45 protein-coding genes and 12 pseudogenes (2 of these 57 running past the window's edge) are annotated in these 57,671 nt (G+C 67.6%); 33 read left to right on the top strand and 24 right to left on the bottom strand.

The annotated features are described in order from the left end of the window. The 3 genes and pseudogenes from sigJ to OG788_RS46175 form a co-directional block, all read right to left on the bottom strand. On the bottom strand, window positions 1–87 hold the start of the coding sequence (gene sigJ, locus OG788_RS46185; RefSeq protein WP_406368430.1) for an RNA polymerase sigma factor SigJ. 858 nt of this gene lie to the left of the window's left edge; the window shows 87 of its 945 coding nt (coding positions 1–87); it begins with the start codon at window positions 85–87; the stop codon falls past the left edge of the window. A 103-nt stretch (window positions 88–190) separates the two neighbouring features. Further along, a pseudogene (locus tag OG788_RS46180) lies at window positions 191–394 on the bottom strand (IS5/IS1182 family transposase); the annotation flags it as partial. Between the two features lie 424 nt (window positions 395–818). Continuing rightward, on the bottom strand, window positions 819–1,349 hold the full coding sequence (locus OG788_RS46175) for a bacterial transcriptional activator domain-containing protein (RefSeq protein WP_406368432.1): 531 nt from the start codon (window positions 1,347–1,349) through the stop codon (window positions 819–821). Between the two features lie 1,222 nt (window positions 1,350–2,571). Here OG788_RS46175 and OG788_RS46170 point away from each other — a divergent pair. The 7 genes and pseudogenes from OG788_RS46170 to OG788_RS46140 form a co-directional block, all read left to right on the top strand. Beyond that, window positions 2,572–4,116, top strand: coding sequence for a S8 family serine peptidase (locus OG788_RS46170; protein ID WP_406368434.1), 1,545 nt, complete (start codon window positions 2,572–2,574; stop codon window positions 4,114–4,116). Then, a complete protein-coding gene (locus tag OG788_RS46165; protein WP_406368436.1) occupies window positions 4,113–4,433 on the top strand; it encodes a hypothetical protein in 321 nt (106 codons plus the stop codon). The genes OG788_RS46170 and OG788_RS46165 overlap by 4 nt, the downstream gene beginning before the upstream one ends. A 2-nt stretch (window positions 4,434–4,435) precedes the next feature. After that, a complete protein-coding gene (locus tag OG788_RS46160) occupies window positions 4,436–5,518 on the top strand; it encodes a M14 family metallopeptidase (RefSeq protein WP_406368438.1) in 1,083 nt (360 codons plus the stop codon). A 328-nt stretch (window positions 5,519–5,846) separates the two neighbouring features. Further along, window positions 5,847–6,932: a hypothetical protein gene (locus tag OG788_RS46155; RefSeq protein ID WP_406368439.1), complete on the top strand. Its 1,086-nt coding sequence runs from the start codon at window positions 5,847–5,849 to the stop codon at window positions 6,930–6,932. Window positions 6,933–7,899: 967 nt separating this feature from the next. Then, entirely contained in the window at window positions 7,900–9,495 is a 1,596-nt protein-coding gene (locus OG788_RS46150; RefSeq protein ID WP_406368441.1) for a S8 family peptidase, read from the top strand. 16 nt (window positions 9,496–9,511) lie between these two features. Next, complete coding sequence (locus OG788_RS46145) at window positions 9,512–10,876, top strand: hypothetical protein (RefSeq protein ID WP_406368443.1); 1,365 nt, start codon at window positions 9,512–9,514, stop codon at window positions 10,874–10,876. A 126-nt stretch (window positions 10,877–11,002) separates the two neighbouring features. Continuing rightward, a pseudogene (locus tag OG788_RS46140) lies at window positions 11,003–11,230 on the top strand (IS5/IS1182 family transposase); the annotation flags it as partial. A gap of 125 nt (window positions 11,231–11,355) precedes the next feature. On the opposite strand, the gene OG788_RS46135 reads toward OG788_RS46140, so the two are convergent. Next, window positions 11,356–12,933 carry a hypothetical protein gene (locus tag OG788_RS46135; RefSeq protein WP_406368444.1) on the bottom strand — a complete coding sequence of 526 codons (1,578 nt, stop codon included), beginning with the start codon at window positions 12,931–12,933 and terminating at the stop codon, window positions 11,356–11,358. A gap of 72 nt (window positions 12,934–13,005) precedes the next feature. Here OG788_RS46135 and OG788_RS46130 point away from each other — a divergent pair, with 72 nt between their 5' ends. The 6 genes and pseudogenes from OG788_RS46130 (at window position 13,006) to OG788_RS46105 (ending at window position 18,114) form a co-directional block, all read left to right on the top strand. Next, window positions 13,006–13,287, top strand: coding sequence for a hypothetical protein (locus OG788_RS46130; RefSeq protein WP_406368445.1), 282 nt, complete (start codon window positions 13,006–13,008; stop codon window positions 13,285–13,287). Next, window positions 13,250–13,798, top strand: a complete 549-nt coding sequence (locus OG788_RS46125) for a hypothetical protein (protein WP_406368447.1) — start codon at window positions 13,250–13,252, stop codon at window positions 13,796–13,798. Before OG788_RS46130 ends, OG788_RS46125 begins: the two co-directional genes overlap by 38 nt. Before the next feature lie 1,189 nt (window positions 13,799–14,987). Further along, a pseudogene (locus OG788_RS46120) lies at window positions 14,988–15,357 on the top strand (transposase family protein); the annotation flags it as partial. 241 nt (window positions 15,358–15,598) lie between these two features. After that, window positions 15,599–16,801: an IS110 family transposase gene (locus OG788_RS46115; RefSeq protein ID WP_406376641.1), complete on the top strand. Its 1,203-nt coding sequence runs from the start codon at window positions 15,599–15,601 to the stop codon at window positions 16,799–16,801. A gap of 30 nt (window positions 16,802–16,831) precedes the next feature. Then, window positions 16,832–16,989, top strand: a pseudogene (locus OG788_RS46110) (transposase family protein); the annotation flags it as partial. Between the two features lie 378 nt (window positions 16,990–17,367). After that, complete coding sequence (locus tag OG788_RS46105; protein WP_406368449.1) at window positions 17,368–18,114, top strand: peptidoglycan-binding protein; 747 nt, start codon at window positions 17,368–17,370, stop codon at window positions 18,112–18,114. A 15-nt stretch (window positions 18,115–18,129) separates the two neighbouring features. On the opposite strand, the pseudogene OG788_RS46100 reads toward OG788_RS46105, so the two are convergent. Beyond that, window positions 18,130–18,498 (bottom strand): annotated as a pseudogene (locus tag OG788_RS46100) (hypothetical protein); the annotation flags it as partial. A 703-nt stretch (window positions 18,499–19,201) separates the two neighbouring features. Here OG788_RS46100 and OG788_RS46095 point away from each other — a divergent pair. Together OG788_RS46095 and OG788_RS46090 are read left to right on the top strand one after the other, a co-directional pair. After that, window positions 19,202–19,584 (top strand): annotated as a pseudogene (locus tag OG788_RS46095) (transposase). A 481-nt stretch (window positions 19,585–20,065) separates the two neighbouring features. Then, window positions 20,066–20,461, top strand: a complete 396-nt coding sequence (locus OG788_RS46090) for a hypothetical protein (protein ID WP_406368451.1) — start codon at window positions 20,066–20,068, stop codon at window positions 20,459–20,461. A gap of 279 nt (window positions 20,462–20,740) precedes the next feature. On the opposite strand, the gene OG788_RS46085 is transcribed toward OG788_RS46090, so the two are convergent. The 5 genes and pseudogenes from OG788_RS46085 to OG788_RS46065 form a co-directional block, all read right to left on the bottom strand. Further along, a complete protein-coding gene (locus OG788_RS46085) occupies window positions 20,741–20,986 on the bottom strand; it encodes a hypothetical protein (protein ID WP_406377029.1) in 246 nt (81 codons plus the stop codon). A 97-nt stretch (window positions 20,987–21,083) separates the two neighbouring features. Further along, window positions 21,084–21,470: pseudogene (locus tag OG788_RS46080) on the bottom strand (AAA family ATPase); the annotation flags it as partial. Window positions 21,471–21,535: 65 nt separating this feature from the next. Beyond that, complete coding sequence (locus OG788_RS46075; protein WP_406376629.1) at window positions 21,536–21,979, bottom strand: Mu transposase C-terminal domain-containing protein; 444 nt, start codon at window positions 21,977–21,979, stop codon at window positions 21,536–21,538. 147 nt (window positions 21,980–22,126) lie between these two features. Further along, on the bottom strand, window positions 22,127–22,537 hold the full coding sequence (locus tag OG788_RS46070) for a transposase family protein (RefSeq protein ID WP_406368453.1): 411 nt from the start codon (window positions 22,535–22,537) through the stop codon (window positions 22,127–22,129). Then, window positions 22,479–22,754: a helix-turn-helix domain-containing protein gene (locus OG788_RS46065; protein WP_406376642.1), complete on the bottom strand. Its 276-nt coding sequence runs from the start codon at window positions 22,752–22,754 to the stop codon at window positions 22,479–22,481. The genes OG788_RS46070 and OG788_RS46065 overlap by 59 nt, the downstream gene beginning before the upstream one ends. Window positions 22,755–24,065: 1,311 nt before the next feature. Between OG788_RS46065 and OG788_RS46060 the strand changes: the two are divergent. From OG788_RS46060 to OG788_RS46025, 8 genes and pseudogenes are all read left to right on the top strand, one after another. Further along, window positions 24,066–24,298 (top strand): annotated as a pseudogene (locus OG788_RS46060) (hypothetical protein); the annotation flags it as partial. A 1,685-nt stretch (window positions 24,299–25,983) separates the two neighbouring features. Continuing rightward, a pseudogene (locus OG788_RS46055) lies at window positions 25,984–26,420 on the top strand (IS5 family transposase); the annotation flags it as partial. A gap of 100 nt (window positions 26,421–26,520) precedes the next feature. Continuing rightward, complete coding sequence (locus OG788_RS46050; protein WP_406368454.1) at window positions 26,521–27,081, top strand: transposase; 561 nt, start codon at window positions 26,521–26,523, stop codon at window positions 27,079–27,081. A gap of 308 nt (window positions 27,082–27,389) precedes the next feature. Next, window positions 27,390–27,920, top strand: a complete 531-nt coding sequence (locus OG788_RS46045; protein WP_351552319.1) for a hypothetical protein — start codon at window positions 27,390–27,392, stop codon at window positions 27,918–27,920. 349 nt (window positions 27,921–28,269) lie between these two features. Beyond that, window positions 28,270–28,455 (top strand): hypothetical protein, encoded by a 186-nt coding sequence (locus OG788_RS46040; RefSeq protein ID WP_406368456.1) that lies wholly within the window; start codon window positions 28,270–28,272, stop codon window positions 28,453–28,455. A 187-nt stretch (window positions 28,456–28,642) separates the two neighbouring features. Further along, complete coding sequence (locus OG788_RS46035; protein WP_406368458.1) at window positions 28,643–29,488, top strand: hypothetical protein; 846 nt, start codon at window positions 28,643–28,645, stop codon at window positions 29,486–29,488. Beyond that, window positions 29,488–31,770, top strand: a complete 2,283-nt coding sequence (locus OG788_RS46030; protein WP_406368460.1) for a bifunctional serine/threonine-protein kinase/ABC transporter substrate-binding protein — start codon at window positions 29,488–29,490, stop codon at window positions 31,768–31,770. Before OG788_RS46035 ends, OG788_RS46030 begins: the two co-directional genes overlap by 1 nt. Before the next feature lie 39 nt (window positions 31,771–31,809). After that, window positions 31,810–33,987 carry a bifunctional serine/threonine-protein kinase/ABC transporter substrate-binding protein gene (locus OG788_RS46025; protein WP_406368462.1) on the top strand — a complete coding sequence of 726 codons (2,178 nt, stop codon included), beginning with the start codon at window positions 31,810–31,812 and terminating at the stop codon, window positions 33,985–33,987. A gap of 3 nt (window positions 33,988–33,990) precedes the next feature. Here OG788_RS46025 and OG788_RS46020 read toward each other — a convergent pair whose 3' ends face one another. The 3 genes from OG788_RS46020 to OG788_RS46010 all read right to left on the bottom strand — a co-directional run bounded on the left by OG788_RS46020 (window position 33,991) and on the right by OG788_RS46010 (window position 38,597). Next, window positions 33,991–36,897, bottom strand: coding sequence for an AAA family ATPase (locus tag OG788_RS46020; protein WP_406368463.1), 2,907 nt, complete (start codon window positions 36,895–36,897; stop codon window positions 33,991–33,993). A 74-nt stretch (window positions 36,898–36,971) separates the two neighbouring features. Next, the gene (locus OG788_RS46015; RefSeq protein WP_406368465.1) at window positions 36,972–37,769 is read right to left on the bottom strand and encodes a hypothetical protein; all 798 of its coding nucleotides are present in this window, start codon (window positions 37,767–37,769) and stop codon (window positions 36,972–36,974) included. A 612-nt stretch (window positions 37,770–38,381) separates the two neighbouring features. Next, complete coding sequence (locus tag OG788_RS46010; protein ID WP_406368467.1) at window positions 38,382–38,597, bottom strand: hypothetical protein; 216 nt, start codon at window positions 38,595–38,597, stop codon at window positions 38,382–38,384. A 714-nt stretch (window positions 38,598–39,311) separates the two neighbouring features. On the opposite strand from OG788_RS46010, the gene OG788_RS46005 reads away from it, so the two are divergent. After that, window positions 39,312–39,557: a hypothetical protein gene (locus OG788_RS46005; RefSeq protein WP_406368469.1), complete on the top strand. Its 246-nt coding sequence runs from the start codon at window positions 39,312–39,314 to the stop codon at window positions 39,555–39,557. A 176-nt stretch (window positions 39,558–39,733) separates the two neighbouring features. Here OG788_RS46005 and OG788_RS46000 read toward each other — a convergent pair whose 3' ends face one another. Beyond that, the gene (locus tag OG788_RS46000) at window positions 39,734–42,604 is read right to left on the bottom strand and encodes a protein kinase domain-containing protein (RefSeq protein ID WP_406368470.1); all 2,871 of its coding nucleotides are present in this window, start codon (window positions 42,602–42,604) and stop codon (window positions 39,734–39,736) included. A gap of 395 nt (window positions 42,605–42,999) precedes the next feature. Then, a complete protein-coding gene (locus tag OG788_RS45995) occupies window positions 43,000–43,215 on the bottom strand; it encodes a hypothetical protein (RefSeq protein ID WP_406368472.1) in 216 nt (71 codons plus the stop codon). 156 nt (window positions 43,216–43,371) lie between these two features. Between OG788_RS45995 and OG788_RS45990 the strand changes: the two genes are divergently transcribed. From OG788_RS45990 to OG788_RS45980, 3 genes are all read left to right on the top strand, one after another. Next, the gene (locus OG788_RS45990) at window positions 43,372–44,340 is read left to right on the top strand and encodes a PIN domain-containing protein (protein ID WP_406368473.1); all 969 of its coding nucleotides are present in this window, start codon (window positions 43,372–43,374) and stop codon (window positions 44,338–44,340) included. Then, window positions 44,337–44,654 (top strand): hypothetical protein, encoded by a 318-nt coding sequence (locus OG788_RS45985; RefSeq protein ID WP_406368474.1) that lies wholly within the window; start codon window positions 44,337–44,339, stop codon window positions 44,652–44,654. Before OG788_RS45990 ends, OG788_RS45985 begins: the two co-directional genes overlap by 4 nt. A gap of 218 nt (window positions 44,655–44,872) precedes the next feature. Next, window positions 44,873–45,388, top strand: a complete 516-nt coding sequence (locus tag OG788_RS45980) for a hypothetical protein (RefSeq protein ID WP_406368475.1) — start codon at window positions 44,873–44,875, stop codon at window positions 45,386–45,388. A 518-nt stretch (window positions 45,389–45,906) separates the two neighbouring features. Here the strand turns inward: OG788_RS45980 and OG788_RS45975 are convergent. Genes OG788_RS45975 through OG788_RS45965 form a run of 3 tightly spaced genes read right to left on the bottom strand, consistent with a single transcriptional unit; the run spans window position 45,907 to window position 47,363 of the window. After that, complete coding sequence (locus OG788_RS45975) at window positions 45,907–46,731, bottom strand: M57 family metalloprotease (protein WP_406368476.1); 825 nt, start codon at window positions 46,729–46,731, stop codon at window positions 45,907–45,909. Further along, the gene (locus tag OG788_RS45970; protein WP_406368478.1) at window positions 46,721–46,981 is read right to left on the bottom strand and encodes a hypothetical protein; all 261 of its coding nucleotides are present in this window, start codon (window positions 46,979–46,981) and stop codon (window positions 46,721–46,723) included. The genes OG788_RS45975 and OG788_RS45970 overlap by 11 nt, the downstream gene beginning before the upstream one ends. A gap of 34 nt (window positions 46,982–47,015) precedes the next feature. Then, window positions 47,016–47,363 carry a hypothetical protein gene (locus OG788_RS45965; protein ID WP_356756533.1) on the bottom strand — a complete coding sequence of 116 codons (348 nt, stop codon included), beginning with the start codon at window positions 47,361–47,363 and terminating at the stop codon, window positions 47,016–47,018. Between the two features lie 927 nt (window positions 47,364–48,290). On the opposite strand from OG788_RS45965, the gene tnpA reads away from it, so the two are divergent. Then, window positions 48,291–48,749, top strand: coding sequence for an IS200/IS605 family transposase (tnpA, locus tag OG788_RS45960; RefSeq protein WP_406368479.1), 459 nt, complete (start codon window positions 48,291–48,293; stop codon window positions 48,747–48,749). Continuing rightward, entirely contained in the window at window positions 48,733–49,944 is a 1,212-nt protein-coding gene (locus OG788_RS45955; protein ID WP_406368480.1) for an RNA-guided endonuclease InsQ/TnpB family protein, read from the top strand. The genes tnpA and OG788_RS45955 overlap by 17 nt, the downstream gene beginning before the upstream one ends. A 174-nt stretch (window positions 49,945–50,118) precedes the next feature. Here OG788_RS45955 and OG788_RS45950 read toward each other — a convergent pair whose 3' ends face one another. After that, window positions 50,119–50,325 carry a hypothetical protein gene (locus tag OG788_RS45950; protein WP_406368482.1) on the bottom strand — a complete coding sequence of 69 codons (207 nt, stop codon included), beginning with the start codon at window positions 50,323–50,325 and terminating at the stop codon, window positions 50,119–50,121. Between the two features lie 407 nt (window positions 50,326–50,732). Further along, the gene (gene dacB, locus OG788_RS45945) at window positions 50,733–52,313 is read right to left on the bottom strand and encodes a D-alanyl-D-alanine carboxypeptidase/D-alanyl-D-alanine-endopeptidase (protein ID WP_406377025.1); all 1,581 of its coding nucleotides are present in this window, start codon (window positions 52,311–52,313) and stop codon (window positions 50,733–50,735) included. Window positions 52,314–52,616: 303 nt separating this feature from the next. Between dacB and OG788_RS45940 the strand changes: the two are divergent. The 3 genes and pseudogenes from OG788_RS45940 to OG788_RS45930 form a co-directional block, all read left to right on the top strand. After that, window positions 52,617–52,748 (top strand): annotated as a pseudogene (locus tag OG788_RS45940) (chloramphenicol phosphotransferase); the annotation flags it as partial. A 336-nt stretch (window positions 52,749–53,084) separates the two neighbouring features. After that, on the top strand, window positions 53,085–53,261 hold the full coding sequence (locus OG788_RS45935) for a hypothetical protein (protein WP_406377031.1): 177 nt from the start codon (window positions 53,085–53,087) through the stop codon (window positions 53,259–53,261). 79 nt (window positions 53,262–53,340) lie between these two features. Then, window positions 53,341–53,736 (top strand): PPOX class F420-dependent oxidoreductase, encoded by a 396-nt coding sequence (locus OG788_RS45930; protein ID WP_406368485.1) that lies wholly within the window; start codon window positions 53,341–53,343, stop codon window positions 53,734–53,736. A gap of 170 nt (window positions 53,737–53,906) precedes the next feature. On the opposite strand, the gene OG788_RS45925 is transcribed toward OG788_RS45930, so the two are convergent. The 3 genes and pseudogenes from OG788_RS45925 to OG788_RS45915 all read right to left on the bottom strand — a co-directional run. Beyond that, window positions 53,907–54,719, bottom strand: a complete 813-nt coding sequence (locus OG788_RS45925; RefSeq protein WP_406368486.1) for a MarR family winged helix-turn-helix transcriptional regulator — start codon at window positions 54,717–54,719, stop codon at window positions 53,907–53,909. 172 nt (window positions 54,720–54,891) lie between these two features. Next, window positions 54,892–55,230 carry a MerR family transcriptional regulator gene (locus OG788_RS45920; RefSeq protein ID WP_406368488.1) on the bottom strand — a complete coding sequence of 113 codons (339 nt, stop codon included), beginning with the start codon at window positions 55,228–55,230 and terminating at the stop codon, window positions 54,892–54,894. Window positions 55,231–55,988: 758 nt separating this feature from the next. Then, window positions 55,989–56,809: pseudogene (locus OG788_RS45915) on the bottom strand (hemolysin III family protein); the annotation flags it as partial. A gap of 455 nt (window positions 56,810–57,264) precedes the next feature. Between OG788_RS45915 and OG788_RS45910 the strand changes: the two are divergent. Beyond that, window positions 57,265–57,590 (top strand): annotated as a pseudogene (locus OG788_RS45910) (integrase core domain-containing protein); the annotation flags it as partial. Here the strand turns inward: OG788_RS45910 and OG788_RS45905 are convergent. Continuing rightward, a protein-coding gene (locus tag OG788_RS45905) for a hypothetical protein (protein ID WP_406368489.1) crosses the window boundary here: on the bottom strand, window positions 57,587–57,671 show its 3' portion. It continues 467 nt past the right edge of the window; only the last 85 of its 552 coding nucleotides appear in the window; its start codon lies beyond the right edge, outside the window; its stop codon occupies window positions 57,587–57,589. The pseudogene OG788_RS45910 and the gene OG788_RS45905 sit on opposite strands and share 4 nt — an antisense overlap.

The following is a 57,671-nucleotide window of genomic DNA, read 5'->3' as shown; positions in this document are numbered from 1 at the left end:
CGCCGAGCCGAGCAGCCGGTAGGCGATGGCCTCCAGCCGGGGCCTGGCAGCCTCGAACCGGTCCACATCACTCATGATCAGGGCCATGCCCGCGATCCTAGGCGCCCCTGTGCCTGGAACGGCAGGCGAGGCGGTCCTCCGCCCGATAACAGCCGAGCCCAGGTCTGTGACCTGGGCCGTCCGTGATGCACAGGCGGCGGAAGCAGTGAAGCCAGGCGATGGTGCGCTTGACGACCCAGCGGAAGACGCCGAGGCCAGAGCCGTGGGGTTGGCCTGGTTCGGCGATCACGGGTCGGATGCCGCGCTGCCATAGCAGGCGACGGTACTTGTCGTGGTCGTAGCCGCGGTCGGCAAGCAGTGCATCGGGGCGTCGACGTGGTCGTCCCACGAGGCCGGAAACGGCGGGACTAGGGCCCGTCTTCAAACGGATCTTGCCCAGAGCAGGAATGACGCGAGACTGACCGCTGCTTCGTAGGAGGTGGAGGTCTTGTCATACCTGGTGGCGATGCCGCGGAAGCCTTTGAGTCGGTTGAAGCAGCGCTCGACGATGTTGCGGCGGCGGTAGATCTGCCGGTCGAACGCCGGAGGTCGACCGCCGCGACGGCCCCGGTTGTGACGGTGTCGCTGCTGGTCGCGCTTTCTCGGGGATGGTGTGTGCGATGCCGCGCCGGCGGAGGTAGGCGCGGAAGCCGCGGGAGCTGTAGGCCTTATCGGCGACGACCTGATCGGGCCGGCAGCGGGGCCAAGGCCGGTTCGTGGGACTCGGATGCGCTCGAGGAGGGGGCGTGCGCAGATGCTGTCGTGGCGTTGGCCGGGTGTCAGCAGGATCGCGAGCGGGCGTCCCTTGCCGTCGCAGGCGAGGTGGATCTTTGTGGCGCCTCTCGGGCACGTGAGGCTTTGGCCTGTCCGCGCAACCGGTCAGGCGCAGGCATCGGCGCTTGCGTCGGCGCACTGTGCTGGTCACGTTGAAGGCATGGTAATCCCTGCAACAGATCGGCCATCTGCGGCGACGGGCTGACTTTGAGTTCCCGCTGAAGGTAGGCCTTGTATTGGTGGTAACACCGCACCGCGCTCGCGATATTGCCTTCGGCGAGATGAATTTCGATGACGATGCGGTGGGCGGTCTCCCGGATCGGGTCGATCGCGGTTGCAGCCAACGCAGCTTGGAGGGCGGGCAGGTACTGCTGGGCGGTCAACATCTGCTGGGCCAGGCCCTCCAGGGAGTACAGGCGCATTTGGTCCCAGCGTTCGCGGTCCGATTGCATCCACTCGTCAGGCCAGCCCGGCAAAAGTTCCCGGGTGAACGCCTCTATGAGCGTCTCGCTGTCTGTGGGCAGCGGTGTCAGCACGTCGACACTCTGTCGGGCCGAGTCACGAATCCGGAGCACATCAACCTGGACCGCTGGCGACAGCCGCAAGCGCTGGCCTATGCAGTCGATCAGAGTGACACAACAGGGGCGCCGCCCTTGGCACAGTGCCGAGCGCAGGTTGGCCGCGGCTCTGTGGCACGGGTAGTCAGGCCATAGTTGCCCCGCTGCCACGCTCCGGTGGACGCCCTCAGGTCTCAGGCCCAAAAGAGCCAGCAGCCGCTGAGCCCCAAGAGGTAGGGGCACCCTGCTGCCGCAGCAAGTGAGCTCGAAGACACCCAGGAGTTCGAGCGATACCTCATTCGAGGCTTCGATTCCAGACACGTTCACCACTGTGCCGTCGGCATGTGCCAAGCGCATCCGGTCGGTCCGCTCATTGGCGCAGTTGACGGCGGGGCCAGCCTGCCACTGGCACCTTTTCGGCAGCCGCAGCAGTCGCTGCCTCCTGCGACGTCGACGTGTAGTCGATGCATCGGAAACGCTTGAGTCACGCCACTACACCATCCGCCCCACGTTGCCCGAACAGAGGCGGGGGATGCTCACGGGTAGAGGAATTCAGGATCTCTCGCCTGTGCAGGGGCCCGTGGACTCACCGCTTGATATCGCCAAGCCAAGCATCGTGTCCGCACTCTCTGCGACATCGCCTGAAAGCATGGCGAATGGGACCAAGCATCCTCAGAAAGGAAAAGTGATGGTCGCCAGTCAGGCGGTAGCAATACGAGCAAATGAAGCGGATGCCGGCTGCGACGCGTATTAGACCGTCGTGCAGATCATGGGAAAAGCGATGTCGGATTCAATTCTCGAATCCCTCAGGCAGCTCAAGGACCGCAGATCTTCACTGCGCAGGTCAGGGATGCTGCGACCGCTCAAGGAATTTGCCCGGACGCCCTGCGCGAGAGCGATGAACTCGTCATGGGCTCATTAACAGGTTCTGGGATTACCCATCCAGCGACAGGCTGATTCATCGAGATGGGAAATCTGTTACGGGATGGCACCGAGCTTTCCGAGGCCTCGGGCTCGGTGCCGGTATACGGCTCGGGACCACGATAGGTGGTCGGACCCACCCCAGTGCCGTAGTTCAGGAACTGGGGGCCGCCCGGCGAACCCCGAGCCCCTCGGACCTGCAGCATGAGGTTCACTTCCCTCGCTGCGGGCCAAACCGTCACCGACCAGGGTTTTCACTCGACATAAAGAGGCGAGTGCCATGTCACGCCAGTATTACCTGCGCGGCCATCTCGTTGAGGCTGAAGAACTCGACGATGTAGTTGCCGTCAAGGACAGCCTCGGCAGAGCTGCCGCTGAGGTGGAGTCAGAACTGGGGAGCAGTGCCCGCGAGCAGGTTCGCGAGGCTGGCGTCGACGACGAGACGGCCGACGTCTTCGCCCGAGCTAGCTGGATATTCGTCAGGCCAAATCGGCGGACCCGCGAAGCGTTCACCGCACGCGAGGAGATCCCCGGGACGGAAGGAGCTGGCAAGGTCATCCGGCGACCCAACGGCAGAATCGGTATTGCGACCGACGCGCTTACTGTCCAGTTGCAGCCGACGCTCTCGCAGTACGAGGCCGAACTCGAGCTTGAGGCGGCTGGTCTGACCGTCGTCAACAAACTCCGCTTCGCGGAGAATCTGTATGAGGTGCAAGCCGTCGCGTGGCCGGACGCCCTCGCCGCTTCCGTCGAACTTCATGGCAACGACCGCTTCGTCTTCGCCGAGCCTTCGCTCATCGAGCATGTCCCCGGCCGGTTCAGGCCCGCCGGCGCCCGGTACGCGCAGCAATGGCAATGGAGGAACGTCGGTACAAACGGCGGTACGCCGGACGCCGACGTTCATATCGAGTCGGCGTGGGACCGTACCTTCGGAGCCGGGATCCGAGTCGCCGTCATCGACAACGGCTTCGACGTAGGGCACCCAGACCTCGCCCCCGGAGTGGATCCGTTGTCAGGTTTCCTCGCCAATGGCGCGGGAGGGACAGTCTTCGTCCAAGGCACCTCCGGGATGCCAGACAGCGGTCATGGCACCTTCTGCGTCGGCATGGTCGGGGCCCGGCACAACAACGGGGCGGGTGGTTCGGGAGCGGCCCCCGAGTGCAGCCTGATGCTAGTGGCGTGTCTGCCGGACCAGGTCGGCACCCAGTCGACCCTCGCCCGCGCCGTGGTATACGCGACCGACCCCTCGCTGGAGGTCCCCGGGATCGCCCCCGGGAACGGAGCGGACATCCTGGTCAGCAGCCTGGGCCCGAACAGCGCGGACTGGGATCTGACCAGTATTTTGGACCTTGCTCTCAAGTTCGCCTCCACGAATGGACGTCAGGGCAAGGGGCTGGCGATCTTCTGGGCGGCGAGCAATGGCCACAACGTTGACATCTCCAAGGACGAAGTGGTCTCCCATGCGGACGTGATCGCCGTGGTGCGGTCGACCAACCAAGACCTGGAGGACAACGCGGCACGCGGCCCGGAGGTCGAACTGATTGCCCCCGGCGTCAAAGTTGTCAGCACCACGTCAGGCGGCGGTTGGGGAACCAACACGGGCACCAGTTTCGCCGCTCCGTGCGCGGCCGGGTGCGCGGCACTGGTGCTTTCGACGAACCCCCACCTCACGCGCGATGAACTGCGCGAGGTGATGCACAAGTCTGCCGACCACATCGGAGGACCGGAGGTCCAGTACAACGCGGCCGGTCACAACGACGACTACGGCTTCGGAAGGGTGAACGCCGCCCAGGCCGTCGCACTCGCCGAAGGGATGAACCCATGAGCGAGGAACCCGCGGTTATCCGCTGCCACGTCGTCGCCGAGAACGCCGAAACGCTCAGAAAGTTCCTCCACGAGACACAGCCTGATGTCGGCTGCCGCGCCATCGCGCACCGTACCCAGGCCGGCGTCGAACTGGACCTCTACTTCCGCCAGGACCAACTCGGGCAGGCCAGAGCGTCTAGATCGGCACCGCTGGTGAACATCACCGAAGTAGAGAACGTCACCGAGAACTGGCATACCCGGAAGGAAGAGGTCGGCAGCGCTGACCGCTTCGCAGACCGGGACGCCGTCCCCCACGGTCTGGGCAGGAAGGAGTGATCATGTATCTCAACGTGACTGAGATCGAATCAGCGGTCACCAACTTGCACGACGCCCACCCCGGAACGACAGAGATCATCACTCCGCCCCACCACACTCACGAGGGCCGAACAACGAGGCTCTTGCGGGTGGGAACACGACAGGCCGACGAGGTGCCCGGAATCCTGCTGCTGGGCGGGATGCACGCCCGGGAGTGGGTGCCGCCCGACGCGCTGATCTCGTTGGCAGCAGACCTACCCGAGGCACACGACTCGGCCACTGGACTCGGCTACGGAGCATCGACGTTCACCGCGGCCCAGGTAACGCAGGTCCTGGACAACCTCAATCTGTTCTTCTTCCCCTGCGTCAACCCAGACGGCCGGGCCTTCAGTCAGACCACCTCTCCAACGTGGCGGAAGAACCGCCGACCGGCACCTGCCGGGTTCACCGGTTCCTCATGCGTGGGAGTGGACCTGAACAGGAATTTCGATTTCCTTTGGGATCACACCACGAAGTTCGCCCCGAATGCAGATGTCCATACGTCAGACAACCCGTGCGATCTGCAAGTCTACCGAGGCCCTGCGGCAGCGTCGGAGCCCGAAACCCGCAACGTGGTCTGGGCTCTCGACAACCATCCACAAATCCAGTGGATGGTCGACGTCCACAGTGCGCTTCCGGCAATCCTGCACAACTGGGGCTCCGACCAGAACCAGTCCGTCACCCCAACCGACAACTTCCGTAACCCCAATCTTGATGCGGTGCGCGGGCGGCCGGACGACGGCATCGGCGAGTTCATTCCCGAGAGAGACCTGCAGATCGGGGTCAAACTGGCGGAGGGGATGAACGACGCGGTGAGTGCAGTACGTGGTGTCGACTACGGGGTCGATGCCGCGTACGGGCTGTACCCCACCTCGGGGGCGAGCGACGACTACTCGTACAGCCGGCACCTCACCGACCCGACCGCTACGAAGGTGTTCGGATTCACCATCGAGTGCGGTGACACGTTCCAACCAGTCTTCAGCGAAGCCGAACAGGTCATCCAGGAGGTCTCGGCCGCGTTGATGGCACTCGCACTGATCGCTCCCGAGGTCACTCATAGCGTGTAGCGACCCAGAACGCGCCTGTCCAGTTCGCCAGTTCCTCACCCTCAGGGCACCGTCGGCAAGGGTTGTACGGGTTTCGGCAAAGGGCGTGTCGCATCCGGCACCGCGCCTTCATCTGGCCGCGGTTCGTCGGTCGCCAACTCTCTCAGGGAGGTCCGTGGCCTGCGGGCGGGTCTAACGTCTGTGGCCATGCTGAAAGAGCTCACTAACCTCGATGCCGTCGTACGGCTCCGCCCGATCCGAACTGACCTTCGTTACGCACCCTGCTCTTGCGTGCACCTGACGGCTATCCGTACTGCGCTCGGACGAGGACCCCTTGCTGGAGGTTGCGATGACCAGCAGGAACGCTTTCAACGGTACAGAAAGTCCGAAGAAGCCCAGAGGAGGCGCATTCATCTTCATTCTCTTGTGGGTCACTTCGCTCTTGCTCGGACGCTTTCTAATATCAGCCGAATCTAAGGGTGATCACGCATACGAGACGAATCGACGAAAAAATGTGGTTCAGCTCCCCAAATTGCCCATGAGGCTGTTCAGAGTTCATAAAACAGTCTGGCGCGAGAGAGCCGCCGCACGAATTCTCTACCTGGAACAGCAAGCAGATCGCGAAAGGTGCCGGGCGGTTGATAGTCGAACTGATCAATGTCAGAGAGAAAGGACGTTGGAAGGGATCGCCCGGCAACTGGAAGAGGCAGGAACTGCGATCTCCGCGCAGCGTCGCCTCTTCTCCGGAGCCGCAGCCCTGGAGAGGACGTGGGCCAATGCGCGCGCGACCGACGTGATGCTGCTCAAGTTGTGCTCAGAAGAAGACCTGATCAGCCGAAGCGCTGACGTACTGAGCCACGTTAAACAGCATCTTCGCCCAGGCGACCCGCTTCGGCTGAGAGCGGAGGCGGTCGCGGACCGCATGGTGGTGGATGGGGCACTGCCGGGGGACCGCGGGCTCCTTGTCGTCGCCTTGGACGCCTCATACGATGCATTGGATGCCGAATTTAGTAGGGTTCGCAGCCTCAGTGTGATTCTGCGGATTGCCACCTTCTTCGTCCTCCTTGGCGCAAGTGGACTCGCGGTCTGGGGTTGGTTCTGCCCCCATTCGCTAAACATGTGTTTCCTCCCCGAGGGAAAGGGAATCGCCGCATGCCCTTCCGGAGAGATTGCGCGGAAGCCGAAGTATCTCCCGAGTCACTACGCTCAGCATGTCGATGTTCTCGTCATCGAGGCGGCAGGGCTGGCTGGCGCAGCGCTCACGGTCATTGCTTCTTTGCGTCGGATTCAGGGGACGAGTAGTCCCTATATGCTGCCACTGTCGGCGGCCCTGTTGAAATTCCCCACCGGGGCTCTGACGGCGTTCATAGGAGTGCTGCTCATCAGAGGTGGGTTCATTCCCGGTCTGAGCGATCTGATTCCAGCCCGCAAATAGTGGCCTGGGCTGTCATTTTCGGCGCTTCGCAGCATCTTGTAACCCGCTTGGTCGACGCGCGGGCCCGCGAAACGCTATCAGACGTAGGACACCCGCTCCCTGACCCGGGATCAGGCACAGGGACTCCACCGAGCGCTGCAAACTGATGAGGCGTCCTGTTAACGGGGGGTCTCCAAACTTGGGTGGGTGAGCCTCGGTATGTGCACTGACTGACTGTCATGGTCCTTGACATGCATGACAGTTGCCGGCCTGGGAGTTCAGCCGACCGCGGTTCAGGGTGATCATTTCTGCTCTCTGTGCAGAAAAATCACTGCGCAGCCAGGGGCTTGGTCAACCATACGACGTTGGTGCTGGACCTCAACGGAGTGTCCGTCATACAGGTCAAACAGTGTGAGAACAGTGGCCGCCGAGTCCACCCGGCCACAGGGAGTGCCTCGGCCCGGACTTGCCCGGCTTGCGGGGTCTCCTCGTCCCGTGTGAAAGGCTCCGCGACCACCCGGCCCCGTGATCTCCCTTATAGCGAGCGCGGGTTGGAGTTCTCCCGGTTGTTTCCGATGTTGAGGCTACGCCGCGTGAACGGCGAGACGGCAGCAGTCGTCGGCCGGGCGATGCCATTCCACAACAGGGCATTGAGATGATTGCCCTCATCACCGCTGAACGACGACGAAGGCGTTGGCTGCACCATCGAGACTCGTGAACAACTGACGGCGCAGCAGTTCGCGGACAAAGCACTCTCGCCAACTTGCGATGTCCACGGCTGGCTGACACCTTAGTGAATATGGCGCTTTCCATGTAGATCAGTCTCAATTCCTGTCTATGTCGAATTCTGCACGCAGACCACCGACTGCACTGGCTATCAAGAGCGGCTCACCGGTCCGGGGTTGTCTGCCGACCGCTGCCACTGACAAAGCGCCAGGTCGAGGAATCCACTGCAACTCCGTCGTGGCTTCAGGGAAAGGGCCCGCTCATGATGCACGAGCCGCAGAAGCTGTTCCGGTCCCCCATCGTGGGCCACCTCAACCTGCCGCCGGACGGCGCCGCCGACGAGGGACCTACCCCGATCGACCCGCAGCAGCAGATCCCGATATTGATCGAGCTAAATGTGCTCTATCCCGGGGGCCTGATGGCGGTCCGCGAGGCTTTCTACGGCCTGTGGGAGCAGTACGCGACGCAGGCTGGCGGGTGGTGGCCCGAAGAAGTCACGTCGACGAGCCCCGTCCAACCCCCCGTTCCGAGTGGTCTCGCACTCATCGCGCCGAAGTTGTACCAGTGCGTAATTTCCCGCGCCGTCCTGCGCGACATGGTGGCAAGAGACCGGCAACTTGCTGAGCACAGCCACCGACCGCCGACCATCTTCCGGGTATGGCCGGACTACATACTTCATCCGCAGATCGATCGTTCCGCGCCCACCGTGAAGGCCAATGCTGCCTGGCACTCCTACGACGCACGAGGCCACGGAATCGTCTGGGCAGTCATTGATAGCGGAATCGATGCCTGCCACCCGCACTTCTCCCAGCTGGAACTGGCCTCCGCCGGCCGAGGGGAGGATCCGCTGCAAGGACTGACCAGCCAATTGCATCGCGACTTCGGCTTCCTCGTGAACCCCGGAGACCAGGTGCAGCCTGTCGCCCCATCTCAACTGCAGCCCCTGGTGGACGGCAGTGGGCATGGCACACACGTCGCCGGCATCATTTCTGGTTGCACGCCCGATGGCCTGACGCCGCGTGTGGCGGAGTCAAAGGAGCCAGTGAACGGGGGATATGTTCAGCGGGCCCATGTGGGTAAACTGTCCGGGATGGCCCCCGCATGCCAGTTGGTAAGCCTCAAGGTCATGCGGCTCAGCCAACAGGGCACGTGGGTCACGTCGTCCAGCGCGGTCATCCGCGCTCTAACGTACTTGCGAACCGAAGTCAACGTAGACCCTGGGGTTCTGCGCGTTCACGGGGTCAACATGAGCCTCGGCTCCGAGTGGAAACCCGATCAGTACGCCGCAGGCCAGTCACCGCTCTGCCAGGCCGTGAATCAGCTTGTCGCCTCCGGCGTGGTAGTGGTCGTCTCCGCCGGCAATTACGGTGCCCGTACCGCAGGAGACTCTGCCAACACCTCCGCCGTCATGGGTTCGATCACCGAACCAGCGCATGCCGAAGACTGTATCGCGGTCGGATCCACGCACCGGGACGCGCCGCACGCCTTCGGCGTCACCTGGACATCGGGCAAGGGGCCAACGCTCGATGGGCGAATGAAACCGGACGTCGTGGCGCCCGGCGAGTGGATCGCTTCTGCCGCCAGCGGCACGATCCGGGCCACGGCCGGACTGGACCTAGGCACCGATGCGTCTTTCCCAGCCAGCTCGCTGACCTACGCCGAGCAGTCCGGCACGTCGATGGCGGCGCCGCACGTCTCAGGCATCATCGCAGCCTTCCTCTCCGCCCGCCCGGAATTCATCGGCCGGCCCCGACAGGTCAAGCGCCTACTCACCGACAGCGCTACTGACCTCGGCCGGGAACGGTACGCACAAGGGGCGGGCCTGGTTGACCTGATGCGCATGCTCGCGAATGTCTGACGAAAGGGTAGTGGCCATGACACGACTGGCGACGAACGAGCCGGTGTGGGACCTCGAATTCGAAGAGAACGGCAGACTGACGGCACCTGTCGCGCGAGATTTCCTCGATCAGGTGATCGCCGAGGGCGTTGACGACCTCTTCCTGTTCAGCCACGGATGGGGGACATCAAAGGACAGCGCCCGCGCGCTGTACAACAAGATGCTCCCGATGATCCGGGACAGTGCGACCGGCGCGGCAGGCATCGGCAGGATGGGGTTCGCTGGAATCTACTGGCCTTCCCTGTGGTTCCCGCCCACGCAGGCAACCCCTCCGCCAGCAGATGCCGCGACGCAGGCAGAAAACGGCGCTGTGGTGGATCTCAACGCCGGTACAGCAGCACTCTCCGGGACCGAGATCGCCAAGTCCCTCCAGCCGGGCTTCGCCGACCCGGCGCAGCAGCAGACGGTGACAGAGATCGGCCAACTCATCGACCAGGGGGAAAACGCCATCGGCTCGAATGAACCTGACACGCAAAAAGAGGCGCGGCTGCGACAGATCCACCAGCTTCTGACATCTCTCGTACCGCCATCGCTCAATGGCGAGTTCGAGGACTCGGGCGAGACTGCTCTGCTACTGACGACCGACCCCAAGACGGCATACCAAGCTGCCGCCGAGGCATTTGGCAGTGCACCACCGGGCTCCGCGACGCAAGGCATCGGTGACTGGTTCAGCCACGCCCTCAACGGTGCGAAGGACGCCGTGCGAGTCCTCTCGTACACGATCATGAAGGCTCGCGCTGGCGACATCGGTCGTAGCGGGCTGGGACCTTTGCTTGAGTCCCTGCACAGCCGGTCATCCTCTGTGCGGGTTCACCTGATCGGCCATAGCTTCGGCGCCCGACTGGTTTCCTTCGCCTTGTCCGGCATCAGCGCACCTGCAAGCAGCCCGGTTGCGTCACTGCTGCTCCTCCAAGGTGCCTTCTCTCATTGGTCGTTCGCGCATAAGAAGGACAATCCGTTCGGCAGCGCTGGCGCCCTCAACGCCTTCGCAGATCGGGTACACGGTCCTCTGGTGGCTACATTCAGCGTCTTCGACTGGGCAGTAGGCGTGTGGTACCCGAAGGCTTCCTTCCTGGCCCAGGAAGACGCGCAGGCCAAGACGGCGGGGCGCTGGGATGGCATGGGCTCCGATGGATACCAGGCAGTGAACCCATCGAAGGACCTGGTGATGCCAGCCAACGGCAACATGAACTTCCAATTCGCTCCCGGAACCTTCTACCGGGTTAACGCCGCCAGCGTTATCAACAACGTACAAGGAGAGCCCTTCTCCGGCGCGCACTCAGACATTTGCAAGATCCCGGTGGCGGCGCTCGCTGCGGAAGTCGCCGCAGCGCATGCGTAGTGAGCCTTTTCAGGGTGGGAACTGATCGGGTGACGGTGCTGTTGGGGCGGGGGACTGTAACGCATGAGGTCCCCGTGCTGTTGGGGGAGATGTTCGAAGTCTCAACCCAGTGGCACAGGAGGCTCGTTGGTTTCCTGTCCTGCCGCGCTTGAGCTGCCTCACGCTGTGGTCGGATGGGTCACGACGGTGCTCGTCGCCACCTGTGAGGGTGACGGGCGGTGCACGCTCCCGTGGCACCAGCGTGCGCTGGTCGGCCTGGTGTGCTTGTGCCGCCACGGCACCCTCGCATTCATCGTGGCCGGCTTCGGGATATCCGTCGGTACCGCTCGCGCATACGTCATTGTTATCTCGGGGTAAGAAATGGGTGTCTGGCATGTGAGCTATGTAGAGGCTCAGCAGCGTGCCTGACGGTTATCCGAGGGTGTTCAGGCATGTTGGTGATGTCTGGCAGCACGTTCTGCCTTGGGGTCCTGGCTGGATTACTCCAGGTCGTCCCATGACCATGGGGAGGCGGCACTCCCATTGGGCTCACGCCCGAACCGGAACTGCTCCAAGTTGCCTTCAACTTGGATGAATTGGTCGAAGAGCCCGGCGGCGGGAAGCCGTGAGGTCAGGGTGTCCGTCTGCTCCCGTGCCCCTGCCTCCCGCAACGCCTCCACCAGCTGGGCCACCGCGCGCGGGTCGTCGAGGGGGGCGTGGGCGGCGGCCCGCGTGGCCAGGGCGTCCATCCGCTGCTGGAGCCCCGCCTCCTCCAGCTCGTACAGCAACCGAGCGACCACGCGCGGGCGGTCGAGGGGGACGTGGGCGGCAGGGTCGCGGGCCAGCAAGGCGTCCGTCTGCTCCCGTGCCCCTGCCTCCCGCAACGCCTTCAGCAACTGGGCCACCGCGAGCGGGTTGTCGAGGGATACATGGGCGGCGGCCCGCGCGGCCAGGGTGTCCGTCTGCTCCTGTGCCCCTGCCTCCCGCAGCGCCTCCAGCAGCCGGGCCACGTTGTACATGTCGTCGAGGGGTGCGTGGGCGGCGGGGTCGCGGGCCAGCAAGGCGTCCGTCTGTTCCTGTGCCCCTGCCTCCCACAGCGCCTCCAGCAGCCGGTCCACCACGTACCGGGTGTCGAGGGGGGCGTGTGCGGCGGGATCGCGGGCCAGCAAGGCGTCCATCTGCTCTCGTGCCCCCGCCTCCCCCAACGCCTTCAGCAACTGGGCCGCCGCGCGCGGGTCGTCGAGGGGGGTGTGGGCGGCGGCCCGCGTGGCCAGGGCGTCCACCCGCTGTTGGAGCCCCGCCTTCCGCAACCTCTCCAGCAGCCAGACCACCGTGCTCGGGTTGTCGAGGGGTGCGTGGGCGGCGGCCCGCGTGAGCAGGGCGCGCGTCTGCTCTCGTGACCCCGCCTTCACCAGCTCGTACAGCAGTTGGGCGACCGGGTACGTGTCGTCGAGGGGTACATGGGCGGCGGGGTCGCGGGCCAGCAAGGCGTCCGTCTGCTCCCGTGCCCCCGCCATCCGCAGCCCGTACAGCAGTCGGGCGACCGGGTACGTGTCGTCGAGGGGTACATGGGCGGCGGGGTCGCGGGCCAGCAAGGCGTCCATCTGCTCCCGTGCCCCCGCCTCCTCCAACGCCTCCAGAAGCCAGACCACGTCGTACGTGTTGTCGAGGGGTGCGTGGGCGGCGGGGTCGCGGGCCAGCAAGGCGTCCATCTGCTCCCGTGCCCCCGCCTCCCGCAGCGCCCCCAGCAGCCAGGCAATCGTGCTCGGGTCGTCGAGGGGTACATGGGCGGCGGCGCGTGTGGCCAGGGCGTCCGTCTGTTCCCGTGCCCCCGCCTCCCGCAACGCCCCCAGCAACCGGACCACCGAGCCCGTGTCGTCGAGGGGTGCGTGGGCGGCGGGGTCGCGGGCCAGCAAGGCGTCCATCTGCTCCGGTGCCCCCGCCTCCCCCAACTCGTACAGCAGCCGGCCGACCGCGCGTGGGTCGTCGAGGGGGGCGTGGGCGGCGGCCCGGGTGGCCAGGGCGTCCATCTGCTCCCGTGCCCCCGCCTCCCTCAGCAGGTGCAGCAGCGAACACACTTCGTCCAGGTTGTCGAGGGGTGCGTGCGCGGCGGCCCATCGGGCGGGGCGGGGATCGGTGGGATGTAGGCGGTGGAAGTGGTCGAAGAGGGTGGCTGGGGCGTGGGGATTGCCGTGGGTGGTGGCATGTTTGTGGAGCTGGGCGGCGTCCTGGTAGAGGCCGCGGGTCCAGGCGGCGTTGCCGAGGGTGTTGAGGTCGCTGGGATGGGCGTGGCGGGCGGCTGCGGTCCAGAAGTCGATGGGAGGGATGGTCTCGTTGCGGTGGCGGCGGCCGTGCTGGCCGAGGTAGTCGGCCAGCAGATAGTGGGGTCCAGGCGTGTTCTGGGCGGACTGCCCGGTGCCAGCAGCGTTTGACGGGGGTGAGGATGCCGGGGATGCCGTTGCAGGGTGTGGTGACGTATTCGAGGGCCTGGGAGAGCCAGTCCTCGCCGAGGGCGTGGTAGTCGGTGTCGGTGAGGTAGCCGGGGGCGGCATCGGCCAGCCAGTCCAGCGGGATGTGTGGGCCGGCACCGAGACGGCGGGCGTCCATGGCAGCGTCGATCAGGGCCCGGGTGGCGCCCCGGGCTACGTCGTAGCGCTCGAGCAGGACGGGCACCCCGGCCAGGTACTGGGTGACTTGGGCACTGTCTGCACGCTTGGCGGCCTCGGTAAGCCGTGCATCATCACCGGCGATGTCGGCGAGGCCGGCCAGGTCTTTGGGAGTGAAAGCGTCCGGCACGTCGATCTTGTGCCCGTGCAGCAGTTCCCGGGCGTGAGCGTGCCGGTCCAGGTCGGTTCGGGTGGTAAGGACGTTCCAGTGCTCGGGCCACAGGGTGGCCAGCACCAGCACCGGGGCGCGCGACGGGTCGTGCAGCAGGCCGCGTAGACCGGCCGCAGCCTGCTCGCCGAGCGGGTCCGGGCCGAGGTAGAGCTGTGCCTCGTTCAACCACACCACGGTGCGCGGGGAAATCTCCGCAAGGTCACCCAGCACCGCACCTGGGCGGGCGGAGCTTAGGGGGTGCCACAACCGCCAGGAGGCAGGTAGCCCCCGGACCGCCTCCCACAGGGCTCGAGTTTTGCCTGTGGAGGAACCGCCGACCAGGACCGCGATCCCACTACGTCCGGTCTCTGCAGCATCAACCACCGCCGCCAGACGTTCATCGTGCGCGCGCTTTACGTAGGCGGGCAGGGCCCCGAACAAGTCACAGGCGTTACCGGTGTCCAGAGCCGGGTGGACTTCCAGGTCAGCCAGGACGTTTTTGTCGTCGAACTCGCTGAGCGGCCGTCCGACGCCCTGCGCCATCCGGGCCTGGACCCACAGGGCACGTACCCGCCCGGCCAGATCCGAGGCATCCCACGCAGCCCCGCGGGCCAGCACCACAGCAACGGAAACCACATCGGCCTGGCTGGGCGGCTGCACCGGATCGCTGATGATGCGACGAACGGAATCCCGGCTCGGCGCCCCAGCGATCGCGGGGTCTTCGGCATCGGCACTGCCGATGTCCGCGGCGATGCCATCCAGGCTCGGGGCGCCTGCCGCCAGATACACCTCGTACAGCAGGTCCTTCAGCTCCCGCAGCGCCCGCGGCCATCCCACCCGTGCCCGCCCCAGCATCCGCGGCCGCCTCTGACCCGTCGGGCCGCCTCCCGTGTCGCCACTCATCGAACCACCTCCCCCGGCTAGGCATTCGATATGCCCCTGAACAGCACCATTGTCCTCATCAGGGGATGGTTCGTCGCAACTCAGAGTCGATCTCCGCGAGGGCCCCAGCGTGGACAACGAGCCGGCCGGCTGCCCACCCGCCCAGCACAATCCCGTGGAGGTCGCATGTCCCGCAAGCGCCTGAACCTGACCGATGCCGCGCTGAGCGGTGCCGTCTCCGGCACCATCCGGGCCATCATCGCCTGGCTCCTGGAGCAGCTCACTTCGTAGCCCGCACCAGGACCGCGAAGACGTCCGGCCGGGGCCCGTGCGCCACGCAGGCCCCGGTCGGACGAAAACATGCCTCACGTGCCTGAACCATGGCGCTAGCCTGACCTGCTCAAACGTGAAATAACGCTAGATAAGTGTGGGCGTCGTCGGTCTGCTCGCCGGTCGTGCTCCGGGATTGCTGACGGTCCTGCGTGAGAGCGACCCGGACTTCGTCCTGCTGGACGGGACCCTTGCCGAGTGTGACCGGACCGGCGACGGCCGCGGCGACTACTCGGCCAAACGCCGCCGCCGCGGGGTGAATGTCCAGGTCGTCACCGACCCCACCGGCAAGGTGCTTGTGGATCTCGCCCGCGCTGCCGGGCCGTACCCATGACCTGACCTCGGCCCGCTGCCACCGGATCATCCGGATCTGCGAGCGGCAGGGCGTCCCGGTCCTGGCCGACCGCGCCTGCCAGGGTGGCGGCACCTGGGTGACCACCGGGCTCGAACGGCCACCCGGCGACGAACTCACCCCCCCCCCATTACCGTTTTGGTAGCCCCGCAATGGGGCGCCCGGCCTTCGGAGTGGGCATGACTTTCTCCCCCTGTCGATCGCATGTCTTGGGGGGTGGTGTCACCGGCTTCGAAGGCATCGACAGACCGCTGATTAGGGGCATGACCACCGGCTTCTTCGCAGGTCGGGAGGCTCTTCGTAATGTGGATGTGGCGATCGGTGCCGTGGGACGGCCGGGCGAGGACGACCGAAGGACGCACGTGATCGACGTCAGTGACATCGGCGCTTTCCTCGGCCTGGACGTCGGCAAAGGCGAACACCACGCCACCGCCGTCACCCCAGCCGGAAAGAAGGCTTTCGACAAGCGGCTGCCCAACAGCGAGCCAAAGCTCCGCGAAGTATTCGGCAAGCTGCAGGCCAAGCACGGGACCGTGCTCGTTGTGGTCGACCAGCCGGCCTCGATCGGGGCTCTGCCGCTGGCAGTGGCCCGGGACATGGGCTGCGAAGTCGCCTATCTGCCCGGGCTGACGATGCGGCGGATCGCCGACCTCTATCCCGGCGAGGCCAAGACCGATGCCCGGGATGCGTTCGTCATCGCCGACGCGGCCCGCGTCATGCCTCACACACTCCGCTCGGTCGCCCTCGAGGAAGAGACCATCGCCGAGCTGGAGATGATCGTCGGCTTCGACGACGACCTGGCCGGCGAAGCAACCCGCATCAGCAACCGCATGCGGGGCCTGCTGACGCAGATCCACCCGTCGCTGGAACGGGTACTGGGCCCGCGCGTCCAACACCCGGCCGTGCTCGAACTCCTCGACCAATTCGGCTCCCCGGCCCAGATCCGCAAAGCCGGACGGCGCCGGCTCGTGACGCTGATACGTCCGAAGGCACCGCGGATGGCCGAGCGACTCGTCGACGACATCTTCACCGCACTGGACGAACAGACCGTTGTCGTCCCAGGCACCGACGCGGCCGCTCTGATCGTCCCCAGCCTCGCCAACTCGCTCCGAGCGGTGCTTGACCAGCGGAAACTCTTGGCCACTCGGATCGAGGAACTGCTGGAGAACCACCCTCTTTCGAAGGTCCTGACGTCCATGCCGGGGATCGGCGTCAGGACCGGAGCCCGCATCCTCATCGACGTCGGCGACGGCAGTTCGTTCCCGACCGCCGCCCACCTCGCCGCCTACGCCGGCCTCGCCCCAACAACCCGCAGCTCGGGCTCCTCGATCCGCGGCGAACAACCCTCCCGACGCGGAAACAAGCAGCTCAAACGGGCCTTCTTCCTGTCCGCGTTCGCGGCTCTGGCCGACCCTGCCTCCCGGACCTACTACGACAAGAAGATCAGCCAGGGAAAGCACCACACCCAGGCCCTCCTCTGCCTCGCCAGACGACGAGCCGACGTGCTCTTCGCGATGCTCCGCGACGGCACCTTCTACGACCCACAGCCCGCCACATCAGCTTGACGAAACCCATAGGGGCACCCCCCCCCCCAACAGCGCACCGTCAACCGCGCACTGGCCCAGGTTCGAGCCCCCGTCGAACGCGGCATGGCACGGCTGAAGTCCTGGCAGATCTTCCGCAGGGCTCACATCAGCCCCAACCGCATGACCGTCCTCCAAGGCCTGTCCTCACCCTGGACAGGCAACGCTGAAAACGCTCACTGACTACACGACGCAGCGGGACACCATCGCGACGACGGGTTGCTGATGCTCGGGAAACGCCTGAGCAACGCTATTGCACCGTCTGGCCCACGTCACCCGAACAGCGATAGCGGATGCTCACAGCAGAAGGCTGAGGGTCTCCCTCCTATGGAGGAGTCTGCGGCACGGCTTGATATCGCCACGGGAGGCATCACGTTCGCGCCTTGTGGCGTCGTCTGAAAGGAATGGCGAACGACTGGGATCGAAATCGGAAAGAGAAGGTGATGCCACCGGAAAGAAAGTATCAGCCAGGGCAACAGAAACGGATGCGAGTCGGGCCTCAGAAAATGAAATAGAGCTCGACCTCCCCACTCTAGAAGGAGAATTCCATGCGTGACATCCGAGAAGACGTGGAACCTGGCGACGTAGTCAGCATACTTGGGATTGATCACGTCTTTTATGAGGACGCGATAAGAACCGAGGGCAGCATCTCCTGGAACGACAAGAACCCTGGCAACATCGTGCGATCGGGAGAAGCGGAGAGCTACGGAGCGTATAGAGGGAAGTGCAACAATATTTTCGCCATCTTTCCCACCGAGGCCGAAGGATTTCAGGCCATCCGAAGCTTCCTGCTGAAGCGCAGTTCGAAGACGATCCTAGAGATGATGAGAGTCTACGCCCCCAGTGGGCACGGGCCGAACGACCCTGAGGTCTATGCGCAGAATATTGCCACGAGCCTTGGGGTGAGCACGACCACGACGGTCGAAGAGTTGATGGACGGGCAGGTCACGAAATTTGCTGAGACAATCCAAAAAATAGAGGGCTGGCGTCCGGGACAGGAGCATTATTCAGGAAGCTTGCCAGACGACCTCAGTGAATGGCTGACGAAATTCCCCACTCGGGCCGAGCGTGAGGCAGCTGACCAGCCGTTCGCTAGGCAGGGATCTCCGAAAGCGGAAGGAATCAAGAACATTCAGCGGTGCCTAAATGACCTGGGATGGACGCCGGCCCTCAGTGTCGATGGGGCATTCGGCCCGAAGACTGAAGCGGCCGTGAAATGGTTCCAGCAAAAGAAAGGGATCATCTCGGACGGTATCGTAGGAAACAAGACATGGAGAAAACTGGTTGGACTCTAACATCGTGTCCTGCATGGTCAGCTTGAGGAAGCGCTTGTAGCAGCAGATGGCGGCGCCGAGATCAAGGAGGGCCAGATAGTTGCGGGCATGGTGCTCGTAGCGAGGGACAGGCGGCGGTATCCGGTGAGCCAGGAGGTCGTGCGCTCGATGGCCCACCGCCGGCGGCCCAGGCATTCGCTTGAGTCGATTCCCTTGCGCGCGATGCGGAGCCTACGACCTGCCCGACCTGAGGAAATGGCTCCACAGCCAGCACATCGGCCTTGTCGGTGTGGAGTCGCTCGGGCTTGGAATGCTCGAAGCACGGCGGCAAAGACTGCCAGGCGCAACCGCTACCAGGACGTAGATGATCGCGACAAACAGCGTCTCATCAGGTGTGTCCCGCGTCGCCAAGCGCGAGATGTCCAACTACTGGCTCAAGCGGCCTGAGCACCAAACCTGGCCCCAACCCACCCACACCGGCACCCAAGCCATCCGCATCAAACGACCCCGACCACCTGACCCAGAGCCGTAACGCACCGGCGTTGCCCCTAAACGTTAAAGCCCGAGCGTGCCGCTCTGACTGCCTGAGGCAGCGACCAGGACACCAGTACCTGCCGCCGTCCAAACCCGTTGGCGGCCACCACGATCGATCCGTTGCGGAAGGCCTCTCACCGCATCGTCGTGGACATCTCGCCGAAGACAACGTTGCCAGCGCGACAAGGATCACCAACACTACGCAGCCTACGAGCGATACCTCGCTCGATGCCTCGTTCCCAGACACATTCACCACTACGCATTCGACATGTTCCGAGCGCATCCCTCTGGCCCACGCATCGACGCAGGTAGCGGCGTGGCAGCCTTGACTGCATCCCGGGAGTGGGGTGCAGTGGTTCCCACCCGATCCAGGAGTTCGCCCCCCGTCGGAGAGGGCGTCCGGATACAAGAACGGCCACTGGCTGGTCTTCGAGTGCCCCCCATGCTCGTGGAAATCGGCACGATGACCGCACCAGACAATTTGCCCCTACACGGCCTCGCGGACGGCAACGTCGCCGCCGAAGTCCCGATCTGGCGCACGCGATGGTGAAGACGTTCACCGACGCACTCAGGTGTGCTGAGGCCAACGCCCTCTGCAGCGCCGGATACGGGCACGTCAGGGACAAGACGGCCAACCACCGCATCGGCTACCGCTCACGCGAGTGGGACACCGGGCCGGCACCGTCGTACTCGCCATCTCCCCAAGCTCCGTAGCGGCAGCTACTTCCCTCACTGGCTGCTGGAGCGCCGCCGAGGGGCCGAGCAGGCTCTCATCAGCGTGGTCGCCACCGCCCATCTGCTGGGCGTATCTATCCATGGGGTCGACTCGCCGAGTCCCTCGAAGTGACCCAGCTGTCGAAGTCCCAAGTCTCGGCGATGACTTGGCACCTGGACGAGCAACTCGCGGCGTTCCGCAACCGACCTCTGGGTGCCGGGCCGATGCGTTCGTCTGGGTAGACGCACTGACCTAGGAGGGGCCTGCGGGGGGCCTGATCTAACTCCACGCGTTGATTGGGTCGGCGTCAACGCCGGCGGGCACCGAGGTCCTCGGCCTGGACGGCGCCCCCAGCGAGGACGGCACCGGCTCGGCGTTCCTGTGCTCTCTGATCGCCCGGGACTTGTCTGACGTCCAGCTCGTCGTCTCCGAAGCCCACGCCAACCTGGCCCCACTCATTTTGGCACCCTCATTAGCCGCCACTTCCTGCTGTGACGACGTGTCGTTGATGTACAGGCAACGATTGCTCAACGCTCGTTACACCATTCGGCCACGTCGTTGGAACAAGGACAGTGGATGCTCACGGGTAGAAGCCTTGAAGATATTCATCCTGGTAGGAGGTTCGTGGATCCAAGGCTTTGCTCCACAAGGCAACACCGCCCCCTGCGACTATCTGAGAGAACAGCGCATGGTCCGGGAGTTGACACAGAAGGGAAACCCGAGATGGCTACCGCACACGCAGAAGCACCAGCAACAAGAGCTGACTTCGACCAGTATCAGGCCGTCGTCGACCTCGTGAACAAAGGTTTTGCGGATGCGCTCGCAAAAATCCTGCAGGACCTCAGTGACCCGAACCACTTCGCCGATCACGTGAGGAACGAGGCGCAGCGCCAAGGCGTTCCGCTGGAGGCCGCGGACGACACGAGGGGTCTCTTCGACGCATTCTGGAATAACTGCACCGGTTGCTCCGCGCAGCTGCAGTGGATGAATACCGCCGGAATTCCTGAACGCACTAGGTCGTACGTGCAGCAGATCGATCATCAGCCTGTCCCGCCGGCTAATGGCGCCGCGAGTAGGTGGGGCTTTTCGCTTCCCTTCGGCATCTCGTTCTACACCTAGGTGGACCAGGGCTGATGCGTTCTCAGTCGGCGAGATGAGCTGATCGCCTGCGTACGCGCCGCCGTGGTCGGTTCGCCCGGTTTGGCAAACGAGAGACGCGACCCCTGATGATCAAGGTTCTCGAAGCCTTTGATCACGCACAGGGGTCGCGTTCGCCTGTTGAGCGACGCTGAAGATGAGCATGAAGGCGACGTGCTGATTGTCGACGGGTAGGGATGAAATGACCCCGGCGGCCGTCAGGCCGCCGGGGTCCTCGTGAACACGGTGTCGGCTTCGTGCTCACTCTGTCGCGTGGGTCTCGGTGATAGCGGTCCGGGTGGAGGACTCGTCGAGGATGCCCTTCTCCTCGGTGAAAGCGGCGATGAGGGACTGCCAGGCGATGTTGTTGACCGAGCGGGGCAGGCCGCGGCTGGTGAGGTGGATGAGCTCGACCGCATCGTCGGAGAACAGAGTGTCCTCTCGTCCTGCGATCGTGAGATGGCGCTTGATGTAGCTGGCGGTCTCCTCCTTCGTCATCGTGGGCATCTGGTAGCTGGTCCAGGGCCGCCAGGACGCCGTGCTTCATCCGTTTGCGCAGGGTGGGCTGGCCGATCAGCGACACCGCGAACGGCGTCGTGGAGTCCATGTCGTAGTTGGTGAGCATGCGGATCGCGTCCAGCTCTTGGTGGTCGAGCAGGTGCGATTCATCGATCACGACGGCCGGCGTGCCCCGTTCGTCGACCTCCGCGGCCAGCGCGGCGGACGCCTGGGTGGCGAGAGCGGCCAGGTGGAACTTGGGAGTCCCGCCCAGGCTGGTGACGATCCGGTCATAGAGGCCGCGCATGCCGACCTCGGGGTTGGGCTGGTAGATCACCGTGAACCGGGCCGGGTCGAGCGACGCGACGGCACCTTTGAGGGCGACCGTTTTGCCGGATCCGACCTCGCCGGTGACCAAGCAGATCGCCCGGTCGTTGATGCACCAGGCGATGCGGGCGGCGGCTTCCCGGTGGGAATGGTGCTGGTGGGGCATGGACGGGGCCAGGTTGCGGCCGAACGGGACACGGGTGAAACCGAAGTACCCCTGAATGCGGTCGATCATCGAGCTCCCCGCCCGTCGTCCATCAGAGACGAGTAGTTGATGCCCTTCGCGGTGTTCGCCCTGTGCTTCTCGTCGAGGATCTTCAGGCAGTCGATTCCAGTTGGCGGGGCCGACTCCGGCGGTGTCTCCGGCCTCGCCTTCGGATGCGTGTGACGCCCCACCCGGTGCGGAACGGCTTTGCCCGCGCTCTTGCCCGAGGCCCTCACCTCGATCTCTGACAGGTCGAACGGGTCGAAGACCAGCTCGACCTTCATCCCGGCCAGCATCGGGTCGACCTCGTAGCTGTTGCCGTGCAGGCTGACCGTCGCGGTCTTCGTCACGGTCCGGAACTCCGACCACAGAAACGCCTCCCGAAGATCAGCAGGGCTGGGCAGCGGCAGCGGCCGGGGAATCGAACCCAGCCACCGTTCGAGCGGAGGCTGCCCCGTCTCCGAGTGCACCGGGCGGTGATAGACCGTCTCCACCCACGCGGTGAAAAGCCTGTTCAGCTCGGCGAGATGGTCAATCTGACCGACACGTTCGTCATCGAGTTCAACCAGGAACTGGTGACGGACGGTGCGGAAGAACCGTTCGATCTTCCCCCTGCCCTACGGCCGTCCGGGCTTGGAGTGCGTGAGGCGGACGGCCAGGGACGCGCATGCCCGAAGCAGCCACGTGTCCACGAAAGCCGACCTGTTGTCGACGTAGATCGACTCCGGGACTCCGCGGGCAGACAGCGCCGGCCGCAGGGCGGCGGCCAGGCGGACGGTGTCCTCGGCGAACCCGAACCGGTGGCCCACGATCGCCCGGCTGTGGTCGTCGATGAACGCGAACAAGTACGTCTTGCGCCCGCCGATCTTCGGTCCGTGGAGGGCATCGCCGGTCCACAGCTCGTTGCCCGGGGTGGCCTCGAACCGGCCGAACACGTTCTTCTCGCCGCCGGCGCCGGTCAGGCCAGCGTCAGCGAAGTGCCGCTGCAGCGTCCGGTCGGTCGGCGACCAGCCCTGAGTCGTCCGCAATCCGCTGGATCTGGGCCGCGGTGCGGGCGGGGTTCTCCTTCTTCAGCGCGGCCGCCAGGTCCAGGACCTCCACCGGGGTCCGCGGGGTGACCTGCCGCGGGGCTGGCACCAACGCGGGGAATCCGCCGGCTCGGTAGTGGCGGGCCCAGCGGTCCAAAGTGCCGCGGGTCACTTTGACCTGCCGACCGAACGGGTCGGTGTGCTCTTTCGCGGCCAGTTCGCGGGCGAGCTTCCCACGCTGGCGTGTCGTGAGCTTCGTGTCATCAGGTCCTGGATCAGGCCGTAGCGAAACAGGCCCACCTGCCGGGCCCGCTCCGCCCGACGACGGTCCTCATCCTCAGTCGGTGACATAGGCAACCCACCTCGCGTCTCGAACAGAGCCCGCCGCATCCCGGCGGACGCGATCAAGACTTCCGGCACCCTCCGATCCCGCCTAGGGGCGGCCCGTGTTGATCGAATAGCGATAGAAGGCGAGGTCAGGACCCTGCCGCCTATCGCCCGCCCGGCGAACTCCCACCGCGACACCGTGAGCATGTGCGGCCACTTCGTCGCGGCCGCCCGATGGGCGGCCGCGACCACCGAGACCGCGTCGGCGAACGCCGGCGGCCCCGCATCCGGCATCACCGGGTCGTCCGCGAGCGCGACCAAAGCGACGGTGAAATGTCGGCGCACGGCCTCCGCCCGCCCGGCGAACGCCCGCAACCAGCCACGGGCCGTGCCCTCGGCCAAGCCCAAGTGGGCAGCGACCTGGCGGTTCCCCATGCCCAGAGCGGCTATCTCCAGCCCGGCCCGATCACCACGGCCACATCCGCCCGCCGCGGCCAGAGAACCTCCGCCAGCAGCACGTGCGTCACCTTGCAGCCCGAGCAGCGCGTACGGCGCGGCCGCAGAAATAGACGAGTCCCCAGGTCACCCGGGATCTCCCGGGGCCGCCCATGCCTCCACGGTGCCAGGACCGAGGAACACAGCGGGCATTCCAGCTGGTCGGCTCGCAGCTGTCGCTCTACCAGCAGCGCGTCCGAGTCCATGATCAGCACCGACAGTCTCCGCGGCAAAGCTGTGCTCGGCTCCGAGCACGGACGAAGTACCGCCAGCCTGCCCAAGTGCCAAAGGATCATGTCGCTCAAGGCGCCATTGGCCCTGGACGAGGAATCGTCAGAACCCCTGGGCCTCGGTCACCCGGCTTCCGGCTCGCGACGTAGAGCAGAGCGTGCTGGCGCCCGAGCCACGTAGCGTCTGTCCCACCAACATGGACCTCAGCTGTGATCGCCGAACGTGTTCGGGTCCGCCGCCGAGGAACACCTCGAGCTCGAAGATAATGTCGTCGAGGTCTTCTTCCACCTCAGCAGTGCGTGCGGTGATGGCGAAGTGGAGGACGATCGCGTCCGGTCGAGGCTCTACCGCGATACCGCGAAGGTGTGGGCCGATGAGTCCCAGCGCCGCTTGACCTGTCTGGTTGAGCAGGTAGTTCCTCCGCAACAGGACGCGCTCTTCGTCCCAGCGCCGTCTCATTCGGCCTGGTCACTTCCCACTCAACGTCGTTACCTGGACAGGTGGTTGCGGCAGGGTCCACGACCGGGACGTGAACGCCGCGAAAACCTGCTGGCCGCCGGACTGGCGGTGACAGCCTGTGGAGCCAGTGCAAGACCGCACCGGGAATCCTCCGGTGCGAGCCGGAGTAGTCCCCCTCCCTTCAGGAGGGGGGACGAAGCCAACCATGAACTCCTGAGCGGCCAAGTCCGCATACGCGGCCGCCGATGAGGAAGGCCGACCCTGGTAGCGCCGGACACCCAGAGCGTCCACCCGGCCGCCAGAGTCCCCGCCTCCATGACCGGCCTCGATCTGGCCAAGCAGGTGCCGGGCCGCAAGCGTGGCCTGACCTGGACGTCCTCTGCCTGATCATCGCGGTCGTCGTCCTCGCTGCGAACATTCACGACAGCACCGCGGGCATCGTCCTGCTGGACCAGGTTTCCGAGCACGCTGGCAACACCGTCCGGCCCTGGTCTACGAGTGCTTCAAGAACCAAGTCAGCGAACACAGCGTCGGCCTGGGCATCGACGTCGCATTCGTCGAACGCGACCCTGGGCACCGGGGGTTCCTGCCGCAACCCCAGCGATGAAAGGTCGAGCAGGCCTACGGGCTTCTCATACTGCGCCGGCGCCAGGTCCGCGTAGTGCAGCTCAGGACGGAGAGTCGTCGGGTGGTCTCGCAACCTCGACGACGTCAGGAGATGGATGCTGTTGAAGGGTCACAATTAGCGGACAGCGGTGACAGGCATCTTCGCCCTGCTCTTGCCACCAGCGACAGCGAGGTCGCAGTCGACAAGCTGGCAGGCTACCTGTACTTGGCGGCAGACTGCGTGTGATCCTCTGGGCCAAGCTGCATTGGGCACCGTCGAAGTGACGACACAGGCTCCCTGCGCAAGGGGCGCCGATACGGAACACCTCAGCGGGCTCGACTGGCTGGGCCAGATCCGTTATCTCTGGGGTTACGGGGACCATTTGGTCCAGATAGCGCACATGCGGCTCATTGGCTGTTCCGGCCACCACGCCGAACACCACAGCCCCGGACATGTCCGGCTGGGCGCTGGGGCAGTACAGGTCCTGGTCCCTGCTGCGATCTTCCGCAGCGTGCTCCTCGGAAGGCATGTTTATCCTTTGCCAGTAGGGGGCGGGGCGCTTCCCTTGCTTTGCGATTCAAGCCAAGGGTCACTCAAAAGTGGAATGCGATGCCGACTGTGGTGAGCCCAAGGTCAGGGAAAGAAGACGATCTATTGGGGTCCGAATTTCGTTCGTCCAAAGCCCTTATCGCGCCGGCCAGTGCTGCCTGCGTCAACTCATCCACGGTTACTCGGGAACGCTCGCTCATCGCTCCACTGGGGTCCGAATTTTGTTCGTCCAAAGCTCTCATGGCGCCGGTAAGTGCTGCCTGCGTCAACTCATCCGCGGTTACTCGGGGACGCTCACTCATCGTTTCTCTCCCTGAGGAAATGGATCGAAAGCCGAGCACTTGCGCGGCCTTGACTCGCCTGCGCTGCAATCCGACATGTCTCCAAGCGGTCTGGGCAGTGGCCTTAAGTCGTCTTCTCTGAGCATTCACAGCCCCCGTTCCGGCGACGTGGGCCTTGGATGAAACAGGCGTTGCTGAAGGGTTACCAATGCGTCCACGGCGTGTCGTCGTCGCAGAACGCGGCTGCTGTTACGGAGGTGAGAAAGAAGGCGAGCAGGAAGTCGGCTGGATGCCGGCGCCACGCTGGCCAGGCTCGCCCACGAACGCGGCTACGGCCACGGCGGCCCAGGCGGCCGCAAAGGGGATGCAGAGACGGTTCCCGCCCCCTGCTTCCGCTCAATCGCGGCGAAAGCGTGACGAAGCTGGCATGGATCACTGGTTGGGCAATGTTCTGACCTGTCGATCTACTAGGGTCCGTCTTCAAAGATCGCCGGTTGGTGGATCATGGTGGGGTGATACGTCGTCATGAACTCACCGATCTAGAGTGGGAGTTACTCGCTCCGCTCATACCGCGGGCCGCGACAGGTCGTCCCCGCGTGGAGGATCGGCAGGTCGTCAACGGGATGGTCTACAAGATCCGGACGGGGATCTCCTGGCGTGACCTGCCGGAACGCTACGGACCGTGGAAGACGGTCTGCACCCGCTTCCGTCGTTACGCCCTGGACGGGGTGTTCACCCGGGCTCTCCAGCAGATCCATGCTCGAGCGGACGCGGCCGGCGACATCGACTGGCTCGTGCAGATCGACTCCACCATCGTGCGTGCTCACCAGCACGCCGCCGCCACCGGCCGAAAAGGGGGATCCACCGGCCGGACGAACCGGACGATCACGCCCTCGGCCGATCCCGGGGCGGACTGACCACCAAAATCCACAGTGATGATGGCTGGGTGATCGCTTCGGGCCTGACCCAAAAATCCACCGACGCTGTCGAGTTGTCCTGGCGAGGACTTTCACCAGGCCGCTGTCATCGACACAGTGGGCCGCCATCTGGCCACGGAATCATTCGAGACGACCCCGGACGGCTACTGGCGACTGCTGGAATGGTTCGCCTCCCACGGCGAGATCATCACTGTCGGGATGGAGGGGACCGGTTCCTACGGTGCCGAGCTCTCCCGCTTCTTGCGCGGCAACGGACTCACGGTCATCGAGGTTGACCGTCCCGACCGCAAGGCCCGCCGTGCCAATGGCAAGTCCGACCCCGTCGACGCCTACGCGGCCGCCACCGCTGTTCTGTCGGGCCGTGCCGACGGCACCCCGAAGACCCGCGACGGCGTCGTGGAAAGCATCCGGGTCCTGCGCGTGGCTCGCAACTCCGCAGTCAAGGCCCGTACCCAGGCCATCAACCAGATCCGCGCTCTGATGATCAGCGCCCCCAGCGAGGTCCGCGACAGATTCCGCGGCTTGTCCACCAAAGACGCCTGGTCTCCACTCACCCCTGAGTTCAGCGCGCCAACAGCCCGCTCCGCAGCTTCGCTGTCGGAGTGCCCGCCATGCGCGGCGGTTCTCTCTCCACTATTGGCCGGCGAGCTGAGCTGAGGCCGACGAGTGGCCTAGCCGGGTCCATCGGCTGCGGCGGACTGGCCCAACTTCGAAGGCCGACAACCCCATTGCGCGGCTACGACGACGGTAATGGAGGGAGCGACGGACCAATCCATTACCACGCCACACAAGTGCAAGATCAAGTTAGAGACAGCCTGCGGCACGCGCACCGCAGGCCTGCGGTGGTGACGGGACGGCCGTGTGGCCGGGTTGTCGACTTTGGCGTGTAATGGAAGGTACGCGACGCGCGCCGAAGCGCAACGGCCGCAAGACACTCCGAGGCGATAGCAGCCGGAGGACTTCTCGTGAAGTACCACACCCGAGCATTCATCGCAGCCACCGGAACGGCACTCTTCCTGTCCGCGGCCACCGTGGCGTACGCCGATGGCAGCAGCCACGGTTCGGCAGGCAGCGTCCAGGCAGCGCGATCGGCGGTGAGCGCCTCGTCCTCCGCGACGGTGACCACCAAGTCCGGTCCCCTCGGCAAGATCCTGGTCAACAGCAAGGGGCACACCCTCTACCTCTTCCAGTCCGACAAGACCAACAAGTCCACCTGCAACGGAGACTGCGCCAAGGCCTGGCCACCGCTGAAGGCGCAGGGGAAGCCGACCGCCGGGGGCGGCGTCAACAGCAAGCTGCTGTCGACCATCACGCGCAGCGACGGCTCGAAGCAGGTCACGTACAAGGGGCACCCGCTCTACACGTTCGCCGACGACACCAAGGCCGGGCAGACCAACGGGCAGGGGCTCGACGCCTTCGGCGCCAAGTGGTACGTGCTGGGCACCGACGGCAAGGCGATCACCAAGACCTCGCCGTCACAGAGCGGCGGCTACTGACCGGCCCGCCTGGCGCCGTCCGAACAGGGCGTCGGCTGCGGCTGCTGCTCGTCGGTGGGGTTCAGCACGGCACGGCTCCGCAGGTGTGGGTGAGGATGCGCGCTCGCGCTCTCCGCGCTCTCTCTCCTCTCTGATCTGCATGAGCAGGCCAAGACCGCCGCCGAGGCTGACGACCGCTCCCTGAACTCGTGGCTTGTATCGCTTGTTCGCCGCGCCGTCGCGGATGGTGAACGCCGTTACTCCCAGGGGGCGTAACGGCTGCCTCTGCCTCGCTACGCGGGGGCGGGCATTCACCCCGGCCCTAAAGAACCGGGCACCCTGCCCGGAACCCCGGTGGAGCGCCCGGCACATGGCGTCCGCGCTGGTCGGAATCGTCGGCTGGGTCTGGGCGACCGTCCACATCGGGTGTCGCGGGCTGCTGAGGCGCCGGCACGGCTCGCCTCCACGGGTCGTCGTACGGCCCGTACTGTTCTGGGCGTCGGTGGTGGTGACGACGACGCTGGGCGCCGTCGCCTCCGCCCTGCTCCCCCGATGAGGGGTATCCCGGTCGTCTTCTTCGAACGGTTCCTGTGCGTGATTGCGGGCGCGTTGGTGCTGACCGCGACTGTCGTCGTTCCGCTTGCGGATTACGTACCCAGATACGTGGTTCTACGGAGGTCCGTTCCCTCCCGGCCATCTATGTTCGACGAGTCGAATGGCACGAACGGTGTTGAGGGGACTGAGTGACAAGCAACGCCCATGGGATGCGGGGCAGTTGGGTGACGCTGCTGGTCGCGGGGACGCTGCTGGCCGGGTGTTCGGACCAGGGGACGGACAACCAGCCTTCCCGGCAGAGCGATTCGCCCTCGGCCGGTACTTCGCCGCGCGCCTCGGCCAGTTCCTCGCCGGTCAGCGGGGAGAGCCCGTCGGCCGGCGCGTCCGCCGCCTCTTCCGTCTTCACGCCCGATGCCTCCCTCGTCCCCCGGACCGCCAAGGACGGGCGCCGGCTGGCCGAGTCCGTCGTGCTCGCCCCGGCCGGCTGGGGGCGGAGTTTCGTCGCCCAGACTCCGGCCGAGAGCACCCCGGGTACCTGGGCCGTGCTGAACGAGGACTGCCGCTGGCAGCGTGAGAAGCTCTCGCGCGGGGTGCTGGCGAGCACGTCCCGCTACAGCCGACTGCCGGCCGGCGGAGGCAAGGGCGCGGTCAAGGTGACGGCGGTCGCCACCGTGCACTCCTCCGTCCTCGGCGCCGACGAGCAGCTGAGCACCACCCTCGAAGAGGTGCTGCGCTGCCCGGAGCAGCGGCCCCGGTCCGACGAGCGGATCACGGGTCTCATGTCGCTCGGCACCCCCTTCGGCGCCCGCGAGCAGGAGTACGCCGACGACTCCGTACTCGAGGCCGGCGATTACGTCGAGAACGGCGGTGCCGCACAGCCGTACCGGTGGATGGTCGCCCGGCTGGGCACGGTCGTCGTGGCCGTCTCTGTGACGGGCGCGAAGGGCAACACCGCGCAGGAACTCGAACGGCTGGGCAGCAAGGCCCTGGCTCAGATGCTGACGCGCATCGAGCAGCGGCTGAAGGGGAAGTGATGGAGCCGCTGCGAACTTCGGATCCTGCCAGGCTGGCGGGCTACCGGCTGCTGGGACGGCTCGGTGCGGGCGGTATGGGGGTGGTGTACCTGGCCCGCTCGGCCGGCGGAACTCTGGTCGCGCTGAAGGTGATTCTGGCCGAGTACGCCGAGGACCCCGATTTCCGGGAGCGATTCCGGCGTGAGGCGGACACGGCCCGCCGGATGACCAGCCCGTGGGTGGCGTCCCTGGTGGACGCGGACCCCGAGGCGGCACAGCCCTGGCTCGCGACCGCCTTCGTCCCCGGTCCCTCGCTCGCCGAGGCTCTCGCCGCGCACGGGCCGCTGCCGGTGCCGAGCCTGCGGGTGCTCGGGGCGCGGCTCGCCGAGGCGCTGGGGGAGCTGCACGCGGCCGGTCTCGTGCACCGGGACGTCAAGCCGGGCAATGTGCTGCTGGCGCTCGACGGCCCACGGCTGATCGACTTCGGTGTGGCCCGCAATTTTGAGGACACTGCGCTCACCTCGACCGGTGTCGTGGTGGGCACGCCGGGGTTCCTGCCACCGGAACAGGCGCGGGGCGGGCGGGATCCGGGACCGGCCGGAGACGTCTTCTCGTTGGGCTGCGTGCTGGTCTTCGCCGCGACGGGGCGCCTTCCGTTCGGTACCGGGTCGATCGACGCGCTGCTGTACCGGACGGTGCACGACGCGCCGGATCTGGAGGGTGTTCCGGCGGAGCTCGCCGAGGTGGTGAGCAGCTGTCTGGAGAAGGACCCGGAGCTGCGGCCTACGGCCGAGGCGCTGTCCGAGGCCCTGACGGTCGCCGCGCCCTCGTCGCCCGCCTCGCCTTGCGACCCGCGGGAGGCCTTGCGCGTCGTACGTCCTCCGGAACCCGAGGACAACAGGATTCCCGGCGAAGGCGAAGAAGAGTCGGCCCCCGGCGACGAGGCCTGGCTGCCCGAGCCGTTGGTCAGGCTGATCGCGGAACGGTCGGCCGCCGGGCTCGCGCTGCCCTCCATCGACGAGACCGAGGTCGCCGCCGTGTCCGTCGGCACCGCTGCGACGGACACGGCGGCGCAGCCCGCGGTCCGTGCCGTCGGCAGACGCCGTTTCCTCCTGCTGGCCGGAGGCGCGGCGGTGGTCACGGCCGGGGGCGGACTGGCCGCGTGGGCGGCGCTCTCCGGTGACGGCGAGAACGACAGCGCCGCCCCGAACTCCAGCAGTCCCGTGTACACCCTCGGTCTGCATGCCGACCTGAGCGGCGATCAGAAGGCGGTCGGCCGGGCTCAGGAGCGGGGGCTGCGGCTGGCGGTCGAGGAGTTCAACTCCCGTGCGGACGGTCCCTTTGTTCTCGCTGTGAAGACGGTGGACGACGGTGGCGATCCGGCCCGGGCACCCGAGGCGGCCGCGAAGCTCGTCGCCGACCGTTCCGTGCTGGCCGTGATCGGTCCCACCACGGACGCCACCGCCCTGGCCTCGCTGGCGGCGTACGATGCGGCCTCGCTGCCCCTGATCGCGGTGTCGCCCGGCGCCACCGTGCTGGGGGTGACGGGCAGCCGGTCCTTCCTGCACGCCCGGGTGACGGACACGGTCCTGCCGTTCTACCTGGACGCGTATGTGCGCGGCACCGCGAGGTCGCGCACGGTCGGGATCGTCGACGACCGGGCGGCGGACGCCTACGGCTGGGAGATCAGCAGCAGCCTCGCCAATATCCTGCGGAAGGAACGGCAGCCGGCCGTGCCGAAGGTGGTCAGCGCCCTGCGCACCGACTTCGGGCCAACCCTGGATGCCCTGCTCGACGGGGGCGCGGACTCCGTGGTGTTCGCCGGTTACCACGACCGGGCGGCGCTGCTGGCCCGGGAACTGGGCAGTCGTGACTTCCCGGGGGCCAGGGCTGCCGCCCAGGGGGTGCTCGACGCACGGTTCCTGTCCGCGGCGGGGGACGCGGCGGACGGCTGGGTGATCGTCGCCCCGGTCATGGACGCCACCGTGGCGCCCGAGGCGAAGGCGTTCAGGGCCGCTTACCGCAAGCGTTTCGACGCGGAGCCGGAGCGGTACGCCGTCGAGACGTACGACGTGGCGCAACTTTCCGTACGCGCTCTGCGCTCGCTGACCGCCGGGCGCCGCACCCGGCAGAACCTGACGACGGCGCTGCGCTCGGCCACGTACAAGGGGATCAGCCGGAACCTCGCGTTCGACAAGGCGACCGGGGCCCTGGTCATCGACGGCAGCGGGGTCTACCTGTGGAAGGTCGCCGGCGGCCGGTTCGCGTACCAGGGCGTGGCGCCGTTCCAGGTGTCCACCTGATGGGGCGCTCGTACCAGGTGTCCACCGGGTGAGGCGCTGATGCAGCCGTTGCGCGGCGCCGACCCGGCCAGGATCGCGGGCTACCGGGTGCTGCGCCGGCTGGGCGCGGGCGGCATGGGTGTGGTGTATCTGGCCCGCTCTGCCGGAGGCGCGCTCGCCGCGGTGAAGGTGATCCGTGCGGCGCACGCGGACGACGCGGGGTTCCGGGCCCGTTTCCGCCGTGAGGTGGAGACGGGGGGCCGGGTCGCCAACCCCTGGGTGGTACCGCTGCTCGACGCGGACCCGGACGCGGAGTCGCCGTGGCTCGCCACGGCGTTCGTGCCGGGGCCCTCGCTGGCGGAGGCGGTGCAGGAGTGCGGGCCGCTGCCGTACGGGACCGTCCGCGTCCTGGGCGCGCGGCTGGCCGAGGCGCTGGAGGCGGTGCACGGGGCGGGGCTGGTGCACCGGGACGTCAAGCCCGGCAATGTGCTGCTCGCCGTCGACGGACCCCGGATGATCGACTTCGGTATCGCCCGGATGCCGGAGGACACCGCGCTCACCGCCAGCGGGATGGTGGTCGGCTCCCCCGGGTTCCTCTCCCCCGAACAGGCGCAGGGCAGGGGCCGGGAGATCGGGCCGGCCAGTGACGTCTTCTCGCTCGGCTGTCTGCTGGCGTACGCCGTGACGGGCGAGCGCCCCTTCGGGCATGGCTCCGCGGCCGAGGCTCTGGTGCGCACGGTCCATGACGAGCCGGAACTGGACGGCGTACCGGAGCCGTTGCTGCCACTGCTGCGGGGGTGCCTGGCGAAGGAGCCCGGCTCCCGGCCGGCGGTGGCCGAGATACGTCGGGCCCTGGACGGTACGGGCGAGGGCGGGGGCTGGTTGCCGGAGTCCCTGACCCGGCTGATCGCGCGCCGTTCGGCCGCCGTGCTCGCCCTGCCCGCCGTCGACGCGACCGAGGTGTCCGGAGCGTCCGGGGCGACGGTGGCCGACGCGGCGCCCGGCGCCGAGACGGCCGTCGGCCCGGGAGGTGCCACGCGCCGCCGCTTTTTGGTACTGGGCTCGGCCGCCGGGGTCCTGGCTGCCGGCGGAACGGCAGCGTGGTGGACGGCGAACGGCCCCGGCCGTACCTCGGCCCAGGGAAGCGGAACCCGCCTCCCGCGCCTGGTGGTCGCCCTGCACGCCGACCTGAGCGGCAGCGGCCGTACGACGGGCCGCGCCCAGGAGAACGGCGTCCGGCTCGCCCTCGACCACCTCAACTCCCGCGCCGGGCGCGGCTTCGACCTGGCGCTCCAGGTGCACGACGACGAAGGAAGCGCGACCCGGGCACGGCAGGTCGCCCGGCGGCTGGCGGCCGACGGCCGGGTCCGCGCGGTGCTCGGGCCGACCACCGACGCCGGTGCGAAGGCCACCCTCGGCCTCTACCAGCAGGCACGGCTCCCGATGGTCACCGTGTCGGTCGGACTGAACGAGGTGGACACCACCAAGTACCGGGTGTACGCGGCCACCCGCCCCGATGACGCGACCCTGGCGGCGCCGGTCTTCAGGTACCTCGTCCGCACCGCCGGGGCCCGCAAGACGGCGCTGATCGACGATGGCGCCGAGGGCGACTTCAGCTGGCGTCTGTGCGCCGGCGTCGACGAGGCCGTCCGATCCGCCCAGCGCACCACGGTCCGGCGCACCCTCGCCGCCGAGGACGGCGCGGACCGTGACTTCCGGGCCCTCGCGGAGTCGGTGACGGATGCGGGAGCGGACGCGGTGGTGTTCGGCGGCGGGTACGCGCGGGCCGCACAGCTGGCCCGGGCGCTGCGCTCCGCCGGCTACTCCGGTGCGCGGCTGGCCGGCCACCGCGCCCTCGACCCCCGCTTCCTCACCTCGGCGGGCGACGCCGCCGACGGATGGGTGTTCGCCACCGCCTTCCTCGATCCGGCCCGGGTGACGGCAGCGAAGTCCTTCGTCGCCGCCTACCGCGCCCGCTTCGACACCGCACCGCCCTGGTACTCCGCCGAGGCCTACGACGCGACGCTCTTCGTGGCCCGCGCCATGACGGCCCTGGGCGCGTCGCGCGCGGAACGGGGCGCAATCATGGGCCGGTTGCGCGAGACCGACTACCGGGGGATCACCAAACGGCTGCGCTACGACGCGTCCACCTACCGGTACGCGGACGCGATGTACCTGTTCCGGGCGACCAGAGGCGCCTTCCGCTGTCTCGGCGACTACCGGGACGCCACGGCCTGAGTTTCATCGTTCACGCGCGCGCCGGTCCAGGACCGTGCGCGTCATGAGGCCCGCCAGCGCCGAGCGGGACGACACGGAGGTCTTCCGGTAGATCGCCGACAGGTGGGTCTCGACCGTACGGCGGCTGAGGTACAGCTTGGTCGCGATGGCCTGGTTGCTCAGTCCTTCGGCGACGAGTTCCGCGATCTCCCATTCACGTGCGGTCAGTTGGTCGAGTTCCGTGGGAGCCAGGGGTGCCTCCTCTGCTGGGGGACGCACGAGCGCGGCCAGGTCGGACAGCAGGCGCGCGCCGCCGTCGTCGGCGATACGGCGGGCCCGCTCCCACATCGCGACGGCGCGCGGACGGTCGCCCGCGGCCTGTGCCTGGGTCGTCGCCAGCAGCAGGGAGTACGCCTCCCAGAGCCTGGCGCCGGAGGGTGCGTACGCCTGCGCGGCACGCTCGAAGAGGTCTGCGGCCGCGCGGGCGTCACCCTGGTGCTGGGCGAGCGCCGCCTCGGCCCGCAGTGCCGCCCCGCGCTGGCCGTGCAGCCCCATCCGGTCGGCCTCCTCGACGGCTCGTGCGGCCCAGCGCGCGGCCTGCTCGACGTCGCCGATCGCGAGGGCGGTGCTGACGAGGGTGTCCAGCTGGCCCGGGCGTATGGAGGGTTGCAGCCCCAGCAGTTCAGGACCGCCCGCCCTCAGGATGGCGTCCTGTGCGCGGTGCGGGTCGCCGCTCACGAGCGCCGTGTGACCGAGCACGCAGCCGGCCAGCGACGCCCACCAGTGGCGGCTTCCGCCGGCCGCGGCCACGGCCTCCTCGGCGGTCAGCAAGGCCCTGGTGTCGCCCAGAGGGCGGTGCGGGAGCAGGATCAGCGCCTTGAAACACAGGGTGAAGGCCAGGAGATCGCTGCTGCCGATGGCTCGTGCGACGGATTCCGCCTCCTGCGCCGACTCCAGGGCGGACGGCAGCCGACAGGTGTTGAGGTGCACGAAGGCCTTGCTGCTCAGCAGGTGTGGCAAGACGTGGACCTGGCCGCTGCGACGGGCGATGTCCAGCCCCCGGTCGGCGTGGCGTTCCGCGTCGGTGTAGCGCTCCAGCAGGGCTTCCGCCCAGGCCAGCCACACCAGCGACTCGCACAGTTCCGTGAGGTTGGGGTCGGTCAGACCGTCGGCGAGCCCGGCGGCGGCATCGGCGAACCGGCGGGCCGCCTCCGTCTCCCCTTCGTAGGCCTCGCCCAACGACCCCAGCGCCAGGGCCCCCATCTCTCCCATGAGGTCGCCGTGGGAGCGGGCCGTCGCGAGCGTCCGCTCGATGTCGTCGCGTACGTCGGGGTAGGAGACGGTGTTCAGGGCCGCCATGCCCAGCGCGAGCCCCAGGGAGACCGCCTGGCGGGGCTCAGGACCAGGGCTGCGGACCAGTTCCCGTTGCAGCAGGGCGATCGCTTCCGGGGAGTGTCCGAGGTGCCGTTCCATCATCGCGCACAGCGCTATCGCGTCCCCGCGCAGCGATGCGTCATCCGGCCCGGGCCTGCTGATCAGCGTGTGGAGCAGATCGCGGCTCTCCCGCAGGCTGCCGCCCACACCGAGGGCCCTGGCGCGCGCCAGCGTCAAATCCCCACGCCGCTGGGCGTGGGCGGGTGCCTCCGGCATGAGCCGCAGGACGACCTCCAGCAGATGTGCGGCGGTAGCGGGCGCCGTGTGGGCGAACTGGGCGGCCGCCTCGCTCAACACGGCCGCCGACACCGGATCCCAGCCGACCAGCGACCTCTCGACATGATGAGCCCGCTCGGCGGCGGAGGCTCCTGCCCGCGCCAGTTCGTCCGCCGCGCCCCGGTGGATCTCGGCGCGGCGCGGTGGGGGGGTGTTCTCGTAGACCAGTGCCCGCAGCAGCGGGTGGCGCAGGGTCCAGCGCCCGTCGGACCCCCTGCGCAGCAGATCCCGTCGCGCCAATGCACCGATGCAGTCGTCGAGTTCCTCCGCCGTGGTGGGTCCGGCCGTCAGGCTCAGCATCGCGGGCGTGGCATGGTCACCGAGGACCGCCACCGCTTCGACGGTACGGCGCTGTGCCTCGGTCAGCGCGGTCAGTTCGTCCAGCAGCAGCGAACCCAGTCCGCTCGGCACGCCGGACGCGGTGTCGTCGTGGGCCCGGATGGTGGTGCCGCGCGACGACGCGCCGTGCCGGTAGGCGTGCAGGAGGGAGAGGAGATAGAGCGGGTTGCCTTCGCTGGATTCATAGATCTTGCCGGCGTCGCCCGGTGGCAGGTCGGAGGCCAGCGCCTCGATCGAGTCCTGCTCGGGCAGCGGCCGCAGCGGCATGCGCAGTACGGCTCCGCTGTCGATGCCACGTGTCAGAGCGGCGGCAAGCGAGTGCGGCGTCTGCCGTTCGCGCCGGGCCACGACCAGCAGCACCCGGCCGGACGCGGGGTGTCGGATCAAGTGGTCCAACAGCTCCAGGGACGCGGGATCCGCCCAGTGCAGGTCGTCCAGGGCCATCACCAACCCGCTCCGCCCCCCGAGCCTGGTCAGCACTTCCGTGACGGCACGGTAGAGGCCGAATCGATCGCGGTTGCCCGTGCCCGACGCGGCGCCCTGCGCACTGTCGGCGCCGTACAGCACCGGTGCCGCCGCCTCGGGTACGTCGTCCGAGTCGAGAAAGGCACGATCGACGTCGGCGAACGCGTCCGTGAACGTCTGGAACGGAGTGTGCCGCTCGTACTCCGTGGCCCTGCCGCGCAGCACGGTCAGCCCACGCTGCCGCGCCCGCGCACAAAACTCGCTCAGCAGCCGGCTCTTCCCCATACCGGCGTCTGCGGCGATGTCGACCACGGCGGGGACGCCGTCCTGCCCCAGACCGGCGATCACCGAGTCGAACCGCCTCAGTTCCTCGGATCTGCCGACCAGCATCGTCGCCGTCCCGTCCACCGATGGCACCAGCGCGTCTCCATTCCCCACCGATTTTGCGTGATCATTCCAGAGTGGTCCCCTGGGCGGCCGGGCCCCGGCCATCAGACCTGGGCCGGTGCGCTCCCGCTGGGTGCGTCCTCGGCGCGGGTCGCCCGGGCCCGCCGGAGCGCTCCCCTCAGCCCTGCCAGCGCGGCGGCGGTTCCGGCGCCGACGGGAACGACCGGCCAGTACGCGATGCCGTTACCGAAAGCCGCGCACCCGAGGAGCGCGAAGCTCGCCGCCACCCCGACGACGAACCCGAAAACACAGGGCACGGACCGCTCCTGCCGCACCAACCTCACCCGGCCGTCGAGGCCGGCCAGGTACGCGGCGGCGGCCAGGGCGAGGGCGATCAGATACCCCATGATCAACGGGTACAGCGCGAACAACGCGATGTCCCACCCCCCGGGGTGCCAGCCGAGCCACACGTCACGCCCATTGATCTCCACGACCCGCCCATGCCACAGGCCCGCCTCGACCCGCTGGCCCTCCTGGAGGTCGTTCGCGGAGTCGTTCGGGACGCCGTTCGCCGTCTTCGTCTCGTCGCCGACGCGCAGTTCGATCGTGTACACGGTGGTGACGGACCAGATGCCACTGCCGCCGTCCTGTCCTCCGCCGTCTCTCCCACTCGTCGTGCGGGACGTCAGCTTCGTGATGGTGGCCTCGGCCGTGTGCAGCGTCCCGGTCGACCGTGCGTGCGCGACGCCCGTCTCCTCGTAGGTGCGCATGGCGAGCAGCAGGATCAGGGCAGCCATCACCAGGCGGAACACCCAGCGCAGCGCATGGCCTCGCACTGTCCTGGGCCGCCTCGTGCCCGGTCTGGTCCGCGACGTCGTGTCCCCGGTCTGCTCCTGCGTCATCGGGCCCCCTCGCCTTCCGGTCGGGAACAGACGAAAGCCGTCCCACCGGATCACACGCCGCACAGCTGACCATGGTTGCGGCCGACCACCCGGCCGTGAGCGCGTCACGGATGGTAGATGTCCCAGGTCGTCGACCCGGTGGGTGAGGGGTTCGGGGTCGACCGGTCCGCGTCGCACTGTGCGGCGCGCCGCCGGCGCCGGCACGAACTCATCCACCCAGCGTGAAACCCCACCGACCCAGATCCCGAGGGAAGTTCACAGATGCCGAAGAACCGACCACATCACTGACCTGGGGACCCATGCTCTGACCAGCAGCGACCACACCAGAGCGAACCGAACCGATTACCTAACCGAGCCGGCGGAACCCTGCCGGTGCGGGCGGGCGAGGTGATCGTCCAGGCCGATGACCTCGGCACCTGGGCGGCGGCGCAACGGACGGGCGAGTGCCCAGGAGTCGTCCTCTCCTATGCGGCCTCGATCTCCTTGATCTGGCCGCTCTTGGCGAAGTAGAGGACCACGACCTGCCGTGCAGGGCCTCAGCATAGAAGTCCGCTCTCACGTCTCCGTTGGCGGCGGTGCAAGGGCCGCCGCCGGCACGGGTGCCGCAGGGGGTCAACCTTCTCTGCGGTCCAGGACACGACGGGCCGCCTCTGCCTCTGCCGCAGGCGGCGACAACTCGTCGAGCGTGTCGAGTTCGGCGTCTGCCTCCAACTCGCTTTCCCAGGCCGCAGCGAGGCGCTCCTGCTCATCGCGTGGTGCGGCGTCGACAGTCTGCCGATCCTCCGGGTTCAGAGCCGCCAGAAATCTAGCCACCGAGTCCATCGGCATGCCGTACTCCTCATCGCTGGACAGCGTGTTGATTCCCGCCCAGCATGGTCAATCGGCTTTCGGTCGGTCGCCTGACACGGCTTCAGCACACTCGGATGGCCGCAGCCCGGACGGGCAGTCCCGGCCGACGCCCATCGGACCGCCACGGGCCGAACCACAGACGGTCTGTCCTGCAGACCGCCAGGGTCCGGTGATGACAGCACGGGCGTCGGCCTCTCTGCAGGGAACACTCACGACAGCCTCGGGCTGAAGCCGACGGTCGCCCATTTCCAGGTAGGACACGATCCCACCGCGAGCATTCCAAGCCCGAGCGACGCCACGCCGACAAGGCCTGCGACCTCCCTGACCTCAGGAGACGCCAGGAGGCCGTCCGTTGTTTCCAGCTCCTTGCCCCCTGGGCTTTTCTCCGCCGACACCCGCTAGCGCGCCATGGCTGCACGTCCGGGGGCCGACTTGGAGGCGATCTGCGAGACCGTCCCCGGGCGGTGGGCCCCGGGATACACCCAGTCGCTGGACGCCGAACCGCTCCCCTTCTGAACCCTCACGATTCGGGCCTGTTGAGACGCCGCCGGCAGATGAGGCTGCGGCGCGGTCCGCTCCACGAGTTGAAGCTGGACGGATGTAGCTGACACGTCGCCGACGGCCACCAGGGCGCGGGCGGTGTCGGTCGCCGCGCGGGTCCGGCGCTCTGGTGCGGGCAGTACGGCCGGCACCATGTCGGCGGCGTCCGGCGCCCCCGAAGGTCTGTCCGGCGGCATCCAGCCGCGGCAGGATCACCCGGCGGGCCTGTTCGCGCTGTCCCTGCCGTCCTTGGTCCGGCGGGCGGCGTGGCGGCTGTACGTCGACACCCCCGACGACATACGCCTGGCCCGCAAGATCCTCCGGAAGAAGTTACTGGAGCTGCTGATCACTTTGTCGATGGTCTACCGGCGTCTCGACCAGGCGCGCTTTCAGCCCTGACGGACGACGGATCGTGCTTCGAAGCATCTGATCTGTCCGGCCGGACTGGAGGCGCGCCCCCGGCCGGCACATCACCTGCCCAGTGATCACTACCGGATTTGTCAGACGGCCAGCCGCGCGTGGGCCCCACCGCCACCAGGCCAACACCGGCACGACCGGGAGTTCGTAAAAGCGAACTACTCGGCGCTCTCGGTCGAGCACTTGTCGACCGCTCGGTCCACGCGGACCGTGGCCGCCGGCTCGGCGGGCGGTGCTGGGGACGGCAGGGTTCGGGGTGCTGCGGAGCCCTGGTCAGCTCGCGCTTCCGCGGGGCCGCCCCCCGAACGGCCCTTGGGACACACCCTGGGCAGGCAGTCGTACTCCGGAATGCCCTTGCAGTGGTGGCACACCCCCGCCCAACCCCCCGCGATCGCCGCCCAGGCATGGTCCTGGTCGCCGATGGCGAGCGCGGTGACGAGGCGTTGGGCCGCCGCGGGGTCGACGGCGGCGATCTCCTCGACGACGACCACGGGCAGCGTACGCCGACTCCAGCCCCGAGGCTCGGCGGCCTCCAGCGACTCGGCGAGCGTGCGGGCGAACCGCACGGCAGCGTCGGCGGATCCGGAGACGATCACCGTGGTGATGGCCGCCCAGGCGCGGTCCTGGTCGAACTGGGAGGTGATCTGCTCGGCCATGTGCATCGCCGCGGGCGGGTTGGCAGCCGCCGCCACAGGGACCGCCGCCGTCAGCGCCTCGGCGCGCCGGGGCGGCGTGGGGGCGCGTCCCGCGACACGTGCCGCGGCGGCGGGGTCGACTGCGGCGAACGCCGCGGCGACACGATTGAGCATCCAGCAATCCCCGGCTTCGATCCTCGCCTTGAAGACCAGGCGTTCGGCGGTCGCGACGTCGAAGGGCGCGAGCGCCTCGGCGACCTGAAGCAACTGCATCGCGCGAGAACCAGCCCCCTCGAACTGTGTGTCCTTGCCGCGCCGGACGCCGATTCTCCTTGCCGTGGCCATGCGGGCGGCCTCCTTGAACAGCGCGGCGGCGCGCACTGGATCCAGCGGCATCACCTCGGCGGCGAACTCCGCCAGCGGCTTCGGCATCGCGCTCCGGTGCGCGCACTCCTCCGCCTGCCGCACGGCGTCGTCCAGCAGCGCCGCCGCACGTGCCGGGTTGGAGCCCGCGACAGCGGCGGCGACGCACCGCAGCGCCGTGGCGCGGTCGAAGGAACCGGGCATACGTCGGGCCAAGCGCTCGGCGAGGTCCGGTACGACCGGCGCGAGTTGCCGACAGATGCGGAACACGACCGCTTCCTCGTACCGGTCGAAGTCCGCCGACGCGAGCAAGGCCGCGGCAGCGCGCGGATCCGCGTCCAGCATGGCCAAGGCGACGTCCTGCCGCGCCCGGCGCCGGTTGTCCGCGTCGATGGTCGTGAGGATCCGCTGCGCCCGCGTCGCGTCGTCGCCCGCCACATGGCAGGCGACCGCCGTGAGTGCGTGCGCTCTCAGATCGGGATCGGGGAGCGCGGCGGCGACCCGCTCGGCCTCGCCGCGGTCGCAGGCGGCCAGGGCACGGAACACCGACTTCACCGGTGCGTGCGACGCCGGATCGAGCATCCGCATGACCTGCAAGCAGGCTTCGGTGTCCACCTCCGCCAAAGTCCCGGCGATGCGCTCCAGCCGATGGTTCCGTCCGAGGCCGCGCAGGTCGCTCGCGATGCGCACCGCTGCGCCCGGCCGCGTCCGAGCCGCTTCTTGCGCGATTCCGCACAGCGCGTCGTCCCGGGCCTCCATGTCGGCGATCTCGCCGGCCAGGCGCTCGGCCTTCCCCAGGTCCACAAGGGCCCACACCCGGGATAGCCGCCGCAGGTCCCACTGGCTCAACGCTCGGGCGGACCGGTGGAGCGCCGGGGCGTCGTCCGACGCGGCCTCGCCTCGCATATGGCGCTCCGCCTCGGTCAGCAGCTCTGCCGCGTGAGGTGGATCGTGCGGCCGGATGGCCTGAGCAATGGCGATGAGGTCCAGGTGCGAGACGTACCGTTCGCTCCGCACCGCGACGACCGCTTCCGCCCGCAGTTTGCGCGCTTCCTCGGGGGCTGACTTGGCCATTTCGGCGGCGATTGTGGCCAGCACGCGCCCCCGGGCGCCACCAAATTCGATGCGCCGCGCCGCATGCGCGGCGGCCGTCATGTCGGTCAGCGGGGCGCTTTGCGCACGGGGCACGGCCAGGGCGGGGTCACCGAGACGTGCGGCGACGTCGGCTGCAGTCGGACGGTCGGACGCCTGCCGCGCGAGCATCCGGTCGACCAGAGCGTCCAGGAATGGCGCCGCCTCGGCTCGCAGCGAACTGACCTGCGGCATCTGGCCCGAGGCGTGCAGCACGCGAAACGCGGCGAACCGGGATTCCAGGAAGGGCGGACGCCCGGTCAGCAGGTGGAACAGCGTGGCGCCCAAGGCGTACACGTCGGCGGCGGCGCCTACGGGGACGCCGTCGAATTGTTCCGGTGGCATGTACGCCGGAGTGCCGATCACGCTCCCGGTCTGTGTCAACTGGGGGTCCGCCGAGTCGAGCAGGCGCGCGATCCCGAAGTCGCATACCTTGCACGTACCGTCGTCCAGCATCATCACGTTGGCCGGCTTGATGTCGCGATGCACGATGCCCGCGGCGTGTGCCGCCGCCAGCGCGCTGGCGATCTGGCTGGCGCAGGCGAGCGCCTGTTCAGGCGGCATGCCGCCGGGATGGTCCCGAGCCAGCACCGCTCGCAGATCGCGGCCGCGCAGATACTCCAGCACCAGGTAGGGCGTTGTCCCGTGCTTCCCGGCATCGTGGACGGCGGCGATGTTGGGGTGCTGCAACCGGGCGGTGGCCCGTCCCTCACGTTCGAACCGCAGGAGGAACCGGCGCTGGTCTGCGGGGTCTTGCGGAAGCCGAGGGTGCAGCAGCTTCACGGCTACGCGCCGGTGTAGCTCCAAGTCCTCGGCGAGCCATACTTCGCCCATTGCACCGTGGCCCAACGGTTCGTCGAGCCGGTACCGACCGCCCAATTGCGTCCGCGCCCACCCCATGTCCGCCCTCTTCGCAAACGTAGCCGAGGTACTTGTCAACCCAGACGATTCACGCCCGGATCCGGTTCGCTCGCGTGTCCTGCCGCGAAGGCGGCGGGGGCACAGCTCAGCCGTGGCATCGCTACTTCGCACCGAGCGCCAGAGCTACGGGTCCGGGCATTGTTGCCGTCAACCAAGTGGGAAACGAGAGCAGGGCTGGCCGATTCGCAGATCTTCATCAGTGATGATGCTCGCGCGCTGAGAGTCGAACCGAAAGCCGCATATCGCCCTGCGGGCCCGCGGATAGGGGCGCGGGAAGGCGTGCGGAAACCGATGAGCGCCGGGCACCTGTTGCGACGCGCACACGGACAGTCCCGGGGCCCCATCGGGTAGACGGGGCCCGGGGACGAAGCCGCCTATGGACGACTGTTGAAGATCACCGTGTCGAGGCGGGAACCGTGCTGCGGGTGGTCGGCGCAGTGGCAGGTACCGATGCGGATGTAGGCAGAGTTGCGGTCGATGCTGGCGATGACGACGGTGCCGGTGGGCTCAGCGATGTAGAAGGAGAGGCTGTCGGCATCGACAGCCTCGGGGTTGACGGCCTCGTAGAGATGGATGGCGGGCTCGGTCATGATCTGACCTCTCGCGCAGGTGGGCACGCCCTCATGGGCCGCCCTTCACCCCTAGGGCGGCGCGGCCCTACTCGAACAGGGTTCGGGGTGCCAGCCGCTGGCAGGATGGGCCCGACGGAGCGCACCGAGCTCAGTCCGGGGGGAGCGAACAAGGGCATGCTGAGAGCCGGAACGACCTGTACCGACGCGATCAATTTCCTGGAGCAGGATCTCGTGGCCGGGAGCCTCAACGACGTCTCTATCCGGATCCCTCACACGATGAGAACGGGCGCGGATGCCGAGGCCGAGATACGGGCCGTGCGCAGGCGGTACGACGAGTGGACCTGGAAGGCCGCCGAGGAACTCAACCGGCGGTTCAGCGACCGGGAGATCGCGGGACAGCTCCGCGCGGGCCGCTACCGGGCGATCCTCACCGCACCGTTGGACGAGGCCCGGCTGATGATGTACGTGGAAATCACCGAGCTCCAGGACTACTTCAGAACCCTGGCCAACCGGGTGCGTGCCCTGCAGGAACGGTACGGGCGCGCCAGTGCCGTCCGGTACGCGGTGCTGGACACGAACACCACGCTGCACTTCACGCGGTTCGACAAGGTCCCCTGGCAGAAGGTGTTCGGGAAGGGCACCGCGGTCATGGTCCCGCACGTCGTGGTCGACGAAATCGACATCAAGAGCTACCAGACCGGGGACAAGAAGATCTCCCGGCGGGCGCGCGGCGTGTTCCGGCTGCTGGAGTCGGTGCTGGAAACAGAGCCTGAGAAAGCGACCGCGGACGACGGAACCCCCGTGTTCATCTCGGCCGATGAGCCCGGGCACGCCCGCCTTCCCGTTCCGGACGACGAGTTGGTGGCCTCGGCACTGCGTCTGCACCAGGCCGTCGCTCCCGCGGAGGTAGTCGTCGTCAGCCGCGACATCGGCGTACGGACCCGCGCCCGCACCTGGGGGCTGCCGGCACGGCCCCTGCCCGACACGTACCTGATCGAGGGCGGCGAACTTCGCCGGCAGGAACTGGAACAGGCAGCCGCCGAGCTCGTGCCGGGCGGGGGCGTACCGCAGCAGCCCGAACCGAAGGAATCCGCCGACTCCTCCCCAAGCCCGGCGGCACGTCAGGCAGGGAACGGCTCATGAACGAACAGGACGGGCAGGGTCGCCAGGAGCGTGCGGACGCGGTGGACCGCGAGATGGCCGCACGCCTGCTGCCCGGTCCCGTTGTGCGGGCGCTGGGCCGCTGGTGGGAGGTGAACGCGTCGGCTTACGCGGACGGGACACCCGGCGCACACACGGTCCGCTACACGCCCAGCCGGTGGGCGCAGATCACTCCGTGGCCGGAGGCGCTCGCGCCCACCTCCGCCGACGGGGACGCTGCGGTCAGCCGGGCGGAGGTGGCCTCGGCCCAGCGCATCGTCGCAGGCAGCAGTTCCTTCGGACTCAGCATGCCCTGAGATCGAACCGCCACCAAGTGATCCGAAAGAGAGGTCCTGGGTGTCGGGGCGCGGCGACGATGGCCCTTACTTCTGCGCCCGTCGAGTGTCCCCGGTCGTTCACTCGCGCTGATCACGTGGCCGGTGCCGGATCTCCGCCCGCTGGTAGCCTCTGCACGCGCTGACCAGCGCGGCCGTCCAGGAATCGATCCTGCGGCTCCGTTCTTCGAAAGAGTGACGTGATCAAGCGGGTGCACATGACCGCCGGAGTGGTCTTGGCGGCAGTCATAGCGTTGTCCGGATGCGGTGCCACGAAGCCGGGCAACGCCAAGTCCTCTCCACAGTCCGCGTCGACGGCAGCGGCGGGCGCCCCCGGCGCCGACTCAGGGTCGCCTACCGGTGAAGACGGCGACACCCAGCGTTCGCGGCCGACCGAGCGTTCCACCCCCACGCCGTCCCTCTCCGTCGCTGCCACCCGGCCCCTGAAGGACGGCACCGCCGTGCTCACACACTGCGCGGACGCCGACGACCCGTACACGACCGTCGTGGTCAGGAATCCTAACGAGCGCGAGGGCACCTTCGGCGTGAAGATCAACTACAAGGACACGCACGGCTTCACCATGAGCGAGACATACGAGCAGGTGCTGGTCGCCGCGAAGGGCAAAGCGAGAGTCCGGGCGGCCGTGGCCAGCGCGGGCCCCCTCGACGAGATCGAGCGCTGTGAGGTCAATCCCCGGGCCACCGCCGTACATTGACGGCCTACCCGGCATACCGCAAGTGTGACCGCACCAGCTCGGTCTGGCGTGTGGTGCAGGGCGGGCAGATCCCAGCCACATGAGTACGTCGAATGTGACACTGGTCTTGTCAGATCACTCAGACCGGCAACGCCCCGTAATGGCGTTAACGTTGTCGAGGCTGGCTCAGTAGCGCCGCATCCGACCGTGCTTCAAGACGCCCGGGTACCCTACCTGCGGCCAAGACGCTGCCCGACCTCGATTGCTGCCGGATTCGTTCCCGTATCGAGCTCTTGGCCAGGCCGGGTGCCGGCAGATCCAGGGCAGTTGTCGACGTGTACGAACCACACCGGCAACTTGGCTGCAGAGCCTGGAGTGCTACGCCTGCGAGGTGTCCGGGCACCCGGCCTGCGAACACGTCTACTTGGTAGTTCGGGAATGTGACCTTCGGCTTGGACCCCGCATGGACGGGCTCTTGCGGCTCGACAGAGCCGCTGCTTCCTGCTGACCGCCGCCATGCGGCGCCGCAGTCAACTCCTTCAGGCGGCAAGGAGGTTGAAACTGGACAGCGGAGGTCCGTAGACCTTCTGGGCGCCCACCCGGTCGAGTTCGGAGATGGCGAGCTCCCGCGATCCCACACCACCGCAGAAGTAGTGCATGACCGATTGCGGGTCGTACTGCGTGAGGTCCACTGTTCCCTCGGTGGATTCGTCGGGGCACAGGGCGGGCGCGCCCGAGCGGATGTGTTCGTGTCGGAAGCCGATGGCATGGCCCAACTCATGCCGCAGTACGCCCACGCGGTCGAAACTGGTGGTCTGGTACGACGGGTCGATGAAGACGCGCCTGCGGTTCTCCGGGTCGTTCGGGAAGAACGCCGCGGCGATGAACTGGCCCCCGGAGTCGAGGTGTCGTACCGGGAAGACGACTTCGGGCGGCCGCAGCGAATCGCTCTCGTCGGCGGTCTCGACGTGCTCGAACTGCACGCCGCAGGTCGCCGACCAGTCGTCAGTGGCGCGCCGCATGTTGTCGACGACCGACTCGTAAAACTCCTCCTCTGGGAAGGTCTTGCGCAGGACGCAGTACTTCAGGACCGTGCCCGGCTCCCAGCGGAGGAACTTGCCGTCCTGCAGGATGCCGAGCAGGCCGCTGCTCGGCTGCCCGAGCGGGCTGATACCGCTGCCGATGGTGCCGACCCCCGTTTGTGCCAGCAGCCGGGCAGCCTTGCGCTGTGCCCGCAGTGCCCTCTGCGCCTCGGTGTAGACATCGAGTTCGTCGGCGTCAAGCAGCAGATCACCCTCCACCCGGTAGAACACCTGGCCGTCGATGACGATCTCGGGGCGCCTCACGTCGGAGCTATCTGTCATTTTCTGTACCTCTTTCGAGCAGTTGCGGCCGGAACAGCCTGATCCACTCGACCATCATCTGGTCACGATCCATGAGCTGGTCGCCCCGGGCGACCCGGAACGACTCGGCGTCCACCTCGACGAGGGGGAAGCTGTCCTTCCAGGCGATGAACTCCGGCTGCGACGCGACGGACTCACGCAGCCCGGGAAACCGGTCCAGCAGGCGGCCTTCTTGTGTCCGCTGTTCACTTGCGCCGTTCTCGTCGGGCACTGTTCGCTCCGGATAGTCCGTGCTCAAGACTCGGTTACTGCCAGAGCACGCTGGCGCGCACCTTGATGTCGGAGTTCCACTGGATGGAGCCCACTATCTCCAGGATGCCGTCGTCGTGGGGAACAACGTTGGCGACGCTCATCGTTGCCAGCCCTCGGAACGGGACGTTGTTCCCGTCGACTTCGCAGAGCGACACGAACGCCCGGCTGTACGACTTGAGAGTGGGGCCGCAGATGAGCCGCCTGGCGAAGACGCCGTGCGCGGGGAAGAAGAACGTCGTGTAATCGACGATCCGCTGCTCTCCGTCGGCTTGGTCCTCGGGTTCAAGGAGTTCGTCCCGGACGTCGATCTCGACCTGTTCCGGGGATGCGTACGAAACCATGTGATGCCCGCCTTCTGAAAGGCGTCAGCGCTTCTTTACCGTGCCTCCGACCCGAGGCACACGGTCGACCGCGCCAAGAAGTTGACGCAGGAACTAGGTGGGTGATGCGGAAGGTGAAGGAATGCCGCACTTCCGCAAGCGCAGTCTGGTTCCAGGCTACGCTCCGACCTGCAACCTTGCAGCGCGGATCACTGTCCGCACCCGCGCCGGAAAACGGGGTCGCCAGGTGGACCGACGACGTCGACAAGGGTGTGGAGTCAGCACTCGTACCGGCTGCGAGCGCGTCGACATGGGCAAGCCGTCATGAGTGCGATGGTGTCCGCTGGACGGCTTCATCGCCGGTGAACACGACCGGGTGGGTCCGCTGTTCGACTGGTACGGCGATGGAGACGACAGCTGGACTCAGCACCCCCAGGGCGACAACGAATGCCGTACCACGCAGGCGTCGGCCGACTTCACGCGCGCCCGCTACCGGAACGTGGCCTGCGTCCGGCCGCTGGCAGTCGCCTGGAGGGTATCGGTACGCCATGGTCCATCCGCGCGGTCGATGAAGCCCAGCGATGCTGCCGTGATGCGTTTGCGGGGGCACCCAACCGGAGCCAACGTCAATCTCGCCCAAGGCCGATTGGCGTTGCCACTGACAACTCGTCCGATCGAGAGCTTGCTCGGCCTGTCGAGGAAGGCGCCTCACCGAAACCGACGCCCTCGGCCACGCAGCAGGGCGGGTCCGCCGCCACGGAGGAAGTGACGGACCCGCCTGCGTCCACGTGCCATCAGGACCTAGCGAAGGGACCGCGCCTTTAGGCGTGGGGGGAATCGCTTCTCAGTGCTGCTCTGACCTCAACTGTGTCCACGGATCTGCCCTGTCGGCCTCGGGTTATCGATATCAGCAGATATTAGATACATGCCGTGCATACATTGGTGATTGTGGCGGTGACTCGGAAGGTCCGCCGGTATTCCGGCGGCGTGTACGACGTGGGACTGCACGTGGTGTGGTGCCCGAAGTACCGCCGCCGGGTTCTCGGCGGCCGGGTCGCGGTCCGACTGCGTGAGCTGATCGAAGCGAAGGCTGCGGAGAAGGGCTGGGAGATCATCGCCCTTGAGGTGATGCCCGATCACGTGCACCTGTTCGTCAGGCACGAGCCGAAGGCGTTCGCGTCGTACGTGGCGAACCAGTTCAAGGGCTTCACTTCCCGCGTTCTGCGCGAGGAGTTTCCGCACTTGAAGTCGCAGATGCCGACCCTGTGGTCGTCGTCGTTCTTCGTCGCCTTGGTCGGCGCGGTCAGCGCGGACACGGTGGAGAAGTACATCGACACCCAGTGGGAACGCCCCTGGACCAACAAGCGGAAGAAGAAGGAGAAGGAGGAGCGTGCACCGCGCGTATAAATTCCTCCTCCGTCCCACCGTCCGCCAGAGCTCCGCGCTCGGTGAGATGCTGCGGGATCACTGCTCGCTCTACAACGGGGCGCTGCAGGAGCGCCGTGACGCCTACCGGCACGCCTCGAAGACCACCGTCCGGTACGGCGACCAGTCGGCCCAGCTGAAGGACATCCGGGCGTTCGACCTTGAGCGTCAGGGACGCTGGTCTTTCTCCTCCCAGCAGGCCACCCTGCGCCGTCTGGACAAGGCGATGCAGGCGTTCTTCCGCCGGGTCAAGGCCGGCGAGAAGCCGGGCTACCCCCGCTTCCGGGGCGTGAACTGGTTCGACACCGTTCAGTTCCCGAAGGACGGCGACGGGTGCCGCTGGGACTCCACCCCGCACGACCCGGTCACCCGGGTACGCCTCCAGGGTGTCGGGCACGTCCGCGTGCACCAGCACCGAGCGGTCAGGGGCCGGGTCAAGACAGTCGGCGTCAAGCGCGAGGGCCGGCAGTGGTACATAGTCCTGGCCTGCGACGAGGTCCCCGCCGAGCCGCTGCCCGCGACAGGCGCGGTGACCGGCATCGACATGGGCGTCGCCCACTTCCTGACCACGTCCCAGGGCGAGCACATCGCCAACCCCCGCCACGGCAAGCGCAACGCCGCAGCCCTGGCCAACGCCCAGCGCGCCCTCAAGACGTTCCCGCGAACGAAGCGGGACAACCGCACGGCCAAGCACCGCCGGGCCGTGGAGAAAGTCGCCCAACTGCACCGCAAGGTCAAACGGCAGCGCGCCGACCACGCCCACAAAACCGCCCTCACGATGGTCCGCACCTACGACGTGATCGCGCACGAACGCCTGAGCATCGCGAACATGGTCCGCGCACCCAAGCCCGAGCCCGACCCCCAAAACCCCGGCGCCTTCCTGCCCAACGGCACGGCGGCCAAGGCAGGACTGAACAAGAGCATCCACGACGCGGGTTGGGGGGTTTTCCTGGGCATCCTCGCGCACAAGGCTGAAAGCGCCGGTCGCATGCTGGTTCCCGTGGACCCCCGCAACACCTCCCGCACCTGCCCCCGATGCGGGCACGTGTCCGGCGAGAACCGCACCACACAGGAGAAGTTCGAGTGCGTGAAGTGCGGGCACACCGCCAACGCCGACACGGTCGGCGCACTCAACGTCGCTGTCAGGGCCGGGCTGGTCCTTCCCGACGTGGCCTAGCCACCGACAGGAGAAGCCCCCCGGATTTATCCGGGGGGAGGAGTCACACCGTCCCCGGCGCGCGCGGTCTGCGTGGAAGTTCAGGGGGCCTCCGGCTCCGCCGATTCGTGGGCGATCCCCCGCCCGACCTCTACACGGCGACCATCCGCCGGACGCACGGTCCCCGGGTGCCGGTCAGCTCGGCTGCGCACCGGCTGGGAGTGCCAGGCTGGCAGGCGCGCTGGGCCATGCGCGCTCGGGCGCGGGCTGAGCGGAAACCTGCAAGGGGAGCATCACCCGCTGAAGGTCCCTGCCGATCCGCTCGGCCTCACCGCGCACCTGCGCCGGCACATCACCGCGCTCCGCGATGAGCTGTGTGTAGATCGGGGCTTCCTGGAACACGAGCGACGCGTCCTTCCTGTCGGCGCCTCGCGTCGGACACGGAGGCAGCCGCCGAGTGTACGGGGCCGTGCGGCACGCCTCCAGTTCAGCACTGGCCGTCGGCTGTCCCGAAGCACGGTGGAGAAGGTCGGCGGGCATGGCGGTCGCGTTCGTGGTCGGCGCCGCCAGGCCGTCGGCTGCGCGAGATGCGGGCGCGGCTTCGGCGCGTAGGACCCGTCGGCGGCAGGGCGTGCAGCGATCCCCCGCCGCCGGCGGTTGACTCGCCTGCCGGCCGTACTGCCCGGCGGGGGCATCGCCGGTGCCCGGGCGCCGCACCGACCGCCGGAGTGTGCACAGCACAGGTGTCGCCTCGCTTTCGAAACGGCCCCTGGTACTCCGGGCGGCGGTGCGGCGGTGCCGGCGGAGCGCTATGCGTGTGCCGAGGCCTGCTCCTGGAGGAGGGCGGTGATCTGGTTGACGTCGTTGAAGATGCTGATGAAACTGTCGAGGTTCTCGGTGGCGGCGCCGTTGACGCCGACGAAGAAGGTCAGCAGACGGCCGTCGTCGGTCTGCAGATAGCCCGCCTCGTTCTGCGCTGTGGCCGCGAGCTCCTGGTTCAGGTCGTCGTCACCGATGATCGTGCCGGGCTTGGCGAAGACCTTGCCCTTGGCCGGACAGTTGGTGGTGCAGGAGATCCCGTTCGAGCCGTCGACGCCGAGGATCGGGAGCAACTTCCGGAAGGCCTTGGCGTCGGGGGTGTGCAGCCAGTAGGTGAGGAGCTCGACGAGACCGTTCGGGGTGACCCGCTCGGCCGGCACGCCGCCACGCCCGTCGGCGAGCTGGAACTGTTTCGGGTCGATCTGCGCGACGTCGGTGAGGAAGTCGTGCTCGATCGGGAACGCGTCGAAGCAGTTCTTGCTCCCGCGTGCGACGGCCATGTTGCACAGGGCCAGGTTGGCGCCGAGGTTGTGGCTGACCTTGAGGATCAGCTTGGCGTACTGGCTGTAGGGCGGGGAGACGTACGCGGCGACGCGGGGGGTGTTGCGGTAGGAGGCAGGCAGCTGTTTCTGCGGGTTGGGGCCGGTGGGCGGCGCGGTGACGGTGACACCGACGCGGGCGAGGGCCTCGATCAGCGCGGTACGTCCGAAGGCGTTGGGGTCCTTGATGTTGGAGACCCGCAGCAGCGGCTGTGAACCGGCGGCGATGGTGCCGGAGAGGTGGATCTGGGTGCCGTCGGGCGAGGCGGTCACGTTGACGGAGGTGGTCCCCCCGCTGGAGACCGTCTTGACGGTGGAGGTGACGTGGTACGGGGAGACCTGCGGGCGCCAGAACAGCTTGGCCGGCTGCCCCGGTTTGGTCGGGGTCGTCAGCAGGTCGATCAGGTTGTCGTTGAGGATCAGCGGGGTGGGCTGCGGGCTCAGCGCGGGAGGGGTGAACAGACGGGGGTCGATGATGACGTTGCCGTCGACCCTGGTGATGCCCGCGTCGCGGATCTGCCGGGCGATCTTGTTGATGCCGGCGAGCGGGTTCTCCGGGGTGAGGGCCGCGCCGGGGAGTGCGGCCTCGGTGTGGTCGATGTCGGTGTAGTCGACGGACCCGTCGGGCTTGGTACGCCCGCCCATGGTCAGGTCGCCCTGGGCGACCAGTGCCAGGTTCCCGTGCAGCGTCGACCCGGTGCGGGTGCCGGTCGCCATCACGGGAGTGGTGAAGCGGTGGTTGGGGCCGAGGGTGTGCCAGGCGGTCGAGATGGTGACCAGTTTGACCGTCGAGCCGGGGACGAAGAACTGGTTCGGGAACTGGGAGTGGATCACCCGGCCGGTCTCCGGGTCCGTCTCCAACACGCCCCACTGCGCGTGCTTGTATTCGGGCTTGTGCATGATCGCCTCGATGGCGGGCCCGAGGTCGTCGTCGTGCGCCGCCGCCGGGGGGCCGGCGGCTGCCGCCCCCGCCAGAACCACAAGTGTCGCACCAGCAGCGGACCAGGTCCGGAGCCGGCCACCACTAATCATCGGTCTCATGCATTCCGCCGTTTCTGGAGTCGAAGAAGCCGAGTCGGACAGGCCCGCATCGCACGGGGCCGACTCGCACGGGCCCTACTCGCCGGTGACTTTCTGGCGGGGCGCTCCTGGCGGCATCGTAAGAACACAAACCCGCACACATTCCGCAGCTCGGCTCCGTGCCGACAGCGCATGGGACAACTTCATCCGGTCGGTCGATCGCCGAGGCCGGGAAGGCCGGGAGTCCGCACACAGTGAGCCACCGGGGCAACCGACCCGGCGGACCGAACTCACAGCAGCGTTGACGGAAGAGCCGTGGGTGAACTGGGGGTGCTGTGGGTCGGCGTCAGGTGTGACGCCGCGGCGGCTGCAGGCCGTGAGACCGCACGAGGCGATCGGACCATCGCGATGGCCGCGTCCCAGGCGGACGTGGTCCACCAGGGCGTGACCTGCAAGTCGCCGCCTCCCTGGGCTGCTTCGCGATGCCCCGCCCGTACACTCCGGCGGGCCCCGACGACAGCGCGCCCCGCCCGTAGTGGCCCGGCTGCGGCGACGTCGGTATCAGCGCGTGCACGATCGCTCCGGGATCAGGCCGTGCACGAGGACGCACGAGCCGTCGAAACGGCCCGGCGAATCATCGTCGCTGGGCTGCCACGTCGCCCATTCGTTCTCCAGGTCTACGAACGCCCCGCGCGGCCGTACCCGGTCCTCGACCATCTGTTGAGCGATCGGCTCCGCGTGCAGCGACTTGCCCTGCTGGGCGTTGATCGGTCGATGCCCGGCATGAACGCACCCTTGGGGATGCGGCCCTCGTCCTGCTACGCCTTCCACGCCGCACCGATGGCCAACAGGCGCATGACGCGGCCGTGCTTCCTCTCGACGGAGATGCCCCCGGCCCTCGTCGCCCAGGCGAGGAGGCAGGCCCGCCTGGACCACTCCGCCGACGGCCTCGGGCGGTGAGCGCGGCGGGAAGGAATCAGCCCTCGCATCTGTTCTGCGCAAGCAGTGAACTCACGCATGCCAACAGGAAGGTGAGACCGTGTCAGTGACGTTCAACGAGGAGACGCGCAAGCTGCTGGACGGCAGGAACTTCGCCACCGTCGCGACACTGAACCCGGACGGCGGGCCGCAGACCTCGGTGGTCTGGATCGCACGGGACGGAGACGAGGTGCTGTTCTCCACCACGGCCGGGCGCCAGAAAGCACGCAACCTCGCCCGGGACCCACGCGTCAGCCTCACCGTCTTCGACACCGAGAACCCGTACCGGTCCGTAGACATCCGCGGCACCGCCGAACTGATCGAGGACCCGGACAAGTCGCTGCCTCGCGAGCTCTCGCAGAAGTACCTCGGCGAGGACCCACCGACCGAGCCGGAAGAGGTGCTCCGGCTCATCGTCCGGGTGACGCCGCGGAAGACCACCGGGTTCTCCGTCTGAACCCGGCAACCGCCTGCGTCACGAACGGGCCCGGCACAGTCACCGTCCACGCCGCACTCCCGCAAGTGCATCAACATCGCTAGGGTCGTCCCATGGGGAAGCCGGTGCTGCGAGCGAGGACCTGGAGCGGAGACTCTTGGGAAGATCCTTCCGAGGAAGCACTGTTCGATCTACTGAGCGAGATGAATCTGCGCCACCGCTTCGTGATCGTTGACCGGCTGAACGCGGAACCTGCGGGCCAGCACTACATGCAAGTCCGTCTCAACGACGACATGAGCTGTCAGGTCGAATTCCGGGAAGGCGGACCGGACTTTCACTTCCAGGCGCGGGTGGACGGACCCTTCGATCTGCACGGCCACGAAATCGTGGCCCGTGTGCTCCAGAACTGGGCCTTCAGGCGTCCAGGGTGGCGCGATTCCCTGCCGTGGGTTGCGTGGCCCACCTAGGCTCCCGTCCGGACAGGGGACGTCCTCTCCGCCATGTGGCAGGACCAGCGCGTGCTGCAGTGCGGCAAGGCCTCCGGCCAGTGCGGCACGCTGCTGGCCGGGCATGCTGCGGAGCGCGTGGAGGAGAAGCTGGTCGCGCCGCTCGCGGACCCGGGCCAGGTGTATACGGCCGGCGGGCGTCAGACCCAGCATGACTTCGCGGCGGCTGTCGGGGCACGGTCGGCGTTCCACGAAGCCAAGAGCCTGGAGACGGTCGACCAGACGGGAGACCGACGGCGGCGATGCACCCAGGCGCCGGGTGAGCGCCCGCATGGGGAACCCGTTCTCGCGGTCGACGAGGTACATCACGCGCAACTGGGAGACAGAAACGTAAGGAGGCGGGCCCTCGTTGCGGTCCTGCTCCCACAGGACGTCGAGGAGTTCAGCGAGCCTGCCGGCCTGGCGGGCCACGGCGAGGACGGATTCGAAGCCGGGGCCTTTCCACTCGGTCATGCCTTTCCCATCCACGGGGCCCGGTTCCTGATCCGGGTCGCCCACGCGCGGTGGAACCTGGCCGCGGTCGATCCAGCCCCACGGGGCTCCGGGCGCGTGGTCAGCAAAATTCCGTCTTCTCTCATGACTGCCCATCGGGCTCGGTCCAAGCGTCGGTGTATCTGCCGAGCCCGAGCTGAGACCGGACCGCGAGCCCGAGGTGCCGGTCCAAGCCGTCTTAGACAGCAGCTGTCGGGTCTGCCGTTCCGGTCTCGCGGCGGTATGAGGCGTTCAGTTGCTGGGCTTCTTCGAGTTGGTCTTCGAGGATGACGATGCGGCAGGCGGCCTCGACGGGGGTGCCCTGGTCGACGAGTTCGCGGGCGCGGGCGGCGATGCGCAGCTGGTAGCGGGAGTAGCGGCGGTGTCCGCCCGCGGAACGGAGTGGGGTGATGAGGCGGGCTTCGCCGATGGCGCGGAGGAAGCCCTGGGTGGTGCCGAGGAGTTCGGCGGCCCGGCCCATGGTGTAGGCGGGGTAGTCGTCGTCGTCGAGCCGACCGTACGAGTCGTCTGCTGTCATTGCACCTCTCTCGTGGAACGCGTGGAGGGGCCCTGGCGCCATTGGCGCCAGGGCCCCGAAGGAACTGCTACACCATCTGCCGGCCCTGGTACTTGGCCGGCCTTCAGTTTCCGCAGACCCGACCGAGATGCTGTCGGGGGTGCGGGGATCGCGGTTGCTCGACCGGAGACCACCTCACTATCGATGTCCTGCGGTACCCGGGCTCAGCCATTCCGCCCGGGCGATCCTGATGGCGCGAGATTCCTCCGTTCTTTCCCTCTGGGATCAATCAACTGCTGGTACTGCTCTACTGCGTACTGCTGGTGATGCGAACCGCTCAGTGGCCTCTCCCAGCGCCACTCTTCGGCAGCCAGCCCCGTCGCCCGTCCTGCGACTACTGCTCCGGCTTAGAACCCCACTGCCGAACCTCCCGGTGCGCGCGCCCGCAGCCGACGCCTTCACCGAGGTACCACTCACAAACTTCACTGCTGGATACCGCGAACTGCACCTACAGGTACTTCAACTGCGGTCCTACTCACGGCGGCCCCTGATCACTGCGGGCCACCCGGTCCGGTCGTCAGCCCCGTCGCCGTCCTACGACAACTCTGGCTTCGGAACTCCACCACCGCACCGCCCTACCAACTGCAACTACCTGTACCGCCGCCCGGCAGTCCGTGTCTGCCGGGCCCTGCTGATCTCTGACTACGAGAGAAACCATAGCCAGACGATCTCCCAATGTCTACTCCAGCCAGAACAGATTTTTTGCAAGCGCTGGGGTCAGTAGACGCCAGGGAGATGGCAAGGTAGTGCGCGGCGAAGGCTGCCACGGTCAGGGCGTGGAACACCTCGTGGAAGCCGAACCAGCGGGGCGAGGGGTCGGGGCGCTTAAGGGCGTAGACGACTCCGCCCGCGCTGTAGAGAAGCCCGCCGGCCACGACCAGGACGAGTACGGCCACTCCGCCGGTGTGCAGGAAGTCGGGCAGGTACCGCACCGGTGCCCACCCCAGGGCCACGGGGTGTACAGCCAACGCGGAGCCCCGACCCAGAAGACCCGGAAGGCAATGCCGGCCAGGGCTCCCGCCCACACGATCCACAGCAGTACGGCCCGCCGGTCCGGCGGGAGGAGATCCACCGCGAGGGGCGTGCAGGTGCCGGCGATGATGAGGAAGATGTTGGCGTGGTCGAGACGCCGCAGGATCGCCTCGCCGCGCGGCCCCCAGGTGCCGCGGTGGTAGACGGCGCTCGTTGCGAACAGCAGCCAGGCGGTGACCGAGTACACGGCGCACGCCACGGTCGCCTTTGGGGTGCGGGCCAGACAGATGAGCACGATGCCTGCGATGAGTGAGGCGGGGACCATTCCTGCGTGCAGCCAGCCACGCAGCCTCGGCTTGATCGGTTCGGCCAGGTCGGACGCACGCTCCACCAGAGCGGCAACCGGGTTGGCGCTCTCCCGTGCATCGTCATCTTGTGATCCGACAGGCGGCTCGCCCTCGCGGTATTCGCCACGCGCAAGGGTGACAGGTATGCATTCAGCCTCAGTGGTGTCGCGGGACACACCTTCTCGTGCTCGCTCGGGCTCCTGGGCATCACCGGTGATCATGCGGGCCATGGTAAGAGCCTCACCATGCGGGACCGACCACCTACATGCCAGCGACCGCTGCTCCCGGACTGCCGCCGACCAGGAGTTCCGTTTCTGCCGCAGAAGAGAGTCGTTTCCCATAGAGATCGCGTGCAGGTGCCCACCCGATGCGCGACCGCTGAGAGCCCGCTTTCCACTGCCGGTCAAGGGCTTTCAGCCTCAGCCCGGTCCCGCACCACGCATTCGGGGTCGGGCCACCTACTGCACCGGCGGCGCCGGAAGAACATCTCGCGCAGCGCCGGTATCCCTCCCCCACAACCGGATACCAGCGCAGGCCGGTGCGGCAGGCCGGACAGTGCCGGCCGTCCTCCGGCGGGCAGCTCAGGGCCCCGAGCATGTCGGCAATCGGGAACTTCGGCTGCGCACACCGTCGCCCAACACGATGAGCGGACAACCGCCTTCTGGGACCGGGCCCAGCCCAGGTCGGGATCACCGTCCAGCGGGTGCTGACCGACAACGGCTCCTACTACCGCTCACGCGACTGGCGCGATGCCCTCGCCGCAGCCGGGATCACCCACAAGCGAACCCGCCCTACCGGCCGTAAACGCACGGGAAGGTCGAGCGCTTCAACCGCATCCTGCTGGACGAGTGGGCCTACGCCCGCCCCTACCGCACCGAGACCGAACGACGCGACGCCTACCCGCAGTGGCTGCAGACCTACAATCACCACCGCGGACACACCGCGCTGAAAGGCCAACCACCCGCCGGCCGCGTCCCCAACCTCACAGGGCAATACAACTAGCCCCTCGCCTTGGCCTGGGCGGCGGCGACGTAGCGCACGGTGAACAGGACGGGGACGACGAAGCCGAGCACCTGGACGAGT

The organism is Streptomyces sp. NBC_00647 (assembly GCF_045207245.1).
Taxonomy (GTDB): domain Bacteria; phylum Actinomycetota; class Actinomycetes; order Streptomycetales; family Streptomycetaceae; genus Streptomyces.
This window is presented reverse-complemented; position numbering and strand designations above follow the sequence as displayed.

Excerpts from the sequence above, each read along its gene's own strand:
- OG788_RS46170 (WP_406368434.1), top strand. The coding sequence starts at position 2,572 with ATGTCACGCCAGTATTACCTGCGCGGCCATCTCGTTGAGGCTGAAGAA.
- OG788_RS46165 (WP_406368436.1), top strand. The coding sequence starts at position 4,113 with ATGAGCGAGGAACCCGCGGTTATCCGCTGCCACGTCGTCGCCGAGAAC.
- OG788_RS46160 (WP_406368438.1), top strand. The coding sequence starts at position 4,436 with ATGTATCTCAACGTGACTGAGATCGAATCAGCGGTCACCAACTTGCAC.
- OG788_RS46155 (WP_406368439.1), top strand. The coding sequence starts at position 5,847 with ATGACCAGCAGGAACGCTTTCAACGGTACAGAAAGTCCGAAGAAGCCC.
- OG788_RS46150 (WP_406368441.1), top strand. The coding sequence starts at position 7,900 with ATGATGCACGAGCCGCAGAAGCTGTTCCGGTCCCCCATCGTGGGCCAC.
- OG788_RS46145 (WP_406368443.1), top strand. The coding sequence starts at position 9,512 with ATGACACGACTGGCGACGAACGAGCCGGTGTGGGACCTCGAATTCGAA.
- OG788_RS46105 (WP_406368449.1), top strand. The coding sequence starts at position 17,368 with ATGCGTGACATCCGAGAAGACGTGGAACCTGGCGACGTAGTCAGCATA.
- OG788_RS46090 (WP_406368451.1), top strand. The coding sequence starts at position 20,066 with ATGGCTACCGCACACGCAGAAGCACCAGCAACAAGAGCTGACTTCGAC.
- OG788_RS46085 (WP_406377029.1), bottom strand. The coding sequence starts at position 20,986 with ATGCCCACGATGACGAAGGAGGAGACCGCCAGCTACATCAAGCGCCAT.
- OG788_RS46040 (WP_406368456.1), top strand. The coding sequence starts at position 28,270 with ATGGCGTCCGCGCTGGTCGGAATCGTCGGCTGGGTCTGGGCGACCGTC.
- OG788_RS46030 (WP_406368460.1), top strand. The coding sequence starts at position 29,488 with ATGGAGCCGCTGCGAACTTCGGATCCTGCCAGGCTGGCGGGCTACCGG.
- OG788_RS46025 (WP_406368462.1), top strand. The coding sequence starts at position 31,810 with ATGCAGCCGTTGCGCGGCGCCGACCCGGCCAGGATCGCGGGCTACCGG.
- OG788_RS46015 (WP_406368465.1), bottom strand. The coding sequence starts at position 37,769 with ATGACGCAGGAGCAGACCGGGGACACGACGTCGCGGACCAGACCGGGC.
- OG788_RS46010 (WP_406368467.1), bottom strand. The coding sequence starts at position 38,597 with ATGCCGATGGACTCGGTGGCTAGATTTCTGGCGGCTCTGAACCCGGAG.
- OG788_RS46005 (WP_406368469.1), top strand. The coding sequence starts at position 39,312 with ATGTCGGCGGCGTCCGGCGCCCCCGAAGGTCTGTCCGGCGGCATCCAG.
- OG788_RS46000 (WP_406368470.1), bottom strand. The coding sequence starts at position 42,604 with ATGGGGTGGGCGCGGACGCAATTGGGCGGTCGGTACCGGCTCGACGAA.
- OG788_RS45995 (WP_406368472.1), bottom strand. The coding sequence starts at position 43,215 with ATGACCGAGCCCGCCATCCATCTCTACGAGGCCGTCAACCCCGAGGCT.
- OG788_RS45990 (WP_406368473.1), top strand. The coding sequence starts at position 43,372 with ATGCTGAGAGCCGGAACGACCTGTACCGACGCGATCAATTTCCTGGAG.
- OG788_RS45985 (WP_406368474.1), top strand. The coding sequence starts at position 44,337 with ATGAACGAACAGGACGGGCAGGGTCGCCAGGAGCGTGCGGACGCGGTG.
- OG788_RS45975 (WP_406368476.1), bottom strand. The coding sequence starts at position 46,731 with ATGACAGATAGCTCCGACGTGAGGCGCCCCGAGATCGTCATCGACGGC.
- OG788_RS45965 (WP_356756533.1), bottom strand. The coding sequence starts at position 47,363 with ATGGTTTCGTACGCATCCCCGGAACAGGTCGAGATCGACGTCCGGGAC.
- dacB (WP_406377025.1), bottom strand. The coding sequence starts at position 52,313 with ATGATTAGTGGTGGCCGGCTCCGGACCTGGTCCGCTGCTGGTGCGACA.
- OG788_RS45935 (WP_406377031.1), top strand. The coding sequence starts at position 53,085 with ATGAACGCACCCTTGGGGATGCGGCCCTCGTCCTGCTACGCCTTCCAC.
- OG788_RS45920 (WP_406368488.1), bottom strand. The coding sequence starts at position 55,230 with ATGACAGCAGACGACTCGTACGGTCGGCTCGACGACGACGACTACCCC.